Genomic DNA, 56,722 nt, shown 5'->3' on the forward strand with positions numbered 1-56,722 from the left:
ATGGTCGGCATCGGCAGGTTCCAGTTGAACTCCTTTGATGCCGCCGACATCACCGCGAAGCCTTGCGCATAGGCGCCGATCTTGGCGGCCAGCAGCGCGCTTTCGAGATCCCTGATGAAGGCTGCCTTGTCGGCCACCTTGAAGTCGCCGACCTCAGGCAGCCCGAGGATCTTTTCGGCCGCTTCGCGTTCGTCCTTCATCGAGGAGGTGCTGCGCGCCGCAACCGCCGCCTCAATGCCGGTTGCCGGCACGCCCATGTTCTGCGCTTCGATCACCGACCACTTGCCGGTGCCCTTCTGGCCGGCCTTGTCGAGGATCAAATCGACGATCGGCTTGCCGGTCAGAGGATCAGCGGCCTTCAGCACCTTCTCGGTGATCTCGATCAGGTAGGAGTTGAGGCGGCCCTTGTTCCAGGTGCCGAAGACGTCGCCAATCTCGGTCGCCGACATCTTCAGGCCGTCGCGCAGGATGCCGTAGATTTCGGCGATCATCTGCATGTCGGCATATTCGATGCCGTTGTGGATGGTCTTGACGAAATGGCCGGCGCCGTTTTCGCCGAGCCAGGCAACGCAAGGGTCGTTGTCATACTTGGCAGCGATCGAGGTCAAAACGCTCTCGACGCGCTTCCAGGACTCCTCCTTGCCGCCGACCATGATCGACGGGCCGTGGCGCGCGCCCTCCTCACCGCCGGAAACCCCCATGCCGATGAAGGTCAGGCCACTGTCCTTCAGCGCCTCGAAGCGGCGCATCGTGTCGCGGAAGTTGGCGTTGCCGGCGTCGATCATGATGTCGCCCTTGGAAAGGTAGGGCTCGAGGATCTTCATCTGCTGATCGACCGGCTCGCCGGCCTTGATCATGATGATGATCGGGCGCGGCGGACGGATGGCGGCAACAAACTCTTCAATGGTGTCGCAGGGCACAATCTGGCCCTTGAGTTCACCGGCTTCCGCGTAGAACTTGTGCGTCGCCTCGACGGTGCGGTTGAACACCGCGATCTTGTTGCCCTTTTCAGCGATGTTGAGCGCCAGGTTCGAGCCCATGACGCCGAGACCGATTAGGCCGATTTCCGCCTGTGACACGTGATTGCCTCCATTGGACAGAAGTGCCGGGCGCGATCGGGATAAGCGCGTCGGTGCCGGCCCTTCGAATTGAACTTCGCCCTCTCGCGGCGGGCTCTGTCAAAGGCCCTGGCGCGAGAAGCGACGGCGGAGGATGTTTTGGCATTCAAATCGATTAACGACAAGCGATTCCTGACAAAATCACTTCTTTTCGGGCTTGCCGTCGCCGTCGTCGAGCACCCGCCAGGACGCGCCTTCGAGGTCTTCGTACTGGCCGCTCTTCAGCGCCCAGAGGAAGGCGACGAGACCGATGCCGCCGAGAAACAACGCGATGGGAATGAGATAGATCAGCGTGTTCATGAGGCATTCCCGACTGGACGAAGGGCGGCAGGCGCTTGGCCGTCGCGCGCCTCCTCGGCAACATTGCCGGTGGCAGCACGCAGACGCAAGGCGTTGGCAACGACGATCACCGACGAGGTCGACATGGCAACCGCTGCGATCAGCGGCGTCGCATAGCCGAGGATCGCGATCGGAACGGCAATCACGTTGTAACCGATCGCCAGCGCGAAGTTCTGGCGGATCAGCCGCCCGGCCCGGCGCGATGTGTCGATCGCCATCGGCACAGCGTTCAGCCCCTGGTGCAGGAAGACGAAATCCGCCGCCTGGCGCCCGACGTCCGCGGCCGTTGCCGGGGCCATCGAGACATGGGCAGCGCGAAGCGCCGGAGCGTCGTTGATGCCATCGCCGACCATCAGCACGCGGCGGCCCCCTTCGGCCGCAAGCGCACATTCGTCCACCTTGCCACGCGGCGTCAGCTCAGCCTTGAATCTGTCGATGCCGACCCGGCGGGCAAGCGCCGCCACGACAGGTTCGCGGTCACCGGAGAGAATGCCGGTCGACAGGCCGAGCCGGCCAAGCTCCTCGATGCTTTCACGGGCGTAGGGCCTGAGCCGATCCTCGAAGCGGAAGCAGCCAAGTTCGCGGCCGTCGAGCGACAGGATCGTCTCGGATTGGCCGCTCGCCTCGCCGGCGTCGCCACAGGCAAAAGCGCGGCTGCCGAGCCGGTAGGTGCCCGCTTCCGTGCGGGCCTCGATCCCGGCACCGGGAATCTCGCGGATCTCGCCGGCAATGACAGGGGCAAGCTTTGCAGCATCGTGAATGGCCATGGCCAGCGGATGGCGCGAATGAGCAGCCAGCCCCGCCGCTGTGGCCAGTACCGATGCCTGAATATCCTGGCCATTGACGAGCCGCGGCTCGCCCACCGTCAGCGTGCCCGTCTTGTCGAGCAGCACCGTATCGATTTCGGCCAGCCGCTCCATGGCCGAGCCGTCCTTGACCATGACGCCATTCTGGAACAGCCGTCCGGCGGCAATCACCTGCACGACCGGCACCGCCAGCCCTAGCGCGCAGGGGCAGGTGATGATCAATACCGCGACCGCAACCAGCATCGCATGGTGGAAGTCGCCATTGACGAACATCCAGCCGATGAAGCTCAAAAGCGCCAGGAGGTGCACCGCGGGCGAGTAATATTGCGCCGCCCGGTCGGCGATACGGCGATAGCGTGCCCTGCCCCCTTCGGCGGCCTCCATCAGGCCCATGATCTCGGCAAGCAGCGAGTCGCGCGCCGCAGCGGTCGCCTCGATCGTCACCGGTCCGGTGAGGTTCAGCGTGCCCGCCTCGACGCTGTCGCCTGCCTTGACCGGCACCGGCGCGCTCTCGCCATTGACGATCGAGCGATCGAGGTCACTGGCGCCGATGAGAATGCGACCATCGACCGGGATGCGTTCGCCGGCGGCGATCGCCAGCTTTTCGCCCGGCTTGATCTCGTCGACCGGACGATATTCGCGCCCGCCGTCGGCATCGAGCACCATCGCGCCGCGCGGCGACAGCCTGGCCAAGCTGCTGATCGCAGAACGCGCACGCCCGCGCATCATATGATCGAGCGTGCGGCCGATCAGCAGGAAGAAGAGAAGCATCACCGTGCCGTCGAACCAGGCATGGGTGCCGTGGGTAATCGTCTCGTAGAGCGAGATCGAGAAGGAGAGCGTGATCGCAAGCGCGATCGGCACGTCCATGTTGGTGCGGCCGTGCTTCAGCGCATTCCAGGCGGACGCGTAGAAGAAGCGCCCGGAATAGATCAGCGTCGGCGCGGCAATCAGCGCCGAGATCCAGTGGAAGAGATCGCGCGTGGCCGCCTCCGCGCCCGACCAGACGGAGACGGAGAGCAGCATGATATTGGCCGAGGCAAAGCCCGCAACGGCGACGGCGCGCACCAGCTGCTTCAGCGTCTGATCGCCGTCTTCCTCGCCCGGCGCGAAGAGATGGGTCTCGTAGCCCCGCGCGCGGATGGTGCGCGCCAGTTCCCGCGGATCGGTGCGGGCGTCATCGACCTCTTCCTTCCAGACGATCGCCACCCGCCGCGACGAAAGGTTGACGCGCGCCCGCTCAACCTCGGGCCGCGCTTTCAAGGCGCCCTCAAGTGTCGCGATGCAGGCGCCGCAATGCACGCCGGGTACGCTGAGGTCCGTCTGGCGCAACCCGCCGCCGAGCGACCGGCTCGTCAGCCAGAGCTCTTCCGATGTGGGCAGTCCCTGCCCGGCCCTGTCGATCTCCAGAGCCATTTCGGTTCCAGGAGCGCAGCAGCTCATTGCGCTGCTCCCGGCGCCATGAAGCGGATGGCCTGGCGATAGACGACCGTGTCGCCCTTGGTCGCGGTGATATCGGCGATCCACTGGCCGCGCTTCAGCGTCGCGGCAGCAACGAACACGCCCTCGCCCTGATGCGCCATCTCGACCGTCACATCCTCATGCTCCTCGACCGGGCGCTTCAGGACCGCGACCACCTTGTCCGCGGTCAGTTCCGGCTTGCCCTGTCGCGTTAGCGTGTAGCGCAGCGCTTCCTGTTCGACACTGAGCTTGCCTTCGAGCCCGCTGGCGGCGAAGGCCTTCGCCTCCTTCACCTTGCCGTTGAACTGCTGGCTGGCGACATAAGTGTTCTGCACCACCAGCCCGCTCCAGCTATGGCTGGCATTCCAGGCCATGATCAGATTGACGGTGATGATCGTGCCGAAGAACAGCACCATGACGCCCAGCATATGCCAGCCGGTGAAGGGCCGCGGTGCCTTTGCCTGTTTGGTGATCATTTCGCCGCTCCAGGGCTGTTGAAGTTGGCCTTGTAGACGTCGCGCTCGTGGCTCGACGGATCCTCGACGATCAGGCTGAAACCGTCAGCCGCTTCGCCAAGCTTGTCCTTCGGCAGCGTCACGAACACTTTCACGGCGGTGACCTTGTCCGGATCGACGCCGATCGCAAAGGTGCGGCCGTCGCCCGCCGCCTGGCCGGCGATGCGCATCGTCGCCGAAGACATACCGTCGATCGCGAGCGTGATGGTGCGTTGTTCGGGGATCATGTTCAAGAGCTTGACCATGTAGCCGTTGCGCACCGAACCGTCGGATTCGACGACGAATTGCGGGTTGCGGTCGTGCAGCACGTTGATCTCCAGCCGGTCGCGCGACAAGAGCGCATAGAGCAGCCCGATGCCGACGAGCGTCCAGACACCGAGATAGACGAGCACGCGCGGACGGAAGACGATCTTCCAGTTGAAATGGCGGACCTTGTCGGAGAAGGCGCCATCCGCGTTGCGAATCCGGCTCGGGTCGATCGCCGTCGTGCCGCCATTGGTGGCAAGCGCCATGTTGGAGGCATAGTCGTTCAGCGTCGCATAGGAGATCAGTCCGCGCTCGCGGCCGACCTTGTCCATGACGCCGTTGCAGGCGTCGATGCAGAGCGCGCAGGTGATGCATTCGAGCTGCTGGCCGTCACGGATGTCGATGCCCATCGGACAGACGACGACGCAGGCGTTGCAATCGACGCAATCGCCGACGGCCTCCCCGGCTGCCACCGCCTTCTTCTGGTGGCGCGAGCGCGGCTCGCCGCGCCAGTCGTTATAGGTGACGACCAGCGAATTCTCATCGAGCATCGCCGCCTGGATGCGCGGCCAGGGGCACATATAGGTGCAGACCTGCTCGCGCATCAGCCCGCCGAAGACATAGGTGGTGGCGGTCAGGATACCGACGGTCATGTAGGCGACGGTTGGTGCTTCCAGCGAAACGAAGCTTTTCAGAAGCGTCGGCGCATCGGCAAAATAGAAGATCCACGCGCCGCCGGTGGCAATACCGATCAGGATCCAGATCGAGTGCTTCGACACGCGCTTGACGATCTTGGCGACCGTCCAGGGGCCGGCGTCGAGTTTCATGCGGGCGTTGCGGTCGCCTTCGATGTAGCGCTCCACCACCAGGAAGAGATCGACCCACACCGTCTGCGGACAGGTATCGCCGCACCAGGCGCGCCCGACGGCAGACGTCACCAGGAACAGGCCGAAGCCTGCCATGACCAGCAGGCCGGCCACGAAGAAGAATTCCTGCGGCCAGATTTCGATGAAGAAGAAATAGAAGCGACGGGCGGCGAGATCGACCAGCACCGCCTGATCTGGCGCATGTTCGCCGCGATCCCAGCGGATCCACGGCGTCAGATAGTAGATGCCGAGCGTCACCAGCATCACCAGCCACTTGAAGCGGCGGAAGCTGCCCTCGGCGCGTTTCGGGAAGATCTTCTTGCGCTTTTCGTAGAGCGGCTTGCGCACATGCGCCGCATTGACCGGTTCGGCCTCGTGACGTTCGACGGATGCGGCGTTGGCGGCGGATTGAGAGTTCATAAGTGGGACATCCCGGATATCGCGTATTGAGCCATGTCTTGCCCGATCTGACCGCCGAAAACGTTGATCTGTGTCAAGTTTGCGGCCTAAGGCCGCGCCATGCGGCGAAACGTCCGAGCCATCGGAACCGCAGCGGTCGGCAACGACCTTTGGTGCGGAAGGACGCCAAGGGCCTTGCGCTCGAGCCCATCTGCACCACAACGCCACGCGCCTTATGAGACGCGCAAAGGTCGCCGTAGTACTTTGAATTGCTGCATGTTTCCCTATATCGGCTATGCTGAAGGCAAGGCAGGACAGTCGCGAAGGAGAAAGCATGCACGGCTCCCTCGAGCCCCTGACGCTGGCCAAACAGCGCGGCACCTATTGCGAGCGTGCCGCGCCTCACGCTCTCGCCGGGCATGTCGAATGCCTGTGGAGCCACCAGATGCCGGAGGGACCGCCCGCGCCGATCGCGGTCGTCCCCGACGGCTGCGTCGACATCCTCTGGTCCAATCGCGGTCTCGTCGTTGCCGGCCCTGATCGGACCGCTGCCTTTCCCGTGATCGCGCCGGGCGCCAAGGTCATCGGCCTGCGCTTCCGCCCGGGCGTCGCCGCGTCGTTTCTGCGCACATCGCTTTCGGAAATCACCGGTCAAATCGTCCCGCTCGATGCCTTCTGGGGCAAAGCCGCGCGCGAACTTGATGCCAAGCTTCAGGACGCGCCGGATGCCATCCGCGCCGATATCATGGCGGCAGCAGTGCTAGAGCGCTCACCGGCCGTCTCCCCGCCGCCCGGCGATGTCGCAGCCGCGCTCGCCCATCTCACGCAACGGCGCGATTCGTCCGACAACCCCATCAGCGCATTGGCCGCCGCCACCGGCACCAGCGAGCGGACGCTGCGCCGCTGCCACGAACATTTCGGCTATGGCGCCAAGACCCTCGATCGCATCCTGCGTCTGCAACGATTCCTTGGGGCATGCCGCGGCGAGCCATCCGTACGCCTCGGCATCCTCGCTCTTGATGCCGGCTATGCCGACCAGGCGCATCTTTCGCGCGAAGCCAGGGAACTGACGTCGCTTTCACCGGCGGAAATCCGCCGCCAGCTTTCCGCCCATCGGCAAGCGGCCTGACTGGCCGTTTCGTTCAAGACCGGCGGGGCCGCCCGTGCTACGTCCTCACTCAGGAGAACCAAGCATGGCAACACTTGAAGCAAAGATCATCCACACCACCATCGCCCGCGACTGGCGCGAGGTCTATGCCTTCATGGCCAAGCCCGAGAACATGCCGCGCTGGGCGTCCGGCCTATCGTCGGGCCTGACGCGCGACGGCGAGGACTGGCTGGCGCCGGGACCGCTCGGCGAGGCCCGTGTGCGCTTCGCCCCCGCCAACGACTTCGGAGTCGTCGATCATCTCGTCACGCTCGCGGACGGTACCGAGGTTCATAACGCGCTGCGCGTCGTGCCGAACGGCGACGGGGCGGAGGTGATGTTCACGCTGCTGCGTCAGCCGGGCATGAGCGCTGAACAATTTGCCGGCGACGCCGGTTGGGTGGCAAAGGATCTCGCCACTTTGAAATCAATCATGGAATCCGGAAAAGACAGGTAGGAAAATGGGCAACAAGGGCAACGACAGCCGCATCGACTATGTCGAGTTCAACGTCTCCGACATCGCTGCCGCCAAGGCCTTCTACGGCAGCGCCTTCGGCTGGACCTTCACCGACTACGGCCCGGAATATTGCGAATTCCAGGACGGCCGTCTGACCGGCGGTTTCACCACCACGGGTCCCGTCGGCAGCGGTGGGCCGCTGATCATCCTCTATGCCGACAACCTCGAGGACATGCTGGCCCGCGTCGAAAAGGCCGGCGGCAAGATCGTCAAGCCGATCTTCACCTTCCCCGGCGGCCGCCGCTTCCATTTCGCCGACCCTGACGGATACGAGCTGGCGGTTTGGTCGGCGCAGTAAGGGCAGTCGACGCCCCAGACCAGCACGGGAACGAGGGCTGCCCCTTCGGCAGGCTGAGCGACCGCAGCCATCTCCACCCTCATCTCTGTGCTTGTCACAGAGATCCAGCAGCCGTGCGTCGGCACGGCGGGAGGAGCAGAGCCGGGACGCCTGATTTGCAGACTGCAAGGGGTCTCCCGCGCCGCCGACGCGGCGCTGCTGGATTCCTGTGACGAGCACAGGAATGAAGGAGGTGATTAAGGCGCCATCCATATCCTGTGGACACCCATCCCCACTTTACGACTTTAGGATCGCCCCTCACTGTCCTGCCGGACATCTCTCCCCACACGCGGGGAGAGAAACGCTTGGCTCGCTCTCTGTCGCCAAGCCTCAACGCTCGAGATTGGCGATGCTGGCGCCGCGTTTCCCTTCTCCCCGCCTGCGGGGAGAAGGTGCCGGCAGGCGGTTGAGGGGCAGCCCGCCCACCAACCACAGACGATAGCCTACTCGCCCCCGCCCAGCGAATGCACGAACACCGCAAGCTGCTTGACCGTGGTGTCGCCGAGGCGCGGCAGCCAGGCGGGCATGACGCCGTGCTTGGGTGCCTTCATCTGGGCGACGATCGCCTGCTCGCCCTCGCCGTTGAGCCACAGTGCGTCGGCGAGATCAGGCGCGCCGAACTCGCGGTTGCCCTTGGCATCGGCACCATGACAGGAGGCGCAATTGGCTTCGAACAGTGCCTTGCCCGGCTCGACCATCGAGACGTCCGACGGCGTGCCGGTAAGGCTGACGACGTAGGCCGCCGTCTGCTTGATCTCTTCCGGCTGCAGGATTTCGGCAAAGGACGGCATTTCCGAAACGCGGGTCTCGCCATCGCCAGTGTAGCGAATGCCGTGAGCGATCGTCTGGTAGATCTCCTCGGGCTTGCCGCCCCAGAGCCAGTCGTCGTCGTTGAGGTTCGGGAAGCCGGCGGAACCCGCAGCACCCGAGCCATGGCACTGGGCGCAGTTGACCTTGAAGGCCGATGCGCCGCCGGAAACGGCGAACTGCTGCAGCTGCGGATCGGCAATGATCTGCTCGATCGAGCTCGAGGCGATCTTTTCGAGATTGCCGGCCTGGGCCGCCTTGGCGCTTGCGAGTTCCGCGCTCACCTCGGCGCGGCTCGAATAGCCGAGCACACCCTTGGTCGCGTCCGTCAGAAGCGGCACCGCCGGATAGACGATCATGTAGCCGACCGCCCAGACGATGGTCGCGTAGAAGGTATAGACCCACCAGCGCGGCATCGGGTTGTTCAGTTCGCGGATACCGTCCCACTCGTGGCCGGTGGTCTCGACGCCGCTGATTTCGTCGACGTGTTTGTCCGCCATACTATTAATCCTCCTTCAGGGGGATGGCTGCGGCATCATCGGCGGCCTTCTTGGCGCCGGGCCGGAAGATGAAGCCGACGACGCCCAGGAAGAAGAGCGTCATGGCAAGGAGCGCCCAGCTATCGGCGAACTGGCGCATGGCCGTATAGGTTTCCATGTGCGTGTCTCCCTTAGCGATAACCGGTGGTGTCGTCGTAGGTGGAGAAGTCGACCAGCGTACCAAGCATCTGCAGATAGGCGACGAGCGCGTCCATCTCCGTCAGCCTCTGCTGGTTGCCGTCGAAGTCGCCGAGCTTGGCCTTCGGATAGCGCGCCTCGACGCCGGAGGTGTCGGCATTCGGATCAGCCTGCGCCTTGATGTCGGCAAGCGCGTTGTCGATCATCTCGTCCGTATAGGGAACGCCGACCGCCTTGTTGGCCTTCAGGTTCGCGGCGATGTTGTTCACGTCGAGCGTCGTCTCCTTGAGGAAGGCGTAGCTCGGCATGACCGATTCCGGCACGACGGAGCGCGGCTCGGTCATGTGCTGCACGTGCCATTCGTTGGAATAGCGGTCGCCGACGCGGGCGAGGTCCGGTCCGGTGCGCTTGGAGCCCCACTGGAACGGATGGTCGTACATGGATTCCGCCGCCAGAGAGTAATGACCGTAGCGCTCCACTTCGTCGCGGAACGGCCGGATCATCTGGCTGTGACAGACGTAGCAGCCTTCACGCACATAGATGTCGCGACCGGCGAGCTCCAGCGGCGAATAGGGCCTCATCCCCTCCACCTTCTCGATGGTGTTTTCGAGATAGAAGAGCGGCGCGATTTCCACGATGCCGCCGATGGAGACGACGAGCAGCGAGCCGACGAGCAGCAGGGTGGCGTTGCGTTCAAGGGTCGCGTGTTTGTCGAGAATGGACATGGTCTATGCCCTCCTATTCCGCAGCTTTCAGCGCGGGCTGAGCAGCACCGAAGATCGGAGCTTCGTCACGCACGCGGCCGAGGATGGTCATTGTTACGTTGAAGGCCATGAGCAGAGCCCCGGCGAGGAACAGTGCGCCGCCAAGAGCACGCAGCACGTAGTAGGGAACCATGGCCGCGACCGATTCCGCGAAGGAATAGACGAGGAAGCCCTGGTCGTCGTACTCGCGCCACATCAGGCCCTGCTGGATGCCGGCGACCCACATGACCGCCGCGTAGACGACGATGCCGAGCGTGGCGAGCCAGAAGTGCCAGTTGACCATGCGCACGCTATAGAGCCGCTCGCGGTTCCATAGCTTGGGCGTCAGATAGTAGATCGCGCCGAAGGTGATGAGGCCGTTCCAGCCGAGCGCACCCGAATGCACGTGGCCGATCGTCCAGTCGGTGTAGTGGCTGAGCGAGTTGACCGTCTTGATCGACATCATCGGACCTTCGAAGGTCGCCATGCCGTAGAAGGCAACCGCCATCACCATCATGCGGATGATCGGGTCGGTACGGATCTTGTCCCAGGCGCCCGAAAGCGTCATCAGGCCGTTGATCATGCCGCCCCAGGAGGGCATCCACAGCATGACCGAGAAGACCATGCCGAGCGTCTGCGCCCAGTCGGGCAGCGCCGTATAGTGCAGGTGGTGCGGACCCGCCCAGATGTACATGAAGATCAGCGACCAGAAATGGATGATCGACAGGCGGTAGGAATAGACCGGGCGATTGGCCTGCTTGGGGATGAAGTAATACATCATGCCGAGGAAGCCGGCCGTCAGGAAGAAGCCGACGGCGTTATGCCCGTACCACCACTGCGTCAGCGCATCCTGCACGCCGGCAAAGGCCGAGTAGCTCTTCGAGCCGAGGAAGGAGACCGGCACCGCCAGGTTGTTGACGATGTGCAGCATCGCGATCGTGACGATGAAGGCGAGGTAGAACCAGTTGGCCACATAGATATGCGGCTCCTTGCGCGTCAGAAGCGTGCCGAGGAAGGCGATGAGATAGGCGACCCAGACGATCGTCAGCCACAGGTCGACATACCATTCCGGCTCCGCATATTCCTTCGACTGGGTGATGCCGAGCAGGTAGCCGGTGGCCGCCATGATGATGAAGAGCTGGTAGCCCCAGAACACGAACCAGCCGAGATTGCCGCCGAAAAGGCGCGCGCGGCTGGTACGCTGGACGATGTAGAAGGACGTCGCGATCAGCGCGTTGCCGCCGAAGGCGAAAATGACAGCCGAAGTGTGCAGCGGCCGCATGCGGCCGAAGTTGAACCAGGGCTCGATGTTGAGGTCGGGAAAGGCAAGCTGGAGCGCAACCACGACGCCCACGAGAAAGCCGACGACGCCCCAGAACACGGTGGCGATCACGCCATACTTGACCACCTCGTCGAAATATTCCGACTGCGGCGGTGGTGGTGGCGCCCTGCCGGCGGAAACCGGGCTGAACTCGATGCGTCGCATCAGCATGACAGTGCCGGCGAGGAGCACGAAGAACAGCACCCACATATGGGCTTCAAAGTGCCGGTCCTGCGCAAACCCGGCGCCGACGAGCGCCAGGAAAGCACCGACCCCGAGCAGGATCATCTCGAATGTGTATTTCATGGTTGGGTCCCCAACTTGGTCCGATCGCACGCGACGACACGCCCCAGAACGAGGCGCGCCACCGCAGCTGGCCGGAAAGTGTCAGAATCGGGGCATCCTGGCCTTGATTCAGATCAAGGCTGCACCACCTCGATTGGATCATCCTCGGCAAATAACAGGGAGCGCCGTGGGAGCTGGCGTTTGAAGCCGATGAAAAAGACTTTTGAAGAGGGACGAATCCGGAGCCGGCTGGAACCGCCTCCCCGCGCCGTCCCGGTGGCCGAGCCTTTCGCATGGCTCGCCCGCGCGCATGAGGAGCAGCTTGCGCTCTGCAACTGTCTCGAGGAGATCGCCGACAGCCTGCCTGCAGAAATCGATCGGCAGAAATGCGTCTACGCCGCCAAGGTGCTCGGACCGATGATCCGCGAAATGCATTCCGGCGAGGAAAGCCTGGTCTTCCCGTGGATCGAGCGCACCTTCCGCGGCGACCCGACGCTCGGCGCGACGCTGGAGCGGCTGAAATACGAGCACTGCGAAGACGAGTGCTTCGCCGAAGAACTGACGGAAATGCTGGAACGCCTCGGCGCCGCCGACCAAACGGTCAATGCCGAAACCGCCGGTTATATGCTGCGCGGCTTTTTCACCAGCCTCAGGCGACACGTCGGCTTCGAACAGGAATGTTTGCGCAGCATCACCTCGCCGGTTGGGTGAACCGGCAGACGGGGCGGTCGGCACGCGGCAAGGTAGGATTGTTCGCGGCTGTAAGCGCAGCGCCATTCGTGCTATACGCGAAACTGGATCGAGTTTGGGAGCAACGCGGCCCCAATCATTCTGGTGATGTGCGGTGGCGCACGTTACATACCTGTATAAAATTTCACTCACCTACTCATCTCTCCTGCGAATTCACAGGTCCACACGGCGCTGATGAACGATGCAGAACGTCATGCGCCAACCGAGGAAGGCGATGCCCATGACAACGATCACACGAAGAGCTTTTGTCGGCGGGATCGCCCTGATGCCGTCATTGCGCTTCCCAGGCACTGCGGCCGCCCAGAGCGAAATCACGCCTGACGAGGCACGAAAGATCGCCAAGGAAGCCTATATCTACGGCTTCCCGATGGTGGACAGCTACCGCATCCAATACGCCTATTTCGTCGACGACAAGAACCCGGAATACAAGGCGCCGTGGAACCACCTCAAGAACATCCCCCGCGTCTACACCCCCGCCGATACGGCGATCCAGACGCCCAACTCCGACACGCCCTATTCGATGATCGGCATGGACCTGCGTGCGGAGCCGATGGTCCTCACCGTACCAGTGATCGAGAAGGACCGGTACTTCAGCATCCAGCTCATCGACGCTTATACGTTCAACTTCGACTATGCCGGCAGCCGCACGACCGGCAACGACGGCGGCAGCTTCCTGGTCGCCGGCCCGGGCTGGAAAGGCGAGACGCCTGCGGGCATCAAGAAGGTGTTTCGCGCCGAGACCGATCTCGTTCTCGGGGCCTATCGCACGCAGCTATTCAACCCCGACGACTTAGACAATGTGAAGAAGATCCAGGATCGCTACAAGGCAGAGCCGCTTTCGGCGTTTCTCGGCGGGGCGGCGCCTGCGGCCGCTCCCGCAATCGACTTCACCAAGCCGCTTTCGCCGGACGAAGAGAAGAAGTCGCTGGAGTTCTTCAACATCCTGAATTTCGTCCTGCAGTTCTGCCCGACTAATCCATCCGAGACCGAGTTGATGGCGCGTTCTGCCAAGATCGGGGTTGGTGCAGGCAAGACCATAGACGTTGCGGCGCTCTCGCCGGACATCAAGACCGCCATCGAGCAAGGTATGGCCGACGCCTGGGCCGATCTTGAGGGCTTGAAGAAGCAGATCGACGCCGGAACGGTGACCTCGGGCGACCTCTTCGGCACGCGCGAATACCTGAAGAACAATTATCTCTACCGCATGGCGGCGGCCGTTCTCGGCATTTACGGCAATTCGAAGCAGGAGGCGATGTATCCGGTCTACGCCACTGACGTCGAAGGGCAGAAGCTCGACGGCGCCAACCGCTACACCGTCCATTTCGCCGCCGATAAGATGCCGCCGGTCAACGCCTTCTGGTCGCTGACGATGTATGATCTGCCGGCGAGCCTGCTCGTTGCCAATCCGATCAACCGCTATTTGCTTAACAAGCCGATGCTCCCGCAATTCGTGAAGGATGCCGACGGCGGCTACACCTTCTACGTTCAGAACGAGTCGCCGGGCAAGGACAAGGAGCCGAATTGGCTGCCGGCGCCCGAGGGTCCCTTCTTCGTCGCGATGCGGCTCTATTGGCCGAAAGACGAGGCGCTCAATGGCATGTGGAAGCATCCGCCCATGACCAAGACACCATAGTTTGTTCAGTTCGCCCGCGGGTTCGACGTCGCGATCCCCGGCCGGGTCTTTGGGGTCCTCACTCTCTCTTGATTGGTAGCGCCGGCAATGACGTGTCAGGCCGCGATCGCGCGGCGGCGGTCGGCATGTTCCTGGATCACGAGGATCGCGCCGATGAGCTTGCCGGAGCTGGACATGCATGGCGTCAGCCGGCAACGCACGACGACCGTGCGCGCATCGACGGTCTTGGCGAAGGTATAGTCGACCACCTCGCCCGCAAAACAACGATCGAGATAGGATTTCACCCGCTGCTCGAAGCGCTGGATGCCGATGAACTCGACGATGTGCCGGCCGATCAGATCCATCGGGCGGCTCTCCAGATGGTCGGCATTGCGCGGGTTCGTGTAGAGGTAGCGGTAGTCGGGCGTGATCACCGCGATCCGATCCGGAAAGCTGTCGAGGATCGCCTCGTTGAGCAGGCCTTCATCCGCCCTGCCCTTGCTCGGCTGGGCCGGCAGCCGCTCGAGCTGGAGGTCGGCGAATTTCTCCGCGCCCGTCGCCGCAAAATAGCGGTTGATCAGCGACTGTAGCAATTGCGAGTGCCGGAGCACGCAGGAGATGTCATCGGCTTCGACGCGCAGGATGTCGATCAGGAACTGGAACTGAAGTCGGGCATCTTCGACGCTCACCGCCTTCTCGTCGTAGACGGATCTGAGGATCGGATCCAATTCGCGATCCAGAATGCCGATCAAATGCTCGTCTGCCGTACGTACGGCATACTGCAGCTGCGAATACTTGAACCAGAACAGCTCAATCAGTGCGTTCAATTCGAAACCCCAATTCCCCCACGGCAGAGCCGCTTCGATGCACTTCAAGACAGGCGTTGATGCTGCAGACACTGATTTCGTTTTTGACGCTTCCCCACCCTTTCCGTGTAAAACCACACCGCTCCGGCCACCCAAAGCGCTTGCAATCTTCCCCTCGCGAGACAACGTTGAGTTTACACTCATTGCGTTAGCGTTCAACAGCAGAAAGAAAACTTAACCTTTTGAAGCAATTTCGGGACGAAGGGCATGCGCTGCCGCGGACGGACCACGAAGGTGATGCTCGCCGAACCGAAATCGGAACGCGCCGAATTCTCAAGGCTGCCCGGAAGCAAGCTCAAGCGCGATCGTTCGTGCGGAGGGGAATCAGTCCTTGAGGTAGCGCTTGATGTGCCAGCGGTCGTGATACCAGAGCCACTGGCCCGGATACTCGCGCACCCAGCTTTCCACCTTGTCGTTCAGCACCTGCGCCGTGGCGGTGACGTCGACATTGCCGTCGGCCTTGCGGGGAATGGCGATCGCCGGTTCCAGCTCCAGCCGGAAACGGCCGCCCGGCAGCCTTATGCAGCGGGCCGGATAGACTTCGCAGTTGAACTGGCGGACGAGCTTGGCCAGCAGCGGATTGGTCTGCACGTCCTGGCCGAAAAACTTGGTCTTCAGCCCCTTGCGGAACTTCTGGTCGACGAGAACGCCGACGCCCAGGCCCCGTTCGAGCTGGCGGGCGAGTGCGAAGGACGAGCCGGCGTGTGACGGCACCAGATTGCCCATGCGCTCCTCGCGGAACTTGAACACTTTTTCCGCCACGTAAGGGTTGTTCGGCGGCCGGAACAGCACGGTCACGTCGAGGCCGAAGGCGGAGCCGGCGACCGGCAGCATCTCGAAATTGCCGCTGTGCGCGGTGAAGACGATGAAGGGGCGCGGATTGTCGCGAAGCTCGAGGAACAACGGGATGCCCGACACCTCGACACGGCCGGGCGTCGTGCGCTCGGGGTCGAAATCGAACAGACGGTCGAGGAACACGTATTCGGCCGCCATGCGGCCCATGTTGCCCCAGCTCTCAAGCGCGATCGCGTTGATCTCCGCCTCGCTTTTCTCAGGAAAAGCGTTGCGCAGGTTGGTGAGCGTCAGCTTCTGCCGGCTGGTCTTCGGCCCGATGAACCGCAGGGCACGATCCATGAAGCGGATCGCGGCATCGGCCGGAAACATCTTCAGGATCGTCAGCAGCAGGAAAACGAACTGCGCGATCAGCCACTGGCGGGTACGATCCGCCGCCAGCACCAGCCGTGTGATCAGCATGCGCACGTCGATCAATCCATCTTCAGGATGATCTTGCCGAAGATCTGGCGCGATTCCATGCGCTCCAGCGCCCGGTCGATCTGATCGAGGCTGATTTCAGTGTCGATGACCGGATGCACCAGGCCGCGGGCCATCTTCTGCATGGCGTTCGCCATGTTCTCCATGCGGCAGCCGAAGGAGCCGAGCAGCTTCAGCTGCTGCTGGAACAGCATCATCAGGTTCATGTCGGTGGAAACGCCCGAGGTGGAACCGCAGGTGACCAGACGGCCGCCGCGCTTCATGCAGAGCATCGAGCCCGCCCAGGTGTCCTTGCCGACGTGTTCGAACACGACGTCGACGCCCTTCTTCTTGGTGAGCTTGCGCACCACGCCTTCAAAGCGATCGGTGCGGTAGTTGATGACGTGATCGGCGCCGAGCGCCTTGGCCTTCTCGATCTTGTCGTCGGAACCGACGGTGGTGATCACCGTGCAGCCGATCTTCTTGGCAAGCTGGATCGCCGCCGAGCCGATGCCGGAGCCGCCGGCATGGACGAGGATGGTTTCACCCGGCTCAAGCTTGGCATTGTCGAACAGCATGTGCTCGACGGTACCGAAGGTGACCGGAGCAAGCGCTGCAGCGACGGCATCGACACCCGGAGGCGCCGGGACCAGCAGGCGCGCCGGCAGGTTGATCTTTTCCTGCGCGAAGCCGTCGAGATGGAAGCCGTGCACGCCGCCGACATGTTCGCAGAGATTGTCGCGGCCTTCCTTGCACGGACGGCAGAGGCCACAGGTACGCGCGCCATAGATCGATACGAGCTGGCCCGGAAGCACGCTCGAAACGCCCGGACCGATCGCGTCGACCACGCCGGATGCTTCCGCGCCGATGACGAGCGGCATCTTGCGCTTGGCAAAGGCCATGCCGCGCCAGCCCCAGACGTCGATATGGTTGAGCGCAACCGCCTTGACGCGCAGGGTCACCTCGCCCGGGCCGGGCGCTTCCGGTTCCGGAATGTCGGTGATTTCGAGCTTGCGGTCATCGAGCAGTTGCAGGGCGCGCATGGTTCTTCCTCTGCCTTGGCGGCATGTTTGCGTCTTGGATTTTGCAGCGCCGCGCGCCCGACGGGGCGCGAGAAAGGCGCTGCAGCTCTTGAGTTTCCGGCTTAGGCCGGCTCGGCGGTCATGACAAGGCTGGCGTTCTGGCCGCCGAAGCCGAAGGAGTTCGACAGCACCGCAGTCACCTGCTGGCTGCGCTTCACGTTCGGCACCACGTCGAGCACGATCGCCGGATCGGGGTTCTGGTAGTTGATCGTCGGCGGCAGCGTACCGGTCAGCATCGTCTGGATCGAGAACACCGCCTCGACCGCACCGGCGGCCGTCAGCGTGTGGCCGATCATCGACTTGTTGGACGAGACCGGGATCGACGGCAGGCGATCGCCAAAGACGGCCGACATCGACAGATATTCCATCTTGTCGTTCTCGGGCGTCGAGGTGCCATGGGCGTTGATGTAGCCGATACCGTCCTCATTGATGCCGGCGTCGGCAAGGGCTGCGCGGATCGTCGCGATCGCCGGGCCACCGTCCGGCGAGGAGCGCGTGCGGTGGAAGAGATCGGCCTTCTCACCGCAGCCCTTGAGGATGCCGTAGACGCGGGCGCCGCGGGCAACGGCGGCTTCCAGCGATTCAAGCACGAGAGTTGCCGCACCTTCGGCAATGACGAAGCCGTCACGGTCCTTGGTGAAGGGCTTGGAGGCCTTTTCCGGCGGATCGTTCTGGGTGGAAAGTGCCGAAAGCAGCGCGAAGCGGATCAGTGCCTCGGCGCTGACCGAGCCGTCGGTCGCAACCGTCAGCGCACGATCGGTGCGGCCCTGGCGGATCGCCTCGACGCCGAGCTGGATGGCGGTGGCGCCCGATGCACAGGCGGTCGACAGCGTTACCGGCAGGCCGCGCGTGCCGAAGCGATCGGCCAGGCGTTCAGAGATCGAGCCGAAAAGCACGGCCTCGTGGAACACTGGATCGGCCTTCTGGCGCATGGCGGCGAGGAAGCGGTTATAGGCGTCGCCCGGGCGCTCCGATGGCGGCGAACGGTCGGCAAGCTCGAAGCGCGCGCTCCATTCCGGCTCGACCGGCGGGGCGGCCAGGAACAGCGGGCCGTTGAAATCGCCCGAAATTCCCGCCTGCGCCAAAGCTTCCAGCGTCGTTTCGCGCGCCATGGCATAGGAACGCTCGACGGCATTGTTCGCGGGAATGTCGATGAAATCGACGGTGCCGGAGATGCGGGTGTTGAGGCCCTCGGTCGGGAAACGGGTGATCTTGTGGATGCCCGAGACGCCGCCCGAAAGCGCTGCCCAGTTGTCCTCAACGCCCTGGCCGAGCGAGGTGATGACGCCCATGCCGGTAATGGCGATGATCGGGCGGCCGAGATGGTCCTTGTAAGCGTTGCTCATGGTCCGCTCCTGTTATTCCGCCGAAAGAACGGCGACGCCTTCGCCGCGCGAATGGCCGACGGTGGTGACCACCGCAGCCTTTGCCGCCGCCGTCATCGACTTTTCTGCGCCCGTATCGAAGGCCGGTACCTTTGCACCCTCACCCAGCGTCAGCGCCGCCAACGCCAGACCCAGCGGGAACTGCGCCTCGATGCTGTGGCCGACGAGACCGCCATAGGCACGCACCGGCACGCCTGCGAGTTTTTCCTCGAGGAACGCCTTCTCGCGCGCCACGAGATCATGGAAGCCGGAGGTACCGGAGAACACGACGGTCGAGGCCGGGTCGAGATCGGATGCGGGCTTGGCGAGATCAGCAAGGCGGGCTTCCAGCTTGCCGCCGTCACGCGCGCCGCGGTCGCCACCGATCGCGTCGATCGTGGCATAGATGCGGGCGCCGCGGGCTTCGGCATATTCGCGCGATTCCAGCACCAGGAAGGCGCCGACCGAACCGAGGATCATGCCGCCGCCGTTATCCTGGCTGCGCGACCAGATCGGGTGCCAGTCGCCGAGCGCATGGCCCTGGATCGCTTCGATGAGGAGGATGATGTCGAGACGCTCGGCCGAAAAGGCGCCGCCGACGAGCGTGTGCGTCGACTGGCCGGCCTTGATGCGGGCAAAGGCGGTTTCGATCGCCGAGATGCCGGCCGCTTCCTCGCCCATGAAGGTGCGCGACGAACCGGTGACCTTGTGCACGATCGAGATGTTGCCGGCGAGCAGATTGGAAAGCTGGGCGAGGAACAGCGTCGGGCGCAGTTCCGTCGTCAGCTTTTCGTTGAGGAGCTGTTCGCGATCGTTGCGCTTCAGCGCTTCGTCGACGATCAGCGAGTCGACATTGATGTCGCGCTCGCCGCCACCGGCGGCAACGATCATGTCCATGCTGCCGCAGGCTTCGAGATTGTCCTTGAGGCCGGCGTCATCGAGCGCGAGACCAGCGGCGAAGACGCCGAGGCGCTGCCAGTTTTCCATCTGGCGCTGGTCGCCACGCTTGGCGATCTGCTGCGACCAGTCGATTTCCGGCAGCGGATGCACCGGATAGGGGCTGAACTTTTCTGTCTCGACCCGCACGGCCGGCGATGTGCCGGCGGTGAGCAGCGCCAGATGCGGCTCGACGCCGACGCCCTGGCTGGTGACGATACCGACGCCGGTAATGACAACGTCGTTTGCGGATTTGCTCATCTTACTTCTCCGAACCGGCTGTTGCCGAAAGAGCCGCCATCAGACCCACTTCCTCGGCCCGCTTGCGCACGATATCGCCGAGCGGAACCTGATCGAACGGCATCGTCCTCAGTTTCAGCTGGGCGTCGCACACCTTTTTGCCGGCCGAGGTGATCTTCGCCTTGGTGACGGCAAAGCCCGAGCCTTCGTGTTCGAGGAAAGCCTCGATCTCAAGTTCGGCCGAGGGCTCGACGAAGGTGCGCATCTTGGCGCCGTCGACCGACATCAGGAAGGGCATGGCGGCAAAATTGGTGGCGGCCAGCACCAGGAAACCGGAGGCCTGCGCCATGGTCTCGATCAGAAGCACGCCCGGAACCAGCGGATAGCCTGGGAAATGGCCTTCGAACACCGGGCTCTTCTCTGGCACCACGGACCGCGCCGTCAGCCGGCCAGCCGAAAGATCGACCGTTTCGACACGATCGATCATCTGGAAGTATTCAAGGAGCATTGAGGCTCACCCTGTTCGTTTTCGGGCCGTTCGTTTCGGGCTCAAGTAAAAACGCCAATGCCGCCTGTCAAGCGCAGGGCGCGACGGGCGGCATTGGAATTGGTGCGGCAAGGCTCGGGCGAAAGCCCGATCAGCCCTTGGCAGCCCCCAGTTCGTCGATCTTGGCGCAGAGGTTCTTCAGAACGAAGTACTCTTCGGTCGAAACCTTGCCTTCGTTGACTTCCTGCGTCCACTGCTCGAGCGGGATCTTGATGCCGAATTCCTTGTCGATCGCAAACACGATGTCGAGGAAATCCAGGCTGTCGATGCCGAGATCGTCGATCGTGTGGCTTTCCGGCGTGATCGTCTCGCGATCGATCTCGCTCGTTTCCGCGATGATGTCGGCAACCTTGTCGAATGTAGCTGTCACGCGCATACCTCTTTATTCTATGTCGAGTCTCGGCGATCCTATAGGTAAATGCGCTGCAAAAGCCAATGGCCTAGATGGCAACGGTTTGCAAATTGGAAACCGGTGTTGCCAGAGCGCCGCGCGCACAAGGCGCTCTGATGCCCACAGTACGGATAAGCGCATCGGTCAGACCGCCACCGAATGCCGGCCACGGCCGTTACCGAGATAGGCATCAAAGGTAGCCGCCACCGAACGGGCAAAGGGTCGGCCGCGCTCGGTCAGGCGGAAGATGCCGTTCTCGATCGTCGTCAACCCATCCGCATCGCGCGCCCGAAACAGCCGCGCTTCCTCGATCACGGCGCCGGCCAGCACCGGAAATGCCTGCTCGACCTCTTCAAAGGAGAAGGCGAAACGGCACATGATGTCGGCGATCACTTTTGCCCTCAGCCGGTCGTCCGGCGTGAAGCGGTAGCCGCGAACCGCGGCCAGCCCCGTCCCTTCCACATGACGCAGATATTCACCGGTCGCCGGCATGTTCTGGACATAACCTTGACGAAACTGGCCGATCGCCGAGGCGCCGAGGCCAACAAGCGTTTCCGCGGCATCGTCCGTATAGCCCTGGAAGTTGCGGCGGAGGCGCCCCTCCCGGCTGGCATGCGCCAGGCTGTCTCCGGGCTTTGCGAAATGGTCGATACCGATGGCGTCGTAGCCGGCCGCCACCAGCATCTCCGCCGCACGGGCCATCTGTTCGAAACGCTCGACCACGCCGGGCAGGCTCTCGTCCGGGATCATCTTCTGATGCGTCTTCATCCACGGCACATGCGCATAGCCGAAGAGCGCAACGCGATCGGGATCAAGCGAAAGCACCGCCTCTATCGTGCGCTCCAGCGACTGGAGGCTCTGATAGGGCAAACCGTAGAGAACGTCGCAATTGACCGAGTGCACGCCCCTCGCCCGGGATGCCTCGATCGCACCGCGCGTCTGCTCAAAGGTCTGGATGCGATTGATCGCCTTCTGTACCTCAGGATCGAAATCCTGGATGCCGAAACTCGCCCGTGTCATGCCGATCACGGCCAGCGCATCATGGCGCGCCTCATCGAGGTCGTTCGGATCCATCTCGACGCTGATCTCGCAATCCGGCGCGAAGGTGAAGTGATCGGTGAAGGTGCGCTTGAGCGCGATCATGTCATCCGGCCGGACGAGCGTCGGCGAGCCGCCGCCGAAATGCAGCGCCGTCACCTTGGCCTCGCGGCTCACCCGTCCCCCGATTTCTGCAACTTCGCGATGCAGGCCATGCAGATAGGTCGCAACGGGATCATAGCGCAGCGTCTGCTTGGTGTGGCAGGCACAGAACCAACAGAGCCGGTCGCAATAGGGCACATGGGCATAAAGCGAAATCGCCTCCCCGGCGCCGATCGCATCGAGCCAGCTTTCATAGTCCGCAGCGCCCACGGCCTCGGAAAAATGCGGGGCCGTGGGGTAGCTGGTGTAGCGCGGCACAGGGCCTGAATATTTGAGGATGAGCGCGTCTTCCATCGGTCTCTCCGCTGTCATGACGATGGCATAGGACGAATGGGCAAACGTGCCTTTGATTTTGATCAAGTTGTCGAATTAACACGTTAAAATTGACAATGCGCAATTCAACATGAGACATTGTTTCGCGCTTTCGAAATTAGCACCTGTCAACTCTTGATTTAACGACCTGCATCCTCTTTGGTCATCCTGCTGCATGTTTCCTTTGAAGGATAAACATGCAGCACTTCAAAGTGCTACAGCGACCTTTGTGCGTCAGACGAGACGCGCGGCGCTGTAAGAGCAACGACATGCAGGTAGAAAGAATTGCAGATCGTGAACGAACATCGCCGCAAGGATATCCATAACTCGGACATTCCGACCGTCTGCGCAGCCTGCGAGGCCCGTCATGGCGGCGTTTGCGGAACGCTCACCCCGGATCAGCTTCTCGACCTCTCCCGCCACTCGACACGCCGCAGCATCGAGCCGGGCCGCGAGGTCGTCGGCCAGGGCGAGACGACGGACAGCTACGCCAACATCATCAGCGGTGTCGTCAAGCTCAGCAAGGTTCTGGCTGACGGACGCCAGCAGATCGTCGGCCTGCAGTTCGCGCCCGATTTCATGGGCCGCCCCTTCACCCGCGAAAGCGCGCTGACGGCGGAAGCCGCCGTCAACACCGACATCTGCGCCTTCCCGCGCAATGTCATTGAGCGGCTCGTTTCCGAGGCGCCGGGGCTGGAACACCGACTGCACGAGCAGGCGCTGAAGGAGCTCGACGAGGCGCGCGACTGGATGCTGACGCTCGGCCGCAAGACCGCTCAGGAGAAGGTGGCGAGCTTCCTCTACATCATTGCGACCCATATCGATCCCGAACAGGGGACCGCGAACGAATTCGACCTGCCGCTTTCGCGCGCCGACATCGCCGACTATCTGGGCCTGACGATCGAAACCGTCAGCCGGCAGATCACCAAGCTGCGCAAGGAAAACGTCATCCGCATCGAAAACAGCCGCCACGTCACCGTGCCGAGCCTCGAGCGGCTGATGCATGTCGGCGGGATCGACTGAGCCGCGCTCAGCGGTGGCTGCGAAGACGCTCGCAGATTTGCGGTGTTACACCGAATTTCCCAGCAGCGAAATTTGCCCCTCACCCTACCCCTCTCCCCGCAGGCGGAGAGAGGGAACGTCGCCTGCGGTTAGCCCCCCCGAAGGAGGCCGCCGATGATGAAGCGGAAACAGCGCCACAGGTCCCTTTTCCCCGCCTGCGGGGAGAAGGTCCCGGCAGGGGGATGAGGGGCAGCTCCGATCAGCGCGCGATCACGATGCGCGTGTTCTTCAACCCATGCTCGCGCGTCAGCGCGAAGAACTCGGCGGCGTTGTTCGGATGCAGCCGCACGCAGCCATGCGATGCCGGGCGGCCGAGGCGCTTGATGTCATAGGTGGCATGAATGGCGTAACCGCCATTGAAGAACACCGCATAGGGCATGGGCGCGTCGTCGTATTTGCTCGAGCGATGGTAGCGTGAGAGCCATTTGGCCCTCCAGCTGCCGCGCGGCGTGACATAGCCCCTGCGGGCGGTAGACACCTTCCAGCGGTACATGACGATGCCGTTCTGTTTGACGGTCATGGTCTGCGACGACAGGCTGATATTGGCAATGAGATTGGCGGCGTTCGCCGGCTGAACGGAAAACTGCATCAATGCGGCAACGAGCACAGTCAAAAACGCATTCCGCATGCTTCTCTCTCCGGGATGACAAACACTTACCGGTGGAACCAAACGTCCGAAGAGAATAACCGGCCGAGTATGAAGCAATCTTAATACATATGGAAAGCAAAGTCTTAATGCGAAGCTCGATTTCGCAAGACGGGAGCCGCCGAAACGATCAAATCATCGCGACGGCAAGAACAAAAACGGTCATTACCGTGCAGGCGCCATAGAACACGGCGATGCCGGCATCGATATCTTCGCTTCGCGCAACGGCGCGACCCGGACCATTGATCATCGGCTCGCTGACCTTGACGCCGCCATAGATGCGCGGGCCGGCAAGCTGCAGATCGAGCGCCCCTGCCATCGCCGCTTCCGGCCAGCCGGAATTCGGCGAGCGGTGCAGGCCGTGATCACGAAGGGCTGCCGTCAACGCATCCTTGGCGGCGCGCGTGCCACGGTGGATCAGTGCGCCGGCGGCGATCAGCAGGATCGAGAGCCGTGCTGCCGGCAGGTTGGCAAGATCGTCGAGCCGCGCCGAAGCCCAGCCGAAGTGCAGATATTTCGGCGATTTGTGGCCGATCATCGAGTCGGCCGTGTTCAGCATCTTGTAGGCGAGCAGACCGGGCAGACCGGCGATCGCATACCAGAAGGCCGGCGCCACGACGCCGTCGGAGAAGTTTTCGGCGAGGCTTTCGATCGCCGCGCGGCAGACCGCCGGTTCATTGAGCGTCTTCGGATCGCGGCCGACGATCATCGAAACGGCCGCCCGCCCGCCTTCGAGCCCCCCTTGCCGCAAGCCCTCGGCAACGCGGCGCACATGATCTGCAAGGCTCTTCTGCGCCAGGAAAACCGCGACCAGCGCCGCCTCCAGCAGGAAGCCGACCGGACCGAGAGTGGCGAACAGGCGATGCAGCAGGTGGCCGAACCAGGCGCTGACGGCAAGCAGCAGCACGATGGTGACAACGCCACGAAACCTAGCCGCGCCGTCCTCCAGATCCTCGCGGTTCAACCTGTCATCGAGGAAGGCTATGGCCTTGCCGAAGAACACGACCGGATGCGGCAGGCGCGCCCAGAGCCAATCCGGGTCACCGACGACGCGATCGATCACCAGCGCCAGCGCGAGGATGAGAAGGATGGTCTCAGACATTCAGAGCTCCATCCGGGCAAGCGCATCCGCCAGTCGCCGGTCGCCCGCCGCATCCGGCGCCAGACCGATCCTCAACCACTCCGGCGCGTAGTCGAACTTGCGAGTGAGGATGTGCGCTTCGCAGAGCCGTTCCTGTAGCAGAGTGGCACGCGGATGCTCGACCAGCACGAAAAGCCCTGTGCCACCGATCCGCTTGAGCCCTGCTCCATCAAGCGCCGCATCCAGGCCGGCGCGCCGCTCGAGGATACCGGCAGCAATCGCCTTCGTATTGCCCTGCATCAGCGCTTTCGAAATCGTCAGCGCCGGGCCGGAGACGGCCCAGGGACCGAGCCAATCGGCAAAGGACGCAAGCATAGGCTCCGTCGCGACGACGAAGCCGAGGCGCAGGCCGGCGAGCCCGAAGAACTTGCCGAAGGAGCGGAAGACGACAAGGTTGCCTTGCTCGCGCACATGGCCGGCGACGCTCAACCCCGGATCAAGATCGCCGAAGGCTTCGTCGACCAGCAGCAGCCCGCCGTTTGCCTTCTGCCTCGCCGCCATCGCCAGAAGTTCGGCGGACGCGAAGGCACGGCCAGTCGGGTTGTTGGGGTTTACCACGATGACCAGGGCATGCTCGGCGCTGAGCGCAGCGGCATCTTCGACGCGATCGACGGCAAAGCCGGCTGCCGACAGCACACGGGCATATTCGCCATAGGTCGGCCCGAAGATCGCGACGCGCCTGTTCGCCGGCGCCTTCCCGTTTTCATTTATGAGACGCGGCAAAAGCTGGATCGCCGACTGGGTGCCCGGCACCGCCAAAGGCAGCACGCCATTGGTGCGGTAATAATCTGCGGCTGCCAGGCGCGCGTCATCCACCGTCTGCCGATCCGGCAGCCGATGCCACGCGCGTTCGGATACTGGGGGCAAGGCGACGGGGCAAGGATTGATACCGGTCGAAAGATCGAGCCAGTCTTCGAAGCGCCCGCCAAAGCGCGCCGCGGCCTCGGTGATGCCGCCGCCGTGGACGATCGGTGCGCTCATGGCGCGCCTGCGATGTCGATGAGATGCATGAAGGAGCCGGCGACATTGCCGCGCCTGAGGCCCGCGTGGCCGAGATCTTCGCCCGCAGCGTCGCTCATCGAAAACAAGCGTTCGGCCGCGCCTTCGGCAACGATGGTCGCATAGTGGAATTCGTGCGCCGTCATGGGTCCATCGAAGAAGGCGTTGTCGACAGGCACGACACGGCGATAGCCGAGGTGCCGCCTGCGCTCGGCAAAACTGGTCGTCAGCGGCAGCAGGCCGAGCATGTCGTAGCGTGCGCCATCAGCGGCGACAAGCCCTTCGCCGAGCACCATGTAGCCGCCGCATTCGCCGAAGATCCGGGCGCCGCGTTCCGCCGCGGATTGCATGCCGGTACGGAAGGTTGAAGCAGCACTTAAGTGTCCCGCATGCAGCTCCGGATAACCGCCCGGCAGATAGACGGCGTCGGCCGAAGGATCCGGCGCTTCGTCGGCGAGCGGCGAGAAGAACGAGATTTCGGCGCCGCCCCGCTGCCAGTCGAACAACAGATGCTCGTAAGAGAAGGCAAAGGCGATATCGCGCGCCACGGCGATGCGTTGCCCGAGCGGCCGGAACCGCTCGATCCTCGTGACCGACCCGTGCGGAAAGATCGTCGCAGCGCGGCCGACGGCATCGAGGTCGCAGTTCGCCTCCACGCGTTCGGCAGCAGCCCCGATGAAACCTTCGAGCGCCCCATGCTCGCCCGCCTGCACGAGGCCGAGATGGCGCTCCGGCAGTTGCAGCGCACTGTCCTGCCGCAAGACACCGAAAACCGGCATGCTCACCCGCTCCAGCGCATCGCGCAGCATCACCTCGTGCCGGTCACTGCCGACCTTGTTGAGGATGACGCCAACCACCCGAATATCGTCGCGATGGTCCGCATAACCGCGAACGAGTGCGGCGACCGAATGGGACAGGCGGGCGCAATCGACAACGAGGATGACGGCGAGATCGAGCGTCGCTGCGAGATCGGCGGGCGAACCGGAGCCGTCGGCGGCGCCGTCATGCAGGCCCATCATCGCCTCGACGATCAGCGTGCGGCCACCGGTCGTGGCATGCGAAGCGTTCGCAAGCAGCAGTTCCGGCCGCATTGCCCAGGGGTCGAAGTTGAAACAGGGCTCGCCGGTCGCGGCCGCATGGAAGGCGGGATCGATATAGTCAGGTCCCGCCTTGCCGGGCGCAATCGCAACACCGCGCTTCTTCAGCGCCCGCATCAGCCCGAGCGTCACCGTCGTCTTGCCCGAGCCCGACGACGGTGCGGCGATCAGCAGTCCGCTCATGCCGGGTTCCTGAGAATGCGGTTGGCGAAGGGGTCGGCCGAGAGCTTGCGGCCATCAAGCGCACCGATCCAGTCGAGCGCTGCCCGGAGCCGCACCACCTCGCCGACGACGACGATCGCCGGCGGCTCAAGCCCTGCCGCCTCGACATCGGCCTCGGCGCGCGAAAGCGTCGTTTCGAGCACCGTCTGGTTCGCCGTCGCCGCATTGCAGACAAAGGCGACCGGCTCGTCCGGCGAACGGCCGCCGGCAATGAGGTTGGCGGTGATCGCGCCGATATGTTTCATCGCCATGTACATGACGATCACGGGCGAGCCGCTGGCGATGCCCTGCCAGTGGATGCGATCGGGCACGAGGCCGGAGGAATCGTGGCCGGTGAGGAAGGTGACGGCGTGATTGACCTCGCGGTGCGTCACGGGAATGCCGGCATAGGCAAGACCGCCGATGCCGGCGGTGATGCCGGGCACGATGCGAAACGGGATCTGGTGCTCGACCAGCGTCAGCGCCTCCTCGCCGCCGCGGCCGAAGACGAAGGGATCGCCCCCCTTCAGCCGCAGCACCCGGTTGCCGGCACGCGCAAGCTCGACCAGCCGAAGCGAGATGTCGCGCTGCTTCGGCGAAGGCTTGCCGCCGCGTTTTCCCGCAAACTCAAGCACGGCGCCCGGTCTGGCGAGCTTCAGGCAATCCTCGTTGACCAGCGCATCATGCACGATCACATCCGCCTGGCGCAGCGCATTGGCCGCATGCAGCGTCAAAAGGCCCGGGTCTCCCGGACCGGCGCCGACGAGCCAGACCGAACCTTTCTCGAGCGCCGGCAGTCCGGCAAAGAGGTCGTCGATCATGCGTGCTGCCTCACCTGTATACCGGCACCACCTGACGGTGCGCCTAACTCGACCTGCGAAGAACCGGATTCCATTTCAGAGAGAACCCGGACAAAAGATTGATTCAATTCAACAACATAGAAACGCATCAGACGACCTTCGCCGCCTGCCGGCCCTCTTCGACACGCAATGCCGCCGGCCCGGCAAGCGCCGCCGTCGCATGCGCGGAGACGATCTTCGGCACGATCAGCATCGCCTCGCTGCCAGCACCGACAAGCGCTGCCCCTTCGGCCACGCCATGACAGCCGGTGTGGGCAAAGACGATCTCGGAGGGATTGGCGAGACGGGAGGCTTCGGCCTCCAGCGTGGCCGCGTCGTAGAAGACTGCAGGAACGGAGAAATGCTTCGCGGCCGCAAGGATCGCCGGCTCCTCGGCGCGGGCATCGAGCGAGGCGACCAGCCGCAGATCGCCGGCACTGGCACCCGCGTCAGCCAAAGCGCGCTTGGCAAGTGCGATCACCTCTTCGGCCGGCGTGCGGCGTTCGCAGCCGAGCCCGAGCACCAGCCCGGCCTCTTCTTTCATTTGTGCCAGAACGTTATTTTCACGCGATTCCGGACGCAAAACCGCTGCGCACTTTTGCTGGAATTGCTTTGATCCGCTAACCGATGGCATCGGCGGCCGGCTCCCTTCGTCGGTTTTCCTTAACGAAGCGCCGGCTGGAACGAACCGTTCCGGCCGATCTGGACAGCACCGGCTGATGGCCCCCTGGCTGGGTCGGCCGCACCGGACGCTCTTTCAGTCCACCGAAGCGGACGCCGTCGCATATCCGTCATTTTTACCGGAGCGCGGGAGACCGGTCAAACCGGATTGCGCCATCGCCATGTCGCGATTGACGAAGGCGCACAGTTGCCCGGCGGATCGCGATGACGGCCGTTTCCGATCATCCCACGATTGCCGGCGCCTCCATCCAGAAACACGGCGACTCAGGACAAGCTTTTGATTCCGCGAAAGATTCGAAGGTCGTCCGCCCGGGCGGCCAACAACGCCGCAACAGAAGGCTTTGCAAATCGTGGCCGGCTCTGACACAAGGCGGCAAAACCTCCATACGTCTCCCGCTCCCCGAGTCCCTCCCGTGCAAGATCTCGCCTTCCACCTGCTCGCCTTCTTGTTCGTTGCCGCCTTCATCGCCGGCTTCATCGATTCGATCGCCGGCGGCGGCGGCATGATCACCATTCCCGCCATGCTGATTGCCGGCATTCCGCCGCTGCAAACGCTCGGCACCAACAAGCTGCAGGGGCTGTTCGGCTCGGGTTCGGCAAGCCTTTCCTATGCGCGGCGCGGTCACGTGAACCTGAAAGAGCAATTGCCGATGGCGCTGATGTCGGCGGCGGGCTCCGTGCTGGGGGCGCTGCTTGCAACCATCGTTCCAGGCGACGTGCTGAAGGCTGTGCTGCCCTTCCTGCTGATCGCCATTGCGCTCTATTTCGGGCTGAAGCCGAACATGGGCGACGTCGACCAGCACCGTCGGATCACGCCCTTCGTGTTTACGCTGACACTTGTGCCGCTGATCGGCTTTTACGACGGCGTCTTTGGCCCCGGCACCGGCTCCTTCTTCATGCTCGGCTTCGTCACGCTGGCCGGCTTCGGCGTGCTGAAGGCCACGGCGCATACGAAGTTCCTCAACTTCGGCTCCAACGTCGGCGCCTTTGGCATCTTCCTCTTCTTCGGCGCCATTCTCTGGAAGGTCGGCCTGATGATGGGCGTCGGCCAGTTTCTCGGCGCCCAGGTCGGCTCGCGCTATGCCATGGCCAAGGGCGCCAAGATCATCAAGCCGCTGCTCGTCATCGTCTCGATCGCACTCGCCATCCGGCTGCTGGCAGATCCGACGCATCCGCTCAGAATCTGGCTGGGGCTTTGAGTCCCGGCGCGCGTTCCTGGCTCTCCTAGACTGGAACCAGATGCCGACTTAAGTGAACGTCACTTGACTGTCACACCAACGTCGGGCGCGCTGTGGTCGACCAGCATGAGCATTCTTCGCCTGCTGGCCGCCGTAACCACATATCTGTTTGGGGGTCTTGCATTGCCGAGGACTGCGCGCTTCAGCACGCGCCTTTGCCTCAGCTTCCGCTGCGGCTCTCTGCTTTCGGCTCATCTTCGGCGTGGGAGCCGCCTTTGCTTTGGCTGCCTGCTGGACCGCGGACGCGCTGGCCTTGGTCGTTTGGGCTGAGCCGGTTTCACTGCATGATGCGATTATCAAAAGCGATGCCATAGCAAACGCAACTCTAGCAACGGTCTTCAAGGTACACCCGCGATCTAAACAATGTGGGCATCTATATGCGTGCTTCCAGAAGCCTCATCAAGGCCCCCCGCACAGAGGGCAACCCTAAACGCGGCTGTGCCGCCGCCTCGATTTGCCCACATTGAACGTCTGATGTCGGGGCATGGACAAAGCTGGTATCGCCTTCCTCATGCTCATCTGCGTTCTCGTCGCCCTAATAAGCATTCTGGCGGTTCGGCCGGATTTGGAGAACGCCCCATCGCCCACGCCTGCAATTGTTCCTGCCAACTAGACTAAATGGGGGAGCCAAGGCCTTCGCCGGGTGTTGCTGTAGATCGCAACGACCACCGGGAAAGCCGAATGCGTATAGTCGTGATTGCAATAGTCGCCTCGATCATGAGCATACTTGTTTTCAAGTATGTCGACGGCACGTTCGGCAGCTCCGAGATCGCCGCAACGGCCGAGGAACTCTCGGACCACTAAGAACGATCAGGACAAACCAACGCCGGATCGCTTCCTGGAAACGGAAGGCGACCACCCTGCGCATAGATGTCGGTCATTGGGTGGTCATGGGGCGATCTGGCTTGTCTCAATCTAGGCAATGTGCGGATATGGCGGTGACATCCTCCCTGAGGCCCGACGAGCATTCCCTGTCATCGACACTCGCCGATACAACATGCGGTAACCAAAACGAAAGTCGAGTGCGCAACCCCTTGAACCTCTAGCCGCTAGAGATTGCAACTTGCAGGAAATGCGTCGCGGAAGTCGGGCGAGTCAGAGTCTCGTCAGACAGGCCGCCCGGCCGCAAGCGTCATCCTGTCATCGCCCAGAGGTTCCAATGTCCACCACCCTTCCCGCCATCCTGATGCTTGTCGTCGGCCTTTTCACCCTGGCGCTGGCGATCCTGCGCCGCGTTCAATCCGGCCGCTCACCCGTCGTGCTGACCTATGGCGACGATGCCGAGGGATTTGCAGGCAAACTCTTTCGCGTGATCGTGGCGGCGCTGGTGGTTCACCTGCTGGCGGTCGCCGCCTTTCCGGAGGCGGTCGGCGCTTCGCTCGGCAGGATCCCAGTGCTCGACCGGCCGCTGCTTCACACCGCCGGCCTTGTACTCATGGCGCTCGGCGGCGGGCTGACGATGCTGTCGCAATGGGCGATGCGCCATTCCTGGAAGATCGGCATCCCTGAGAAACAGGACGCGCCGCTCGTGACCTCAGGCCTCTACGCCTTCTCGCGCAACCCGATCTATGTCGGCATGGCCACGGCGCTGATCGGCACGGTGCTGGCAGTCCCGAACGTCGTCTCGGTGGCGCTGGCGCTCTCCGCCTGGATCTCGATCTCCTACCAGATCCGCATGGAGGAAACCCACCTCTCCCGCGCTTTTGGCGAGGCATACAGTGCCTATTGCGGGCGTGTCCGCCGGTGGATCTGACTTCGACCATTCGCGCGGCTCACATTGTGCGAACGCGGCCGGACTTTAAAACACCGCCAAAAGCAGCGCCCCAGCGGCAATCAACACGACGCCGAGCCAGTTCATCAGGTTGAGTTTTTCGCCGAGGAAGAGAACGCCGAAGATCGCGACCATGACGATCGACAGCTTGTCGATCGGCGCGACGCGGGCGGCGTCTCCGAGTTTCAGCGCCCGGAAATAGGCAAGCCACGAGGCGCCGGTGGCAAGGCCGGACAGTGCCAGGAACAGCCAGGTGCGGCCCGGGATTTCCGAAGGTTTCTGCCACTGCCCGGTCGCAGCCACAATGCCGGCGAGCACGCAGAGGATGACGACGGTGCGGATCAGCGTCGCGAAGTCGGAATTGACCTGCGCGACGCCGACCTTGGCGAAGATCGCCGTCAAGGCAGCGAACACGGCCGATAGCAATGCCCAAAGCTGCCAGCTCTGGCTCATCAGAACTCGACGCCCTGCTGCGCCTTGATGCCGGAGCGGAACGGATGCTTGATCAGCTCCATTTCGGTAACCAGATCGGCGATTTCGATCAGGTCTTCCTTGGCGTTGCGGCCGGTCAAGACGACATGGGTCATGTGCGGCTTCTCTTCCTTGAGGAAGCGCACGACTTCGGCGACGTCGATATAGTCATAGCGCAGTGCGATGTTGATCTCGTCGAGCAGCACCATCGAGTTGCGCTCGTCGCGAATCAGTTCCTTGGCCTTTTCCCAGGCCCTTTCCGCCATCGCCACATCGCGGGCGCGGTCCTGCGTTTCCCAGGTAAAGCCCTCGCCGAGCGTGTAGAACTGGCAGACGTCGCCGAAATGCTTCTCGATCAGTTCGCGCTCGCCCGTCGCCATGGCGCCCTTGATGAACTGCACGACGGCGCAGGGCATGCCGTGGGCGATATGGCGGAAGATCATGCCGAAACCGGCGGTCGACTTGCCCTTGCCCTTGCCGGTGTTGACGATGATCAGGCCCTTCTCGTCGGTCTTCGTCGCCATGATCTTTTCGCGGGCGGCCTTCTTCTTCGCCATCTTCATGGCGTGGCGGGCATCGTCCTTCTCGGCAGGGGCTTCGCCGCTGTTTGTCGTCTCATCGCTCATGATAACTCCCTCAATTCCGGTTGGCGGGATCGATGCAAAACCGCAGCTCTGATCCCGCATCTGTTCCTTTTCCGTATTTCACTGAACGCGAAACGGAACCCAAGTCTTTGCTTCCAGGCAATTCCGGACGGAAAACCGTGCCCGGAGCTGCTCTATTCGTTGCCGGCGCGAAGCCGGGTGGCGGCGCCGCTGATGCCACCAAGTTCAAACCGCGCCGAGTTCGAGCGCGGGGTCCAGAGATTGCGGTCGATCGCTTCCAGCAGCCGCTCGGCAAGCTCGGCAAAGGCGGCGGGGTTTTTGTCGCGCAGAAACTCCGCCACCCGCTCGTCGACGACGAAGGCCTGATAGGCGGCCTCGAAGTGATGGTCGCGCACCGCACCGGTGGTCGCGGCAAAGGCGAACATGTAGTCGACGGTGGCGGCGATCTCGAAGGCGCCCTTGTAGCCGTGGCGCATGACGCCATCGATCCACTTGGGATTGACGACGCGCGCCCGAACGACGCGGCCGATCTCTTCCTCCAGCGAGCGGATGACCGGCTTTTCCGGCCGGGAATGGTCGTTGTGGTAGATCGCCGGCCTGGTGCCACCGAGATGCTCGGCGGCAGCGCTCATGCCGCCTTCGAACTGGTAATAGTCGTCGCTGTCGAGCAGGTCATGCTCGCGGTTGTCCTGGTTCTGCACCACCGCTTCGATGGTGCGCAGCCGCTCCTCGAAGAGATCGCGTTCGGCCTTGCCCTCTTCGCCGGCGCCATAGGCGTAGGCGCCCCAGGTGAGGTACGCCTCGGCGAGATCGGCTCTGCTGTCCCAGCCTTTCTCATCGATCAGCGCCTGCAGGCCTGCGCCATAGGCTCCGGGCTTGGCGCCGAAGATGCGATAGGAGGCGCGACGCGCGGCCTCTTGAGCCTCGACGCCTTCTGCCTCCAGCCGCTGGCTTTCCGCCCGCATGCGCGCGGCGATCATGTTGTCGGCATCGTCCTCCTCCAGCGCGCCGACGGCGCGGATCGCCTTGTCGAAGAGGGCGATCTGGTCCGGGAAGGCATCGCGGAAGAAACCGGAAATACGCAGCGTTACGTCGACGCGCGGCCGGCCGAGCGTGGCAAGCGGCACGATCTCGTAGCCCGTGACCCGGCGTGAAACCATGTCCCAGACGGGCTTGGCGCCGATCAGCGCCAGCGCCTGGGCGATGTCGTCGCCGCCGGTGCGCATGTTCGCCGTGCCCCAGGCGGTGAGGCCAAAGGAGGAAGGCCACTCGCCGTGATCCTGCAGGTAGCGGCGGATCAGCAGTTCGGCGGATTTTTTGCCGAGCTCATAGGCGGCAGGTGTCGGCACGGCGCGGCTGTCGACGGAGTAGAAGTTGCGCCCCGTCGGCAGCACGTCCGGGCGGCCGCGGGTCGGCGCGCCGGAAGGACCGGGGGCGACAAAGCGGCCGTCGAGGCCGGTGAGAAAGCCCGCCATTTCGGCAGCGCCGGAGCCGGAGATCGAGGGCTTGAGACGCGTCTCGATTTCGTCGAGCACGGCTTGCGTGTGGGTCCAGTCCGCTGGGCAAGGCTGCTCACCCGAGACGAGGCTTGCGGCGAGGAGCTCGATGCGTTCGACGGTGTCACCGTTGGTGCGCCAGGGGGCGTCGGAGATATCGGTGAGGATCGATGGTTTTACGCCGGTCCAGACGTCCGACATCACGCAATCGAGCGGGTCGAAGGCGAACCCCGCATCCGCCGCGATCGCCCGCTGCAGGCTCTGGTCCCCGCCTTCACCAAGCCCGCGCGGAACGCGGGCCAGTGCCACGGTCAGATCGGTCAGCAAGCGCCCGTCCGGCGCCACGCCGAAGATGTGCAGGCCGTCGCGGATCTGCATTTCCTTGAGGTCGCAGAGATAGGCGTCGAGCTTTTCCAGCGCCTTGTCGTCGCTGTCGCCCTTGTCGATACCGGCATCGCTGTCGAGGCCGATGTCGCGCACGAGGTCGAGGATCTGGCGGCTCAAGAGCCGCAGCCGTCGCGGGTCGCCGCCGGCAGCGTCGTAATATTCGTCGACCAGCGCCTCGAGGTCCTTGAGCGGCCCGTAGGATTCAGCGCGCGTGAGCGGTGGCGTCAGGTGGTCGATGATGACGGCGCTGGTGCGGCGCTTGGCCTGCGTGCCTTCGCCCGGATCGTTGACGATGAACGGATATACATGCGGCAGCGGCCCGAAGATCGCCTCGGGGTAACACGTCTCAGACAGCGCCAGCGACTTGCCCGGCAGCCATTCGAGATTGCCGTGTTTGCCCATATGCACGATCGCCTGCGCGCCGAACTGATGGCGCAGGAAGGCATAGAAGGCGAGATAGCCATGCGGCGGCACCAGGTCCGGCGAGTGGTAGCTTTCCTTCGGATCGATGTTGTAGCCGCGCGCCGGCTGGATGCCGACGATGACATCGCCGAAGCGGGCGAGCGGCAGCGCGAAGGCGCCGTCGAGGAAGAACGGATCGGCCTCGGGCGCGCCCCAACGGCCGCCAACTTCATCCTGAATCTGTTTCGGAAGCGAATCGAAGAAGGCGTTGTAATCGCTGAGCGAAATTGTTTCTCTAATTTCACGATCACGGCCTGCCGCATTGGTCGGCCCGGCCATCAGGTAACGCATCAGCGCGTCGCCATCCTCCGGGACGTCGCCCACCGCATAGCCTTCTGCCGTCATGGCACGCAGCACTTCGACGGTGCCGGCCGGTGTGTCGAGACCGACGCCATTGCCGAGGCGCCCGTCGCGGTTCGGATAATTGGCCATGACGATGGCGATCCGCCGGTCGGCGGGTTCGGTGCGACGCAACTTCGCCCAGTTGACGGCAAGGCTGGCGGCAAAACGCACCCGATCTTCGAGCGGCTCATGCCCGACAATGTTAGCCTCGACTTTCGCATCGTAGATCGACGCCGCCTTGAACGAGACGGCGCGCGCAAGGATGCGGCCATCGACCTCCGGTAGCGCCACGTTCATCGCCAGATCGCGCGCCATCAGCCCCTGCGGCGATGTCTCCCATTGCTGCCGTGATGAGCCGGAGAAGATCACCTGCAGCACCGGCGCGCCGGTTGATTCCAGCACCGTCGGCTGACGATCGGCGCCGGGCGAAGAAACGGCAAAGCCGGTGGCATTCATCACCACGTCGGGTGGGGCCTCGGAAAAGATCGATTGCAGCGTGCCGACGGAGACCGCATCCTTGAGGCTGGAGACGAAGACCGGCAGTGCCCGAACCCCTTGCACCTTCAGCGCATCGATCAGCGCTTCGACCGGCCGCGTCTCGCCGCTCTGGACGAGGGCGCGGTAGAAGCAGATGGCGATGGTGGGATTTGCGCATGCGGGGGCTCCAGCCCCCACAACACTCAACCAATCCGAAACCCCGATCACGCCCCGCCCCGGCCACCAGATGCCGGCTTTCAGCAAAGGCTTGGCCGGCTGCGGTTTCTCGGCGCCTGAAACCAGCGCCTCGGCATAGTCGAGGAACAGGCCGGCATTGTCGGCGCCGCCCTCGTTGAAATAGGCCCAGAGCCGCTGGCGGTCATCGGCCTCAACCGTAGAAAACGGTTCAAGGCCCGGGTCCGGCTTGTCGTCGCCCGGCAGCACCGCGATCTGGAAACGGTGGGTGACGGCGGCCGCATGCAAGGCTTCGAGCAGATAGCGGAAATAGCTGGCGCCACCGAGCGGCCGGACGACGATCAGCCTCGCATGACGCGCCGTGCGCTCGACATAGGTGTCGACCGACATCGGATGCATCAGGTTCATCAGGCTCGCAATGCGCAGGCTCAGGCCACCGTCACGCCGGCCGTGGGCGGCGGCGATCGAGGAGAGCTCGGTGTCGGCGGCAGACAGGAACAGGATGTCGGCCGGCGTTTGCCCAAGGTCGATCGCCTCGTTGCCGTCGGCGATCGTTCCTTTCTGGGCGAGAAGCAGATGCATGGTCTTGTCCGTTCGGGCAATTCCGAACGGAAACGCGTGAAGCGGCTTCCGTCCGGAATTGCGTTATTTCAATGCGTTAGATCATTTCATTCAATGAACGATCAGACGAGCGCAGCAATCGCAGCGCGAACCGCCGCCTCGTCCATGTCGTGCAGGCCGATGACGACGAGACGCGTGCCGCGCTTTTCGCCGGCCGCCCAGGCGCGATCGTAATACTGGTCGATGCGGGCACCGACCGCCTGGATCAGCAGGCGCATCGGCTTGCCAGGCACATCGGCAAAACCCTTGAGACGCAGCACGTCGTGCTCGGATATCACGCCCTTGAGGCGATCGATGAAGGCGGCCGGATCGGCGATGGCGCCGAGCTCGACGACAAAGCTGTCGAACTCGTCATGGTCGTGCTCCTCGCCCGCCTCATGCTCCATCTCGTGATGCGACTTGCGGTTGGCGATATCGCTTTCGGTGCCGACGCCGAGGCCGAGCAGGATGGCGGCGGCCACCTCGCCGTTCTTCGCCTCGATCATGGTCGGCTTGCGGCTGGTGCGCGAGGAAACCTCGTCGCGTACCGCCTTGAGGCCGGACGCGTCGATCAGATCGGTCTTGTTGAGCACTATGAGGTCGGCAGCGGTCAGCTGATCCTCGAACAGTTCCTCGATCGGGCTTTCATGGTCGAGATTGTCGTCCTCGACGCGCAGCGCATCGACCTTGTCATGGTCGTCGGCAAAGCGGCCGGCGGCAACGGCAGCGCTGTCGACCACGGTGACGACGCCATCGACGGTGACTTCACTGCGGATATCCGGCCAGTTGAAGGCGGCGATCAGCGGCTGCGGCAAAGCCAGGCCCGAGGTCTCGATGATGATATGGTCCGGGCGGTTTTCGCGCTCGAGCAGCTTGGTCATGGTCGGGATGAAATCATCGGCCACGGTGCAGCAGATGCAGCCATTGGTAAGTTCGATGATGTCGTCCTCGGTGCAGGCCTCCGCACCGCAGCCCTTCAAGACGTCGCCGTCGACGCCGAGATCGCCGAACTCGTTGATGATCAGCGCGATGCGCTTGCCGTCGGCGTTCTGCAACAGATTGCGGATCATCGTCGTCTTGCCGGCGCCGAGGAAGCCGGTGATGACAGTCGCCGGGATCTTGCCGTGGCTGGTTCTCGCAGTGGTCATTATTCAACCCTTCATTTTCAGCGGCAAACCGGCCGCGACAAAGTAAACTTCAGCGGATTTCTCCGCAACGATCTGGTGAAGCCGGCCGGCATGGTCGCGAAACTCGCGCGCCATGCGGTTCTCGGGCACAATGCCGAGGCCGACCTCGTTGGAAACGAAAACGAGGCGCGCCTGCGCCTGCGGCAGGTAGGCGGCGAGCGCTGCGAACTCCGCCTCGATGTCGCGCTCCTCGAGCATGAGATTGGTGACCCACAGCGTCAGGCAGTCGATCAGCACGACGTGATCGGGATTATCGATGCGACTGAGGATGCCGACGAGATCGACCGGCTCCTCATGCGTCGTCCAGCCTTCGCCGCGGCGCATCTTGTGATGGTCGATGCGCGCGCGCATTTCGTCGTCCCAGGCGCGGCCGGTGGCGACATAATGTTTGGCGAGACCGGACGCTTCGACGAGCTTCTCGGAAAAGCTGGACTTGCCGGAACGGGCGCCGCCGAGGACCAGAACGGGTCCGGCGCTGGGATTGCTCATCGCGACCGCGCCAAGGTCAGCGGCAGATGGCAACAGCCGTTCGACGCGCCGGCGGCGCGTTCGGGAAAGTATCTGAGAGCCAAAACAACCTCCGTGATGGCGTTGGAGACGACACGTCTCCTCGGGCGGAATGCCCATGTCGGGTGGCAGGTCTCCTGGCTCACGGCGTCACGAGGCCCCACATCGCCTCGCTCAGAATGGACGAGGTTCCGATGTCAGGACCCGAGCGGCCCGCCTCACCTTCCCGGCGCTTTCCGGTGCCACAGCGAACCTTTGCGCGTCGTCTCCGACGCGCGGCGCTGTGGGCGGCTTCGTGAAAGGCGGACGATTCGTAGAAGAAGAGGCGTCCAACCCGGCTGATCACGATGCCACGCCAGTGGCTTTTCCGGCTCGATTCCGCACTGCCTCGATTGCCCCATGCAACCGGCTGGCAGCTCTGAATTTGAGCCCGATGGCGAACCCTGACCGTTCTACAGTCGCGGGGTCGGCTGCGATAAGGATGCCCGATTTGGGTCCATCCGTCACATTCCCAATTATTCCCCCCGATCGCCACGACAAGGGGGAACCATCCAACATCCGATGATTAGGAAGCGGGCGCCGCAAAGTCAATCGACGCTTGCGACACCTCCCCGGCCGACTTGCGTCGCGCGACGATTTGTCGAGCGCGAAGCCGCACCGGACATGAGGCGAATGGCAGATCGCGAACGAACATATTTTAGCAATGACGGATGTTGCGTTAAACTGCAGCGCCGCGCGTCCTATGGACGTGCAAAGGTCGCTGAACCATCCCGCAACCGACCCGAGGGGCTTCGTTTATCCGGTAGGCACATGGAACGCAGGCTCGCCGCCGTGATGATTGCCGACGTTTGCGGCTATGGGCTGCTTACCCAGGCCGACGAGGAGGGTACCTGCGCCCGCTTTCAGGCCGACCTGCACGAACTATTCGAACAAAGCATCGAGACGCATCGCGGCCGGCTGATCAAGACCATGGGCGACGGCCTGCTGGTCGAGTTCCACAGCGTCGTCGAGGCAGTCCGATGTGCGGTCGAGGTGCAGCGCGCCAAATCTGATAGTCGCGGCGTGGACGCGGGGCGGCTGCAATTCCGCATCGGCATCAATCTTGGCGACGTGATCGTCGAGGGCGACGACATCCACGGCGATGGTGTCATCATCGCCGAGCGCCTGCAGAGCCTGGCCGAACCGGGCGGCATCGTCATCTCCGGCACCGCCTACGACCAGGTCGAGAAGCACCTCGATGTCGGTTTCGTCTTTCTCGGCGAGCAGCGCCTGAAACACGTCGAAAAACCGGTTCGGACCTACCGTCTCTGGCTGGACGAAGCCCACGCCGGCAAGCCGAAGGCCAGGGCGCACCGTGGAAGACGCTGGGTCGCCCTGGCAGCGGCATCTGCCCTGGCATTCACAGCCGCCGCCGGCGCCGCCTGGTGGCGCCCGTGGCAGCCGCCTGCCGACATCCGTCCGGCTCAGGCCGTGGACTTCAGCCAGGCAGACAAGCCCTCGATCGCCGTGCTTCCGTTTGCCAATGTCAGCGATGACCCCAAGCAGGAGTTTTTCGCCAATGGCATGACCGACGGCCTTGTCACCGAACTGGCCCAGATCTCCGGCCTGTTCGTCATCGCGCGCAACTCGACCTTCACCTACAAGGGGAGATCGGTGACAGCCAGGCAGGTGTCGGAAGAACTCGGTGTCCGATATGTGCTTGAAGGCAGCGTCCAGCGTGCCGGAGAGCAGCTTCGCATCAATGCGCAGCTCATAGATTCCCTGGATGGCGGTCACGTCTGGGCCGGAAAGTTCGACGGATCGCTCACCGACGCCTTTGCGCTGCAGGACGAAGTGATGCGCGGCATTGCCGAAGCGCTTGCGTTGCGGCTGGATCCTGACCAGCAGATGGCCTTCGGGCGCAAGGAAACGACCGTGCCGGCGGCCTTCGATGCGTTCCTGCGCGGCTGGGAGCACCACCGGCGCACCACGCCCGAAGACTTCGCAAAGGCACTGCCCTATTTCGACCAGGCGATTGCGCTCGATCCCGCCTATGGACGTGCCTATGCCGCCGCAGCCATGGTCTATGCGCGCATTTACCTTTGGCGCTGGCACTATCAGCTGGGCATCACGCGCTTCGAGGCGCGAGCCAAGGCGCGGCAGTTTCTGCGGATGGCGCAGAAACATAAGACGGCACTCGCCTATCAGGCAGCGGCCCTCCTTGCCGAAGTGGACTGGCGGCATGCCGACGCGCTCGCAGACCTCAAGGAAGCGATCGCGCTGGAACCCGGCGACTCCTGGAGCTACGCATTGACGGCCTTCGTCCTGACATCCGCCGGACGGCCGGCGGAGGCTCTGCCCTATATCCGCACGGCGATCCGCCTCGATCCGCACTCCCCGTCCTTCTTCCTGTACGTCCTCGGCCTGACGCAGTTCAGCCTGGAGGATTTCGAAGCGGCAGCGGCAGCGGCGAAAAGCAGTATCGCACTCAACCCCCAGGATGACGGTCCTTTCCTTCTCCTTGCCTCTGCCGCCGGACATCTCGGTCACCGCGCGGAGGCTGAGGGGGCAGTCGCCCGCTACGACGCGCTTCGCATCAGCCGTGGCGGAACGCCCGTCTGCATTTCAGAGCGCCCGCCGCTGGACCTGGCGCAGCCGCATGCCAGCGAGAAGCTCTATCAGGGACTGCGTCTGGCGGGCGTGCCTGAGACCCTGATGAACACCGACGTCAGCATTCGCGACAGGCTGCCAGCCGATGAGCTCCGTTCGTTGTTCTTCGGGCACCGGTTGCGTGGACGCATGCTGGATTCGGGCGAGGAACATGAAGCTGTCGTTTCGCCCGAGGGCATCGCCACCTTGACGGGAGACTGGGCTTCGCTCGGCGCCGGCAGGATGAGCAATGTCGAGGTCCGGTTCGAGAAGGACGAGGTTTGTTTCCTGTGGCTGAAAACGACGAACCTTTGTGGGGTGGTCTCGCGGAACCCCGGAGGACTGAGCGCCCGGGAAAACGAGTTCATCTGGTACCATGGCGACAGAGCCTTCACCTTCTCGCAGGTGCGCTAGCCATGGCAGAAGCGACGCAGGCGCCAAACCGGTTGCGGCCCTAGTGCGTCACCCGCTGCAGCACGCTGAACTGGAAGGCCTGGGTCGAATTCCACGGGGTCGTGTGCTGGTGCTTGACATGCTCGACAAGCCGGAAGGACGGTCCGATCACTTCGGCGAGTGCCGCCGGATCGTAGCGCACCACCGGTAGGCCACTGCAGCGCTCCGGACCATCGGGCGCGAAGGTGGCGATAACCGCGTACCCGCCAGGCGCGACGGCCGCCGTCAGGCGCTCGATATAGGCAGCCCGGTCGTCCGGATCGGTCAGGAAATGAAAGGCGGCGCGGTCGTGCCAGATGTCGTAGGTCCGATCCGGCCGCCACGCGGTCACATCGGCCGCAACCCAGTGGACCGCGTCGGCCCGCAGCCCGAGCCTTGCCCTGGCGGCATCGAGCGCCGCCGGCGACAGATCGAGCACCGTAACTGATTTCATGCCCTCGTCGAGCAGCGCATCCACCAGCCGCGAGGCGCCGCCGCCGACATCGATCAGCGACGCGGTGGCGATCGTCACGTGCCTGCGGATGAGATCGAGCGAAACGGCGGGCGCATCTTCGAACCAGCTGACCCCCGCTTCGCCTTTCGATTGATAGGCTTTGTCCCAATGGGCTCGTCTGGTTTCGTCCTGCATTGCAACACCTGTCTCCGAGCGCGGCCGCAGCTGAGCGCTCCATTCTTCCCAGTGAATTCTACAGCGGAACGGTGGAAGATGCTGGGGTTTCAGGCTTGTCCATGCTGTCGCCAGGAATCCCGATGATTTCCGCTGCCCGCCTTTTCGGTTATCTGCCGAGCAGCCCGTCCAGCCAGCGCCGGTCGAGTACCGCCTCCAGCTCGCCGGCGACATCGTCGAGCGCCGCGTCGACCGACTGGCGGTAGTTGCTGGCGCCGCCTTCAATGCCGAAGCTCTTCAAAAGTGCTGTGCGATAGGCGTCACTCGTGAACAGCCCGTGCAGATAGGTACCCATCACCCGGCCGTCGGCAGAAAGCGCACCATCCGCACGGTTGTCGATGCGAACCGAAGGTCGGTCGCAATCGGCCCCTTGCGTCTTGCCCAGGTGGATCTCGTAACCCTCGAGGGCCACGTCATGCTCCAGCGACCAGGCGCGGCTGTTGCGCACGGTCTTTTCCGGCGCCATCTCGGTCTCGACGTCGAGAAGCCCGAGGCCCTCGACCGCACGTTCGCCACCCTCGATGCCGAGCGGATCGGTGACCCGACGACCGAGCATCTGGTAGCCGCCGCAAATGCCGATGACCCGTCCACCGCGGCGCACATGGCGCTCGAGATCGCGATCCCAGCCTTGCGCCTTAAAATCGATGAGGTCGCCGATGGTCGACTTCGATCCGGGAATGACGACCAGGCCGGCATCAGCGGGGATCGGGTTGCCCGGCCGGACGAAGACGAGATCGACCTCGGGCTCGGCGGCCAGCGGGTCGAGGTCGTCGAAATTGGCGATGCGCGACAGCACCGGCACGGCAACCTTCAGCGCCCGTCCCTCGCCGCGCGTCAGTTTCTCCAGCACGACCGAATCTTCTGCCGGCAGCCTGGCTGCTGCCTTCAGCCATGGCACGACGCCGAAACAGGGCCAGCCGGTGAATCGATTGACGGCGGCGGTGCCATCATCGAACAGCGTAACGTCACCGCGGAACTTGTTGATGAGGTACCCGGTGACCATGCGCCGGTCCTCGTCCGAAAGGATCGCATGGGTGCCAACGAGCGAGGCGATCACCCCGCCGCGGTCGATGTCGCCGACGAGCACGACGGGCACGTCGGCGCGCGTCGCAAAGCCCATATTGGCGATATCGCCGGCCCTCAGGTTGATCTCCGCCGGCGAGCCCGCGCCCTCCACCACCACGAGATCGGCGCCGGCCGAGATCTGTTCGAAGCTTTCCAGCACGGCGCCAAGCAGCTTCGGTTTCAGCGCCTGGTACTCCCGGCCCTTGGCCTGCCCCGTCACCTTGCCCTGCACGACGATCTGGCTGCCGACGTCGGACTGCGGCTTCAAAAGCACGGGATTCATGTGCACGGACGACGGCACGCGCGCGGCCAGCGCCTGCAGCCATTGCGCCCGGCCGATCTCGCCGCCGTCGTCGGAAACGGCGGCGTTGTTCGACATGTTCTGCGGCTTGAACGGCCGGACCTTTAAGCCCCGATTGGCGGCGAGCCGACAGAGCCCCGCCACCAGTACCGATTTTCCGACATCCGAGCCGGTTCCCTGCAACATGATCCTGCGTGTCATGCGGCCATCGGTAACACTGAAACGGTCAGCGGCAAAGGTCTGTTTCGACACGATTTCGCCGCAATCGAGCGAGGCTTCTCACGCATTGTTTCGGCCTTTCGCAAGGCTTGTCGAAAATGCCGCAGCCGGTAGCCAAATTGCGACATCGCATGGCGAGTTTGGCATTCATTCTATTGCAGCGCACACCTATATCAGCGGCATAGCAACACGCTCCGGGGGATAGGCCTCCGGCCTCTCAAGGTTTACGTCCATGCTGTACATCTTCAGCAAGCCCAACTTCGTCCAGATCGCCTGGAACTCCAAGGTTCCGACCAGCCAGTCACGCGTGCGCAACCTCGTTGTCGACGCGCCCTTCGGTCCGCTCGGCTTCATCCGTACGTCGAACGTCGGCTAGGTCCGCGATCGGGGCGCAGATGCCCCTTCGAGCTCTCCTCCCAGAGCCTCCTCCACCGCCCCATCCGGGGCGGTTTTTTTATGTCCGACGCTGGTGCTGAAATGCGAAGGCCGCATCAACCTCGAGAAGAGGGATGCGGCCGCCCAAAAAACGCCTGGTCACTTCGGGGTAACGCACCGAAGGTTCGCTTGAAATCCGGGACGCACTACCTGATCCGGACCCGCGGCAGTCCCCCGCCGCGAGAAGAACAATTAGCTGGACATCGTTACCGGATGGTTATTGAGGATTTAACCAAAGATGAATTCCGGCTTTTTTTGAATTTTTTTCGCGACATGCGCGACAATCGCCGTGACGCAATCACGACAGGAAACGTCAGGATCTCGACAGGGATTCGAACGATGTGGCGCATAGCGCCATTTTTTGCGGCAGGAATTGTCGGTATTGCTTAAATTCGGCCTTTCTCATGCTCAAAAAGCGCCCGCCAGCGATGTCGCAGACAGAACGCGCAAAGAGCGGCGGCAACCCGACGTTCCGATTGAAGAGGTTGATTTCTCAACGAGAATACTTAGGCTTGGCTGGCGGTATAAGAGGAGATTGGCTGGCGACAGGGTTCCGCGGCCAGGGCTGAAAACGAACTCCCGCACCGTCCGCAGCAAGGGTGAACCTTGGCTTGATTTGATGCCGAACCCCAGGCTGCATGATTGCTCCGGGTGACGGAGGATGCTCGGCATCCGCCGTAGGTTCCCGTTTGGATATTGGCTGCAAATAAAGACTGGGAGGTCTTGCAACATGAAGAAACTCCTCGCTTCCACCATTCTCGCCGCGGGCCTCTACGCTCTGGCGGGTTCCGCACAGGCTGCGGAATGCGGTGAAGTCAGCATTGCCGAAATGAACTGGGCTTCCGCCGGCGTCGCCGCCCAGGTGGACAAGTTCATTCTCGAAAACGGTTACGGCTGCACCGTGACGCTGGTCACCGGCGACACCATGCCGACCTTCGCTTCCATGAACGAAAAGTCGCAACCCGACATGGCGCCAGAACTCTGGGTCAACGCCGTGCGCACGCCGCTCGACGCTGCGATCAAGGAAGGCCGGCTGATCGAAGCGGCCAAGATCTTGAGCGAAGGCGGCATCGAGGGCTGGTGGATCCCGAAATTCCTCGCAGACGCGCATCCTGACATCAAGACGGTGCAGGACGCCCTGAAGCATCCGGAACTCTTCCCGTCGCCGGAAGATTCGTCGAAGGCCGCCGTTCACAATTGCCCGTCGGGCTGGAACTGCCAGGTCTCGACCGCCAATCTCTATCGGGCGCTGGACGCGGAAAAGGCCGGCTTCCTGCTGGTCGATACCGGTTCGGCCGCCGGCCTTGACGGCTCGATCGCCAACGCCTTCGAAAAGAAAACCGGCTGGCTCGGCTACTACTGGGCGCCGACCGCCATTCTCGGCAAGTACGAAATGACCCGCCTCTCCTTCGGCGTCGACCACGACAAGGCCGACTGGGACGCCTGCACCGCCGTGCCGGACTGCCCGACACCGAAGGTCAACTCCTACCCGGTTTCCGACGTCTACACGGTCGTGACCAAGTCCTTCTCCGAGAAGGCCGGCGTCGCCATGGATTACGTCAAGGCGCGCAAGTGGGACAACGGCACCGTCAACAAGGTTCTCGCCTGGATGGACCAGAACCAGGGTACCAACGAGGATGGCGCCAAGCACTTCCTCGCCGAGTTCCCGGACATGTGGACCCAGTGGGTGAGCCCGGAAGTGGCCGAAAAGGTCAAGGCGGCACTCTGACACGACACAAGGGCAGGCGCGCCGTCCCTGACGGCCGCCTGTCCGTTCCGGTTGTGATGCCGGAACGGGGACAATGCAGCGCTCTTGCGGGTTCCGTTCGAGCGTGCGTCGTTCCAGAGGCGGCGAAGCGAGGCCGTCCGCGTCGCAAACAGTAAAGCGGACGCCACATTTCGCTGACACAGTTCAAGAGCCGGGCCCAAAGAGGCCACCAGCAGTGTGCGCAGGCATCGACGCAAATCGATGCCGAGACGCAACCGGCGAGATAAAAGACTTCCGGCCAAGAAGGGGATACATATGGCATCCATCTGCAGTGTCTTGCCAGCTTTGCTCTGCAAGTTCCCTGCCATTGACGAAGGCACGATCCGGCTCGCTCGCAAGACCGTCGACGACGGCTTCAAGGGATTCGTGCGGTCCTATGGCGACATCATCGACAGGATGGTCCAGCCGCTTCAATGGTTCCTGAACTACCTCGAAAGCCTGTTCGTCGGCTCGCCCTGGATCCTGGTCCTGGTGCTCATGGTGGCGGTCGTCTATTTCGGCAGCCGCAACATCAACGTCACCATCGGGACGGCGCTGTCGATGATCGCCATCGGCCTTGTCGGGCTTTGGAACGACACGATGGTCACGCTTGCGATGGTCACCGTCTGTACGCTCATCTCGATCGTCATCGGCATTCCGATCGGCATTCTGATGGCGCGCTCGGACCGGGTGCAGGCCTTTATCAACCCGATCCTCGACGTCATGCAGACGATGCCGAGCTTCGTCTATCTGATCCCTGTCGTCATGGTCTTCGGCCTCGGCAAGGTGCCGGGCCTCATCGCCGTCGTCATCTACGCCGTGCCGCCGATGATCCGGCTGACCAATCTCGGCATTCGTCTCGTCGACAAGGAAGTGATGGAAGCGGCCGACGCCTTCGGCTCGTCGTCCTGGCAGAAATTGAAGAATGTGCAGATGCCGCTCGCCTTGCCGACCATCATGGCCGGCATCAACCAGACGATCATGATGTCGCTGGCGATGGTTGTCGTCGCTTCGATGATCGGCGTCGGCGGCCTCGGCAAGAACGTGCTGCAGGCGATCGCCAACCAGTTCTTCACCGTCGGCTTCCTCAACGGCTTTGCCCTTGTCGGCATAGCCATCATTTTCGACCGTACCAGCCAGGCCTTCGGCAAGCGGCTGCAAAAGCACTCGGAGGTTATCCATGGCTAGTCACGCGATCGAGGTGAAGAACCTCTACAAGATCTTCGGACCCCGCGGCGGCGACTTTGTCGACGCCGTCAAGAAAGGCTTGGGCAAGGCCGAGCTCAACGAGAAGCACGGCCACGTGCTCGGCCTGCAGGACATCAACATCTCCATGCCCGCCGGCGGCGTCATGGTGGTCATGGGTCTCTCCGGCTCCGGCAAGTCGACGCTGATCCGCCACATCAACCGGCTGATCGACCCGACCTCGGGCGAAGTGCTTTATGACGGTGTCGATGTCTGCAAGATGAACGACGACGCTCTCCGGGAATTCCGCCGCCACAAGACGGCGATGGTGTTCCAGAAATTCGCGTTGCTGCCACACCGTACCGTGCTCGACAACACCGTCTACGGCCTCGAAATCCAGGGCATCGAGCGCAAGGAGAGCGAGAAGCGTGCGCGCGGCTGGATCGAGCGCGTCGGCCTCAAGGGCTTCGAGAACCACTATCCGAACCAGCTTTCGGGCGGCATGCAGCAGCGCGTCGGCCTTGCCCGCGCGCTCACCAACGATGCCGATATCCTCTTGATGGACGAAGCCTATTCGGCGCTCGATCCGCTGATCCGCGTCGACATGCAGACCGTGCTTCTCGACCTGCAGAAGGAACTGAAGAAGACCGTCGTCTTCATCACCCACGACCTCGACGAGGCGCTGCGCCTCGGCGACAAGATCGCCATCCTGCGCGACGGACGCGTGGTGCAGCAGGGCACCGGCCAGGAGATCGTGCTTTCGCCGGCCGACGACTACATCACCGCTTTCGTCAAGGAAGTGAACCGTGGGCGGGTGATCAATGTCGAAACGATCATGCGCCCGCTCTCGGGCAATGCCGAAGGCGTACCGCTCGTGACCGGCACCGTGCTGGAATCGGCCGCCCGCATGATGACCGCTGCCCGAGTCACAAGCGCCCATGTGGTCGACGTCAACGGCCGCCCGATCGGTGCACTCGACCTTTCCACCGTCATCTCCGCCATGGTCACGCCAACGAGCCACGAGGATCGCGCGGCGGCTTGAAACGGGATGATCGGGGGCAGCCGCGCCAACTGACGAGGCGCCCCTCATCCGCCTGCCGGCACCTTCTCCCCGTTCTGACGGGGAGAAGGGACTCGTGGCAAGGCCGCATTCCCTAACCTGACAAGATCATCCAGCTCCCCAGCCAATGGCTGGCGGTTGGCGACCGGGCACGTCCCCTCGCTCCGCCTGCGGGGAGAGGGTTAGGGTGAGGGGCAGACTTTCTCGCCGATGATCAATCACAAGAACCGAAGATTCGGCTTAGAGGCGGATTGAACCTGTATCGGAAGGCGAGTCTGCCCCCCGACAATCGAAATCGAAACGCGTGTTAGTTCGTCGTGTTCGCTGCCGTTGCCGCTGCAACCGGCTCGGCGACGCTTGCAGCGCTTGCGTCTTCCTTCGGCGGCAGGAACTTGTCGAGCAGAGCGATCATGTCGTCGTCGCGCGCCTGTGCAGTCTTGCCGCCCATGACGACGGCGACGAGGCGGGTGCCGCCGCGCTTGGCAGACGTCACCAGGTTGTAGCCGGAGGCGTCCGTATAACCGGTCTTGATGCCGTCGACGCCTTCGTAGCGCTTCATCACGCCGTTATGGCCGCGCAGCTTCATGCCGCGAAACTCGATCGTCTTGTTGGCGAAAAGCTGGAACTCCTGAGGAAAGTCGCGCATCAGCGCGAGACCAAGCGTCGCCATGTCGCGCGCCGTCGTCACCTGGGCCGGGTCCGGCAGGCCGTTGGCGTTCTTGAATACCGTGCGGCTCATGCCGAGTGCCTTGGCCTTCCGGGTCATCATCTCGCCGAAGGCCGGCTCGTTGCCGGCAAGCGTCTCGCCGATCACGACGGCTGCGTCGTTGGCCGAAAGCACGACCATGCCCATGACCGCTTCGCGCACGGTGATCTGGCGGCCAGCGCCGACGGCAAGCTTGAACGGCTCGAGGCCGTTGGCATGTTCGGAAACCGTCAGCTTCTGGTCCCATTGCAGGGTGCCGTTCTTCAGCGCTTCGAAGGCGAGATAGATCGTCATCATCTTCGTCAGCGAGGCCGGAAAGTTCAGCTCGTCCGCATTGTCGGCTTCGAGAATCGAGCCGGTCTCGGCGTTGACGACAAAATGCGCCTGTCCGGCTGCGGCATAGGATGCGCTGCCAATGAGCAGGCTCACGGAGACCGCGGCAGACGCGACCATACGGATAAGGGACTGCATATCGTGTTTTCTCGTTTCGACGCTATCGAACGACCTCGGGACGAAAATCGTGATCGAATTATGGAAGACATGCCGCTCAATACGGCAGCGGCCGCGTTTTCCACGGCCGAGACATCCCCGCCTTTTTATGGGTAGCAGGCCCGCGCGGCAAGCACCTGCGGCAATCCGTCTGCAAATATCACAGTCCCGGCGGCCGAGGCACAAAGCCGTCGCCGCGGGCAGGACCATCTCGCGCTTCACCGAGGTTTAACCTGATTGCGCCAAGGTGACCGTCTCCCCTGCCCGGCCAGCCTCAACGGCGACACCGGCGTGGGTTCACAAACGAAGGCGTCGCCCGCGACGCGGCAAACTTCCACCCGTTTCGGCAGGCCATGCACCCGAACTCAGCCACGGCAAACCTATCCACCGAGCGTCAGCGGGTGCCGGCTGCCTTCGATGCCGGCCTGGCGGAGCTCGTCCACGGTCTTGCCGCGCTGCTCTCGGGCCTTGGCCTGTTCCTCATCGTCTTCACGCTGATCCCGTTTGAGGGTGCGGTAACCACGGACCCCAACGCCGCCAACGAAGGCAATATCATCAACCAGGTCGGCTACCTAGTGCTCGGCGCGGTCTATTTGTTCGCCATGCTGCTTACGGTCGACAGGCGGATATTGGCCCGCCTGGTCTCGCCGAGCTGGATCGCGATCTTCGCGATCGCCTATCTCTCCTGCCTGCAGTCCTATGACCCTGCGGCTTCCGCCCGCGGCCTGACGCTGAGCCTCATTGCGATGATCATGGTGGCGGGCGTGCTGGTGCTGCCGAGGAGCGAGCGAGATTTCGTCAATGCCGGCGCCAACGCCATCCTGCTTCTGATCCTGATCGACTATGCCGCGCTCTTCGTGGCGCCAGACCGCGCCATCCATTCGGCCCTCGGCGACGAACCCTGGCATGCGGGCTTCTGGCGCGGCCATCTGCTGCACAAGAACGTCTCGGCCCCGGTCTTTTCCATCCTCTGCATGTTCGGCATCTATTGCCTGCGTGCCGGTGCGCCGCTGCGCGGCTGGGCAATCACGCTTCTTGCGGCCAATTTCGTGCTTCATACCGGGTCGAAGACGACGATCGGCTTCCTGCCGATCGCGATCGGCCTCGTCTTTGCCGGGCGCGCCGTGCGCAGCCCCAGCCTGATGATCCTCGCCCACCTCGCCATGTCGGCTCTGATCTTCGGCCTGACGCTTGGCAGCATCTATTCCGACACGCTGCTTTCGATCACCAAGGCCCTGATCGACGATCCGACATTTACCGGCCGCGACGACATCTGGAAATTCGCCAGTGCCAGCATCGCCGAGCGCCCGTGGCTCGGCCAGGGCTATGCGAGTTTCTGGCTATCGCCCGTGATCATGGGAATGGAAGCGAATTTCGAGGCGAGCTGGGACGTGCGCGGCATCGTTACCGGTCACAACAGCTATCTCGACGCGGTGCTGATGTTCGGCGTGCCGGGCGGCATCCTCATGACGGCCCTCCTCTTCGTCAAACCGCTCTTCGATTACATCCGCGCCTATCGTCGCCCGCAGGCGCGGATCTTTGCCGACTTCTGCGTGATGGTGGTCATCTTCATGACCTATAATGCCATGCTCGAAAGCTTCTTCCTCAATCGTGCCGACCCGATGTGGCTGCTGACCGCGCTTGCCGTCTTCGGGCTCGGGCTTGCCGGCCGCATGAGCATGCGCGCGGAAGCGCCAGCCTCCCGACGCTGAACGCTTGCCAAGACATAAGGATATCTTTATATCTTAGTGTAATCTCTTCTAGCCGGGAAAAACCGATGACCGCAGCATCCAATGTCCTCTCCTCTCTCCTCGCCGAAAAAGGCATTCTTCTCGCCGACGGCGCCACCGGCACGTCGCTCTTCGCCATGGGCCTGGAGGCCGGCGAAGCGCCGGAACTCTGGAATGAGAGCAAGCCGGAGAACATCACCAAGCTGCATCAGGATTTCGTCGACGCCGGCGCCGACATCATCCTCACCAACACCTTCGGCGGCACCCGCCATCGCCTGAAACTGCACCAGGCGGACGACCGCGTGCATGCGCTGAACAAGCGCGCCGCCGAGATCGCCCGCGCCGTTGCCGACAAGGCACCGCGCAAGGTCATCACGGCCGGCTCCGTCGGCCCGACCGGCGAACTGCTGATTCCGCTCGGCGCGCTTTCCTATGAGGACGCGGTTGTCGCCTTCATCGAGCAGATCGAAGGCCTGAAGGCCGGAGGCGCCGAAGTCGCCTGGATCGAAACCATGTCCTCGCCGGACGAAATCCGCGCCGCCGCCGAAGCCGCTGCCAAGGTGGGCCTGCCCTACGTCTATACCGGCTCCTTCGACACCGCCGGCAAGACGATGATGGGCCTGCATCCGAAGGATATCCACGGTGTCGTCAGCGATCTCGGCAACGGGCCCGTGGCCGTTGGCGCCAATTGCGGCGTCGGCGCTTCGGACATCCTTTCCTCGCTGCTCGACATGACCGAAGCCGCCCCTGAGGCGACCGTGATCGTCAAGGGCAATTGCGGCATTCCGGAATTCCGCGGCTCCGAGATCCACTATTCCGGCACGCCGCCGCTGATGGCCGAATATGTACGGCTTGCGGCCGATGCCGGCGCCAAGATCATCGGCGGCTGCTGCGGCACCACCTGCGACCACCTCGCCGCCATGCGCGTGGCGCTGGACGAGCATGTGCGCCGCGAGCGCCCGACGCTGGAGCTGATCATCGAAAAGATCGGCCCCATGCGCAACAAGACCGCCAACGAAACGGCAGCCGCGCCGGCCCGCGAGCGTCGCAGCCGCCGCGCCTGATCTGAGCGACAAGCCAAATCAAAAGCAAACGCCCCGGCATCGCATGATCCGGGGCGTTTGTTTTTGGAGATTGATGGACAGCGCCCGGTAGTGGCACACGCCGTTAAAGATCGGCGCTCCCGAAGAGCGGCAGAGTGCCCGGCTCACGCCAGGAAAGAGCATCGCGCTCCGCCGCCTGGATGAAGGAGCGGTAGAAGTCGAAGGCTCGGCCCATCTGGCGAGATCCTTGCTCGGAGAAATGCCCGAAGTCCTCGAAGAGCGAGACACCCTTGTCCTCGACCTTGCAGCTATCCGCATCGCAGAGATAGTTCATGAAGCTGACGACCGGATATTCGTCGGCGATATCGGCGACCACCTTGAGCACGTCCTGATCATATTTGCGCACGTCCTTCAGCGCCGGCTCGCAGCGCTGATCCGGTTCGCCGAGCAACCGTGCCCTGGCCACGCAGAGCCCCGTGTCGCGGCCGTCATGCGGCGTCGGCGCCACGAAGACGGCTTCGAAGCCGTTGGCCTTCAGCCAGGCGAGCGTCGTGCGCAGGCCGTCGCTGAGAAGGCTGACTTCCGACGGCATTTCCTTGCGGCCGTCGACGAGCACCGTCTCCTGCTGCAGATACTGGCTGAGCTGCGAGGACAGAACGACGTAGCGGATCGACCGGTTGGCAAGCAGAAAGCGGCGGACGTCGTCGTTGTAGCGCGCGCAGTCCTGCGGCCAGTTGCGACCGAGCCGGGAAACGACGGGCGCCAGGTTCAGGAACGGACCGCAATTGTTCTTGGCAAGCTGCACCAGCCGCACATCCGGCTTCGAGGCGATGACGCCATCGACGAGATGGCGGGCAAAGGAATCGCCCCAGACCGCGACTTCCGGCTTCGGGCTGGTGGCGCATGCGAGATCGGCGACGGCATCGCATTTCTTGCCGAGACCGACGCTCGGCTGTGTCAACCGCGCGAGCTCGCGGTTCCGGGCAACCAGTCCGTCCGAACCATCGAAGCCGAAGCCGAGTGCGATCGCCGCCGATCCGGCGGCAAGCGTTGCGCCGAAGACCGCGCCGCGCCCGAAGCGCTTGGGATTGCGGAAGGGCTGCTCGACAAAACGCCAGCTGAGATAGGCGAGCGCGAAACACAGCACGATCAAGAGCGCATAGCCCTCGGCCGGGATGCCGTCGATCGCCCTCAGCCGCGCGAAGGCGAAGACCGGCTGGTGCCAGAGGTAAAGGCTGTAGCTGATGAGGCCGATCGCGACCAGCGGCTTCAGCGACAGCAGCCGTCCGACGGCAGTGTCGCCGTGTGCAAAGGCAAGAACCAGCGCCGTTCCGAGCACCACGGGCACCGTCGTAAAGCCGGGATAGAAGGCCGATTCCGGCACGAAGAGGTAGCTCGCGATGATCGCTGCCAGGCCCAGGCCTGAGAGCAGTTCGCGGCGGCCTTTTGCCAGATCGAGCCTCTCGGCGCCCACAAGCGCCAGAGCCGCACCGATGCCAAGCTCCCAGAAGCGGCTGGGCAGAAGGTAGAAATTCGCGGCCGGATCGACCCGCGCCAGCAGCTGCGTCATCGCAAAACTCAAGCCGACGAGCGCCAGCACGACCTTCAGCGCCGTTGCCGCAGACACGCGGCGCAGCACAAGCAGGAGCAGCGGAAAGACGAGATAGAACTGCTCCTCGACCGCCAGCGACCAGGTGTGCAGCAGCGGCATCAGCTCGGTGCTCGGCTCGAAATATCCCGTCTGATCCCAGAACAGGAAATTCGAGGCGAAGAAATTCACGGCATAGAGGCTCTTGCCAAAAGTGTTGAGCTCCTGCGGCAACATCCACAGAAGCGCGAAAGGGATCGAAACGGCACAAACCAGCAGGAGCGCAGGTGCAATTCGGCGGGCCCGCCGCTCGTAAAAGCGGACGATGCTGAAGCTTCCGTCGCGGATTTCGCGATGAATGATCGAGGTGATCAGAAAGCCGCTAATGACGAAGAAGACGTCGACGCCGGCAAAACCGCCGGCAACAAGGCCGAAACCGGCATGGAACAGGAGGACTGGCACCACGGCAAGCGCGCGCAGTCCATCGATTTCGGGTCTGTAATGCATCAGCAGGGGGAACACTCGGTGGCAGGGGCCGCTGGTTAACACGGCCCTAACGACAGGACCATTGCTGCCCGGTCTATATCCACATTCGCGCGATTTCTGGGCACAGGCCGCCAACCGGCGCCGCGGCGACCGAAGGCCGCCGCGGGAGCACACGAGATATCCTTCGGCTCGCGGGTGTCAGACCGATGCACGAAGCCCTGTGAGATGCCGGCGCCAGGCATCGAGCCCGGTCTCGATATCCTTGCGGCCGAAACCGACACGGAAGCGATCGGTTGCGACCGGAAGAAGATCGGAAACGAAGAGGCTCGAAGGAAGGAGCAAGACGCCCGACTCCTCCACGAGACGCCGGCAATGGGTCTCGACACCGTCGGCGCCGAGATAGCGGGCAAATCCGACGCAGCCTCCGTCAGGTGCCCGCCATTCGTAGAGATCGGGAAACTCGGCGAAGAAGGTACCGAGCTTTTCGAGATTGGCAGCGACCAGCGCCCGGTTGCGATCGAGGATAACAGCGCGGGCCTTGAGCGCGATCGTCGCCAGCACTTCCGACGGTCGCGAATTGCAGATCGACAGGTAGTGCTTCATCTTCTCCATGCGCTCGAGCAGCGCGTGGTCGCGACAGGCGATCCAGCCGATCCTGAGGCCCGGAAGCCCGTATGCCTTGGACATGACGTTCAGCGAGATGCCGCGCTCGAAGCACTCGGCCGCCTGCGGCAGCCGAAGCGAGGGATCGCGTTCCAGGCCGCGATAGACCTCGTCGCTGAAGAGATGGATGCCGCGCTCGGCGCAGAGCGCCACCAGAGCCCGGAACGTTGCCTGGTCGGCGATGGCACCGGTCGGGTTGTTGGGGAAGTTGATGCAGATCAGCCGGGTGTTCGGGCGCAACGCCGCCCTGACATCGGCGATATCGAGCCGCCAGTTGTTTTCCGGCCGGAGCGGCACGCCGGTGACGGCACCGGCGATCGTTACCGGCAAAGTTTCCATCGACTGGTAGTTCGGCACTGTCACGATAGCGTGGTCACCCGGCCCGAGCAGCGCCAGCATGGCGCAATAGAGCCCCTCCTCCGCGCCGGCGAAGCAGAGGATGTCTGCGGCCGAAAGCCCTTCATAGGTGGCAGCGATCGCCGCTCTCAACGCCGGCGCGCCATAGGTCTCGGTGTAGCCGAGCGTCACGCTGTCCCAGGCGGCGCGGTCCCCGTCGTCGGCAAGTGCGAGCAGATCGCTCATGCTTATCGTCTGGCTGTCGCTCGCCGTCATATGGTGGCGGGCATTGAACTCCCAGCGAGAGAAATGGGTTTCAAGCCGGAAATCGGGCAAGGTCGTCATGGAAGTCTCCTCCTCTCGGCGCCCGGCGGCGCGCGAAACGGTTGCAGATCAGGCAACTACGGGGAGACGCGAAGCGGTCTCCGTCCGGAATTGCGCGTGTTTCAAATCAGGGTGCCTCGCCGCGTGCCGCAGCAAGATAATTGTAGATCGAGGCGCGGGAGGCGCCGATGAGGCTTGCCAGGTGATCGACGGCATTGCGCGTCTGGAACAGTCCGCGTCCATCGAGTGCTGCCACCAGCGCCACGCGATCGCCGCGCTTCAGGGCCGAAAGTGCCAGCCCCCGCTCCTTCAGCCAGCCATGCAGCGTCGCATTGATCTCCTCGCGCCAATCGCGCGCAAAAAGCGCCTGTGGCCTCGGCTGTTCGGCGCCGGCGAAAGCCGAAAGCAGCTTCACCGCGGTATCGATCATCGACATGTCAAGATTGATGCAAAGCAGGCCGACCGCTTCGCCCGCCTCGTCACGCAGCACGGCGGAGATCGACTTGAAGCGCCGGCCATCCGTGCCGGTTTTTTCATAAGGACCGAGCACGGCGTCGGCGCTGCCGACCGCGGCGAACTCTTCCTCGATCAGCGAATCTTCGCCGACCGCGCGCCCGGAAAAGCAGTTCCAGATCCCTGCAACCGTACCGGTCCTGAGATCGTGCACCACGACCTCTCCATGCGGATAGAGCAAGGCGCTGATCGCAGCGGCCGTCGGCGCATGCGTGGCAAGGATGGAGGCGAAGGCGGGTGCAATGGTCATGCCCGGTTATTTCTCAAATTACACCAATTGTCAATATTAGACTATTTGTTCAAACACAGCATATGCGCTGCAGCTTGCGTACCGTTCCGCTGGCCTATCCCCGATGACAGGAAGATTCGCTGCCTGCCCGTTCGTACCGGAAATGGACGAAACCATGCAGCAATTCAACGTGCTAGCGATCCTATGTGCGCCTCACAAGGCGCGCCGCGCGGTCGGAAACGCAGACGGGAGACTTACATGAACGCCGGCCCAGCCTCCTTTCCCGACCGGGATACCGTTGCCGAGAAGCTTGGGG

The 56,722-nt window shown here is 63.4% G+C and carries 52 protein-coding genes and 1 riboswitch (1 of these 53 cut by a window edge); of the genes, 18 read left to right on the forward strand and 34 right to left on the reverse strand.

Features of this window, described 5'->3' with window-relative positions; genetic code table 11:
- From gndA to ccoG, 5 genes are all read right to left on the reverse strand, one after another.
- On the reverse strand, positions 1-1,079 hold a 1,079-nt coding region (gndA, locus tag ACTJKE_RS24985), incomplete at its 3' end, for an NADP-dependent phosphogluconate dehydrogenase (protein ID WP_440692735.1).
- Positions 1,080-1,259: 180 nt separating this feature from the next.
- Entirely contained in the window at positions 1,260-1,418 is a 159-nt protein-coding gene (gene ccoS / locus ACTJKE_RS24990; RefSeq protein ID WP_043615060.1) for a cbb3-type cytochrome oxidase assembly protein CcoS, read from the reverse strand.
- Complete coding sequence (locus ACTJKE_RS24995; protein ID WP_093234587.1) at positions 1,415-3,706, reverse strand: cation-translocating P-type ATPase; 2,292 nt, start codon at positions 3,704-3,706, stop codon at positions 1,415-1,417. The genes ccoS and ACTJKE_RS24995 overlap by 4 nt, the downstream gene beginning before the upstream one ends.
- Positions 3,703-4,200, reverse strand: coding sequence for a FixH family protein (locus tag ACTJKE_RS25000; RefSeq protein ID WP_058326996.1), 498 nt, complete (start codon positions 4,198-4,200; stop codon positions 3,703-3,705). The genes ACTJKE_RS24995 and ACTJKE_RS25000 overlap by 4 nt, the downstream gene beginning before the upstream one ends.
- Complete coding sequence (ccoG, locus tag ACTJKE_RS25005; RefSeq protein WP_440692737.1) at positions 4,197-5,771, reverse strand: cytochrome c oxidase accessory protein CcoG; 1,575 nt, start codon at positions 5,769-5,771, stop codon at positions 4,197-4,199. The genes ACTJKE_RS25000 and ccoG overlap by 4 nt, the downstream gene beginning before the upstream one ends.
- Before the next feature lie 313 nt (positions 5,772-6,084).
- Here ccoG and ACTJKE_RS25010 point away from each other — a divergent pair, with 313 nt between their 5' ends.
- The 3 genes from ACTJKE_RS25010 to ACTJKE_RS25020 all read left to right on the forward strand — a co-directional run bounded on the left by ACTJKE_RS25010 (position 6,085) and on the right by ACTJKE_RS25020 (position 7,712).
- Positions 6,085-6,879 carry an AraC family transcriptional regulator gene (locus ACTJKE_RS25010; protein WP_440692739.1) on the forward strand — a complete coding sequence of 265 codons (795 nt, stop codon included), beginning with the start codon at positions 6,085-6,087 and terminating at the stop codon, positions 6,877-6,879.
- A 64-nt stretch (positions 6,880-6,943) separates the two neighbouring features.
- Positions 6,944-7,354 carry a polyketide cyclase gene (locus tag ACTJKE_RS25015; RefSeq protein WP_093234590.1) on the forward strand — a complete coding sequence of 137 codons (411 nt, stop codon included), beginning with the start codon at positions 6,944-6,946 and terminating at the stop codon, positions 7,352-7,354.
- Between the two features lie 4 nt (positions 7,355-7,358).
- Positions 7,359-7,712, forward strand: coding sequence for a VOC family protein (locus ACTJKE_RS25020; protein WP_057254230.1), 354 nt, complete (start codon positions 7,359-7,361; stop codon positions 7,710-7,712).
- Positions 7,713-8,194: 482 nt separating this feature from the next.
- On the opposite strand, the gene ccoP is transcribed toward ACTJKE_RS25020, so the two are convergent.
- From ccoP to ccoN, 4 genes are read right to left on the reverse strand one after another with little or no spacing between them, the layout of a single operon-like run.
- On the reverse strand, positions 8,195-9,058 hold the full coding sequence (gene ccoP, locus ACTJKE_RS25025) for a cytochrome-c oxidase, cbb3-type subunit III (RefSeq protein WP_058323178.1): 864 nt from the start codon (positions 9,056-9,058) through the stop codon (positions 8,195-8,197).
- Between the two features lie 4 nt (positions 9,059-9,062).
- Complete coding sequence (locus ACTJKE_RS25030; protein ID WP_057254226.1) at positions 9,063-9,215, reverse strand: CcoQ/FixQ family Cbb3-type cytochrome c oxidase assembly chaperone; 153 nt, start codon at positions 9,213-9,215, stop codon at positions 9,063-9,065.
- 13 nt (positions 9,216-9,228) lie between these two features.
- On the reverse strand, positions 9,229-9,960 hold the full coding sequence (gene ccoO, locus ACTJKE_RS25035; protein ID WP_093234591.1) for a cytochrome-c oxidase, cbb3-type subunit II: 732 nt from the start codon (positions 9,958-9,960) through the stop codon (positions 9,229-9,231).
- Between the two features lie 13 nt (positions 9,961-9,973).
- A complete protein-coding gene (gene ccoN, locus ACTJKE_RS25040; RefSeq protein WP_058323180.1) occupies positions 9,974-11,605 on the reverse strand; it encodes a cytochrome-c oxidase, cbb3-type subunit I in 1,632 nt (543 codons plus the stop codon).
- 189 nt (positions 11,606-11,794) lie between these two features.
- On the opposite strand from ccoN, the gene ACTJKE_RS25045 reads away from it, so the two are divergent.
- The gene (locus tag ACTJKE_RS25045; RefSeq protein WP_057254471.1) at positions 11,795-12,295 is read left to right on the forward strand and encodes a hemerythrin domain-containing protein; all 501 of its coding nucleotides are present in this window, start codon (positions 11,795-11,797) and stop codon (positions 12,293-12,295) included.
- A 304-nt stretch (positions 12,296-12,599) separates the two neighbouring features.
- Positions 12,600-13,967, forward strand: coding sequence for a DUF1254 domain-containing protein (locus ACTJKE_RS25050; RefSeq protein WP_440692860.1), 1,368 nt, complete (start codon positions 12,600-12,602; stop codon positions 13,965-13,967).
- Positions 13,968-14,062: 95 nt separating this feature from the next.
- On the opposite strand, the gene ACTJKE_RS25055 is transcribed toward ACTJKE_RS25050, so the two are convergent.
- The 8 genes from ACTJKE_RS25055 to hemN form a co-directional block, all read right to left on the reverse strand.
- On the reverse strand, positions 14,063-14,773 hold the full coding sequence (locus ACTJKE_RS25055; RefSeq protein ID WP_057254468.1) for a PAS domain-containing protein: 711 nt from the start codon (positions 14,771-14,773) through the stop codon (positions 14,063-14,065).
- Between the two features lie 363 nt (positions 14,774-15,136).
- The gene (locus ACTJKE_RS25060; protein ID WP_057254466.1) at positions 15,137-16,066 is read right to left on the reverse strand and encodes a lipid A biosynthesis lauroyl acyltransferase; all 930 of its coding nucleotides are present in this window, start codon (positions 16,064-16,066) and stop codon (positions 15,137-15,139) included.
- 11 nt (positions 16,067-16,077) lie between these two features.
- Positions 16,078-17,106, reverse strand: coding sequence for a zinc-binding dehydrogenase (locus tag ACTJKE_RS25065; RefSeq protein ID WP_057254218.1), 1,029 nt, complete (start codon positions 17,104-17,106; stop codon positions 16,078-16,080).
- Positions 17,107-17,207: 101 nt separating this feature from the next.
- Entirely contained in the window at positions 17,208-18,491 is a 1,284-nt protein-coding gene (locus ACTJKE_RS25070) for a beta-ketoacyl-ACP synthase (RefSeq protein ID WP_440692742.1), read from the reverse strand.
- A gap of 12 nt (positions 18,492-18,503) precedes the next feature.
- Entirely contained in the window at positions 18,504-19,706 is a 1,203-nt protein-coding gene (locus ACTJKE_RS25075) for a beta-ketoacyl-ACP synthase (protein ID WP_440692744.1), read from the reverse strand.
- 1 nt (position 19,707) lies between these two features.
- Positions 19,708-20,193, reverse strand: coding sequence for a 3-hydroxyacyl-ACP dehydratase FabZ family protein (locus ACTJKE_RS25080; protein WP_058327002.1), 486 nt, complete (start codon positions 20,191-20,193; stop codon positions 19,708-19,710).
- A gap of 130 nt (positions 20,194-20,323) precedes the next feature.
- Positions 20,324-20,608 carry an acyl carrier protein gene (locus ACTJKE_RS25085; protein ID WP_156436839.1) on the reverse strand — a complete coding sequence of 95 codons (285 nt, stop codon included), beginning with the start codon at positions 20,606-20,608 and terminating at the stop codon, positions 20,324-20,326.
- A gap of 159 nt (positions 20,609-20,767) precedes the next feature.
- Positions 20,768-22,117, reverse strand: coding sequence for an oxygen-independent coproporphyrinogen III oxidase (hemN, locus tag ACTJKE_RS25090; RefSeq protein ID WP_440692745.1), 1,350 nt, complete (start codon positions 22,115-22,117; stop codon positions 20,768-20,770).
- Positions 22,118-22,420: 303 nt separating this feature from the next.
- On the opposite strand from hemN, the gene ACTJKE_RS25095 reads away from it, so the two are divergent.
- Positions 22,421-23,158, forward strand: a complete 738-nt coding sequence (locus tag ACTJKE_RS25095; RefSeq protein ID WP_058323185.1) for a Crp/Fnr family transcriptional regulator — start codon at positions 22,421-22,423, stop codon at positions 23,156-23,158.
- A gap of 238 nt (positions 23,159-23,396) precedes the next feature.
- On the opposite strand, the gene ACTJKE_RS25100 is transcribed toward ACTJKE_RS25095, so the two are convergent.
- From ACTJKE_RS25100 to ACTJKE_RS25125, 6 genes are all read right to left on the reverse strand, one after another.
- The gene (locus ACTJKE_RS25100) at positions 23,397-23,825 is read right to left on the reverse strand and encodes a L,D-transpeptidase (RefSeq protein WP_058323186.1); all 429 of its coding nucleotides are present in this window, start codon (positions 23,823-23,825) and stop codon (positions 23,397-23,399) included.
- 148 nt (positions 23,826-23,973) lie between these two features.
- Positions 23,974-24,945 (reverse strand): adenosylcobinamide-phosphate synthase CbiB, encoded by a 972-nt coding sequence (gene cbiB / locus ACTJKE_RS25105; protein WP_440692747.1) that lies wholly within the window; start codon positions 24,943-24,945, stop codon positions 23,974-23,976.
- Positions 24,946-25,965: a threonine-phosphate decarboxylase CobD gene (cobD, locus tag ACTJKE_RS25110; protein ID WP_440692749.1), complete on the reverse strand. Its 1,020-nt coding sequence runs from the start codon at positions 25,963-25,965 to the stop codon at positions 24,946-24,948. It abuts the gene before it with no gap.
- Entirely contained in the window at positions 25,962-27,263 is a 1,302-nt protein-coding gene (locus ACTJKE_RS25115) for a cobyrinate a,c-diamide synthase (protein ID WP_440692751.1), read from the reverse strand. The genes cobD and ACTJKE_RS25115 overlap by 4 nt, the downstream gene beginning before the upstream one ends.
- Positions 27,260-28,099 carry a uroporphyrinogen-III C-methyltransferase gene (cobA, locus tag ACTJKE_RS25120; RefSeq protein WP_440692862.1) on the reverse strand — a complete coding sequence of 280 codons (840 nt, stop codon included), beginning with the start codon at positions 28,097-28,099 and terminating at the stop codon, positions 27,260-27,262. Before cobA ends, ACTJKE_RS25115 begins: the two co-directional genes overlap by 4 nt.
- A 130-nt stretch (positions 28,100-28,229) precedes the next feature.
- The gene (locus tag ACTJKE_RS25125; RefSeq protein ID WP_440692753.1) at positions 28,230-28,664 is read right to left on the reverse strand and encodes a cobalamin biosynthesis protein; all 435 of its coding nucleotides are present in this window, start codon (positions 28,662-28,664) and stop codon (positions 28,230-28,232) included.
- A 550-nt stretch (positions 28,665-29,214) separates the two neighbouring features.
- Between ACTJKE_RS25125 and ACTJKE_RS25130 the strand changes: the two genes are divergently transcribed.
- The 3 genes from ACTJKE_RS25130 (at position 29,215) to ACTJKE_RS25140 (ending at position 31,792) form a co-directional block, all read left to right on the forward strand.
- Positions 29,215-30,000, forward strand: a complete 786-nt coding sequence (locus ACTJKE_RS25130) for a TSUP family transporter (RefSeq protein ID WP_112995577.1) — start codon at positions 29,215-29,217, stop codon at positions 29,998-30,000.
- Positions 30,001-30,720: 720 nt separating this feature from the next.
- A complete protein-coding gene (locus ACTJKE_RS25135; protein WP_255570999.1) occupies positions 30,721-30,843 on the forward strand; it encodes a hypothetical protein in 123 nt (40 codons plus the stop codon).
- A gap of 355 nt (positions 30,844-31,198) precedes the next feature.
- Positions 31,199-31,792, forward strand: a complete 594-nt coding sequence (locus tag ACTJKE_RS25140; RefSeq protein WP_113515098.1) for a methyltransferase family protein — start codon at positions 31,199-31,201, stop codon at positions 31,790-31,792.
- Between the two features lie 45 nt (positions 31,793-31,837).
- On the opposite strand, the gene ACTJKE_RS25145 is transcribed toward ACTJKE_RS25140, so the two are convergent.
- The 5 genes from ACTJKE_RS25145 to cobU all read right to left on the reverse strand — a co-directional run bounded on the left by ACTJKE_RS25145 (position 31,838) and on the right by cobU (position 38,521).
- Entirely contained in the window at positions 31,838-32,263 is a 426-nt protein-coding gene (locus ACTJKE_RS25145) for an EamA family transporter (protein ID WP_440692755.1), read from the reverse strand.
- Positions 32,263-32,907 carry a cob(I)yrinic acid a,c-diamide adenosyltransferase gene (gene cobO / locus ACTJKE_RS25150; RefSeq protein ID WP_440692757.1) on the reverse strand — a complete coding sequence of 215 codons (645 nt, stop codon included), beginning with the start codon at positions 32,905-32,907 and terminating at the stop codon, positions 32,263-32,265. Before cobO ends, ACTJKE_RS25145 begins: the two co-directional genes overlap by 1 nt.
- 152 nt (positions 32,908-33,059) lie before the next feature.
- Positions 33,060-36,827, reverse strand: coding sequence for a cobaltochelatase subunit CobN (gene cobN, locus ACTJKE_RS25155; RefSeq protein WP_440692759.1), 3,768 nt, complete (start codon positions 36,825-36,827; stop codon positions 33,060-33,062).
- A 101-nt stretch (positions 36,828-36,928) separates the two neighbouring features.
- Positions 36,929-37,993, reverse strand: a complete 1,065-nt coding sequence (gene cobW / locus ACTJKE_RS25160) for a cobalamin biosynthesis protein CobW (RefSeq protein WP_093234604.1) — start codon at positions 37,991-37,993, stop codon at positions 36,929-36,931.
- Between the two features lie 3 nt (positions 37,994-37,996).
- Complete coding sequence (gene cobU, locus ACTJKE_RS25165) at positions 37,997-38,521, reverse strand: bifunctional adenosylcobinamide kinase/adenosylcobinamide-phosphate guanylyltransferase (RefSeq protein ID WP_112995575.1); 525 nt, start codon at positions 38,519-38,521, stop codon at positions 37,997-37,999.
- Positions 38,522-38,957: 436 nt separating this feature from the next.
- A riboswitch (cobalamin riboswitch) is annotated at positions 38,958-39,106 on the reverse strand.
- 243 nt (positions 39,107-39,349) lie between these two features.
- Between cobU and ACTJKE_RS25170 the strand changes: the two genes are divergently transcribed.
- A complete protein-coding gene (locus tag ACTJKE_RS25170) occupies positions 39,350-41,581 on the forward strand; it encodes an adenylate/guanylate cyclase domain-containing protein (RefSeq protein ID WP_440692761.1) in 2,232 nt (743 codons plus the stop codon).
- Between the two features lie 40 nt (positions 41,582-41,621).
- Here ACTJKE_RS25170 and ACTJKE_RS25175 read toward each other — a convergent pair whose 3' ends face one another.
- Both ACTJKE_RS25175 and ACTJKE_RS25180 read right to left on the reverse strand, forming a co-directional pair.
- A complete protein-coding gene (locus ACTJKE_RS25175) occupies positions 41,622-42,248 on the reverse strand; it encodes a class I SAM-dependent methyltransferase (protein ID WP_058323196.1) in 627 nt (208 codons plus the stop codon).
- Between the two features lie 148 nt (positions 42,249-42,396).
- Positions 42,397-43,854, reverse strand: a complete 1,458-nt coding sequence (locus tag ACTJKE_RS25180) for a cobyric acid synthase (RefSeq protein WP_110879494.1) — start codon at positions 43,852-43,854, stop codon at positions 42,397-42,399.
- A gap of 250 nt (positions 43,855-44,104) precedes the next feature.
- Between ACTJKE_RS25180 and ACTJKE_RS25185 the strand changes: the two genes are divergently transcribed.
- The 5 genes from ACTJKE_RS25185 (at position 44,105) to ACTJKE_RS25205 (ending at position 48,281) form a co-directional block, all read left to right on the forward strand.
- On the forward strand, positions 44,105-44,248 hold the full coding sequence (locus ACTJKE_RS25185; RefSeq protein ID WP_093234608.1) for a hypothetical protein: 144 nt from the start codon (positions 44,105-44,107) through the stop codon (positions 44,246-44,248).
- A 188-nt stretch (positions 44,249-44,436) separates the two neighbouring features.
- Entirely contained in the window at positions 44,437-44,697 is a 261-nt protein-coding gene (locus ACTJKE_RS25190) for a hypothetical protein (RefSeq protein WP_143032967.1), read from the forward strand.
- 340 nt (positions 44,698-45,037) lie between these two features.
- Positions 45,038-46,036 (forward strand): ABC transporter substrate-binding protein, encoded by a 999-nt coding sequence (locus tag ACTJKE_RS25195; RefSeq protein ID WP_057254177.1) that lies wholly within the window; start codon positions 45,038-45,040, stop codon positions 46,034-46,036.
- Positions 46,037-46,330: 294 nt separating this feature from the next.
- Positions 46,331-47,242: an ABC transporter permease gene (locus tag ACTJKE_RS25200; protein ID WP_057254175.1), complete on the forward strand. Its 912-nt coding sequence runs from the start codon at positions 46,331-46,333 to the stop codon at positions 47,240-47,242.
- A complete protein-coding gene (locus ACTJKE_RS25205) occupies positions 47,235-48,281 on the forward strand; it encodes a quaternary amine ABC transporter ATP-binding protein (protein ID WP_057254173.1) in 1,047 nt (348 codons plus the stop codon). The genes ACTJKE_RS25200 and ACTJKE_RS25205 overlap by 8 nt, the downstream gene beginning before the upstream one ends.
- Positions 48,282-48,606: 325 nt before the next feature.
- Here the strand turns inward: ACTJKE_RS25205 and ACTJKE_RS25210 are convergent, their stop codons facing one another.
- The gene (locus tag ACTJKE_RS25210; RefSeq protein WP_440692763.1) at positions 48,607-49,476 is read right to left on the reverse strand and encodes a D-alanyl-D-alanine carboxypeptidase family protein; all 870 of its coding nucleotides are present in this window, start codon (positions 49,474-49,476) and stop codon (positions 48,607-48,609) included.
- A gap of 371 nt (positions 49,477-49,847) precedes the next feature.
- Between ACTJKE_RS25210 and ACTJKE_RS25215 the strand changes: the two genes are divergently transcribed.
- Positions 49,848-51,206: an O-antigen ligase family protein gene (locus tag ACTJKE_RS25215; RefSeq protein ID WP_440692765.1), complete on the forward strand. Its 1,359-nt coding sequence runs from the start codon at positions 49,848-49,850 to the stop codon at positions 51,204-51,206.
- A gap of 65 nt (positions 51,207-51,271) precedes the next feature.
- Positions 51,272-52,288 carry a betaine--homocysteine S-methyltransferase gene (gene bmt, locus ACTJKE_RS25220; protein ID WP_058323199.1) on the forward strand — a complete coding sequence of 339 codons (1,017 nt, stop codon included), beginning with the start codon at positions 51,272-51,274 and terminating at the stop codon, positions 52,286-52,288.
- Between the two features lie 103 nt (positions 52,289-52,391).
- On the opposite strand, the gene ACTJKE_RS25225 is transcribed toward bmt, so the two are convergent.
- The 3 genes from ACTJKE_RS25225 to ACTJKE_RS25235 all read right to left on the reverse strand — a co-directional run bounded on the left by ACTJKE_RS25225 (position 52,392) and on the right by ACTJKE_RS25235 (position 56,427).
- Positions 52,392-54,362 carry an acyltransferase family protein gene (locus ACTJKE_RS25225; RefSeq protein ID WP_057254165.1) on the reverse strand — a complete coding sequence of 657 codons (1,971 nt, stop codon included), beginning with the start codon at positions 54,360-54,362 and terminating at the stop codon, positions 52,392-52,394.
- A gap of 177 nt (positions 54,363-54,539) precedes the next feature.
- Positions 54,540-55,685, reverse strand: coding sequence for an aminotransferase class I/II-fold pyridoxal phosphate-dependent enzyme (locus ACTJKE_RS25230; RefSeq protein ID WP_057254163.1), 1,146 nt, complete (start codon positions 55,683-55,685; stop codon positions 54,540-54,542).
- A gap of 106 nt (positions 55,686-55,791) precedes the next feature.
- On the reverse strand, positions 55,792-56,427 hold the full coding sequence (locus ACTJKE_RS25235) for a helix-turn-helix transcriptional regulator (protein ID WP_440692768.1): 636 nt from the start codon (positions 56,425-56,427) through the stop codon (positions 55,792-55,794).
- A 237-nt stretch (positions 56,428-56,664) separates the two neighbouring features.
- Here ACTJKE_RS25235 and ACTJKE_RS25240 point away from each other — a divergent pair, with 237 nt between their 5' ends.
- Positions 56,665-56,722, forward strand: the 5' portion of a protein-coding gene (locus ACTJKE_RS25240) for a hypothetical protein (RefSeq protein WP_058323203.1). The gene runs 290 nt beyond the window's last position; only the first 58 of its 348 coding nucleotides appear in the window; the start codon lies at positions 56,665-56,667; the stop codon falls past the right edge of the window.

The sequence above is a fragment of the Ensifer sp. 22521 genome, from assembly GCF_052044795.1.
Lineage (GTDB): Bacteria > Pseudomonadota > Alphaproteobacteria > Rhizobiales > Rhizobiaceae > Ensifer.

Bases quoted from the DNA above. Each gene is read 5' to 3' on its own strand.
- ccoS (WP_043615060.1), bottom strand. From the start codon at position 1,418: ATGAACACGCTGATCTATCTCATTCCCATCGCGTTGTTTCTCGGCGGC.
- ACTJKE_RS24995 (WP_093234587.1), bottom strand. From the start codon at position 3,706: ATGAGCTGCTGCGCTCCTGGAACCGAAATGGCTCTGGAGATCGACAGG.
- ACTJKE_RS25000 (WP_058326996.1), bottom strand. From the start codon at position 4,200: ATGATCACCAAACAGGCAAAGGCACCGCGGCCCTTCACCGGCTGGCAT.
- ccoG (WP_440692737.1), bottom strand. From the start codon at position 5,771: ATGAACTCTCAATCCGCCGCCAACGCCGCATCCGTCGAACGTCACGAG.
- ACTJKE_RS25010 (WP_440692739.1), top strand. From the start codon at position 6,085: ATGCACGGCTCCCTCGAGCCCCTGACGCTGGCCAAACAGCGCGGCACC.
- ACTJKE_RS25015 (WP_093234590.1), top strand. From the start codon at position 6,944: ATGGCAACACTTGAAGCAAAGATCATCCACACCACCATCGCCCGCGAC.
- ACTJKE_RS25020 (WP_057254230.1), top strand. From the start codon at position 7,359: ATGGGCAACAAGGGCAACGACAGCCGCATCGACTATGTCGAGTTCAAC.
- ccoP (WP_058323178.1), bottom strand. From the start codon at position 9,058: ATGGCGGACAAACACGTCGACGAAATCAGCGGCGTCGAGACCACCGGC.
- ACTJKE_RS25030 (WP_057254226.1), bottom strand. From the start codon at position 9,215: ATGGAAACCTATACGGCCATGCGCCAGTTCGCCGATAGCTGGGCGCTC.
- ccoO (WP_093234591.1), bottom strand. From the start codon at position 9,960: ATGTCCATTCTCGACAAACACGCGACCCTTGAACGCAACGCCACCCTG.
- ccoN (WP_058323180.1), bottom strand. From the start codon at position 11,605: ATGAAATACACATTCGAGATGATCCTGCTCGGGGTCGGTGCTTTCCTG.
- ACTJKE_RS25045 (WP_057254471.1), top strand. From the start codon at position 11,795: ATGAAAAAGACTTTTGAAGAGGGACGAATCCGGAGCCGGCTGGAACCG.
- ACTJKE_RS25050 (WP_440692860.1), top strand. From the start codon at position 12,600: ATGCCGTCATTGCGCTTCCCAGGCACTGCGGCCGCCCAGAGCGAAATC.
- ACTJKE_RS25060 (WP_057254466.1), bottom strand. From the start codon at position 16,066: ATGCTGATCACACGGCTGGTGCTGGCGGCGGATCGTACCCGCCAGTGG.
- ACTJKE_RS25065 (WP_057254218.1), bottom strand. From the start codon at position 17,106: ATGCGCGCCCTGCAACTGCTCGATGACCGCAAGCTCGAAATCACCGAC.
- ACTJKE_RS25070 (WP_440692742.1), bottom strand. From the start codon at position 18,491: ATGAGCAACGCTTACAAGGACCATCTCGGCCGCCCGATCATCGCCATT.
- ACTJKE_RS25075 (WP_440692744.1), bottom strand. From the start codon at position 19,706: ATGAGCAAATCCGCAAACGACGTTGTCATTACCGGCGTCGGTATCGTC.
- ACTJKE_RS25080 (WP_058327002.1), bottom strand. From the start codon at position 20,193: ATGCTCCTTGAATACTTCCAGATGATCGATCGTGTCGAAACGGTCGAT.
- ACTJKE_RS25085 (WP_156436839.1), bottom strand. From the start codon at position 20,608: ATGCGCGTGACAGCTACATTCGACAAGGTTGCCGACATCATCGCGGAA.
- hemN (WP_440692745.1), bottom strand. From the start codon at position 22,117: ATGGAAGACGCGCTCATCCTCAAATATTCAGGCCCTGTGCCGCGCTAC.
- ACTJKE_RS25100 (WP_058323186.1), bottom strand. From the start codon at position 23,825: ATGCGGAATGCGTTTTTGACTGTGCTCGTTGCCGCATTGATGCAGTTT.
- cbiB (WP_440692747.1), bottom strand. From the start codon at position 24,945: ATGTCTGAGACCATCCTTCTCATCCTCGCGCTGGCGCTGGTGATCGAT.
- cobD (WP_440692749.1), bottom strand. From the start codon at position 25,965: ATGAGCGCACCGATCGTCCACGGCGGCGGCATCACCGAGGCCGCGGCG.
- ACTJKE_RS25115 (WP_440692751.1), bottom strand. From the start codon at position 27,263: ATGAGCGGACTGCTGATCGCCGCACCGTCGTCGGGCTCGGGCAAGACG.
- ACTJKE_RS25125 (WP_440692753.1), bottom strand. From the start codon at position 28,664: ATGAAAGAAGAGGCCGGGCTGGTGCTCGGGCTCGGCTGCGAACGCCGC.
- ACTJKE_RS25135 (WP_255570999.1), top strand. From the start codon at position 30,721: ATGCGTATAGTCGTGATTGCAATAGTCGCCTCGATCATGAGCATACTT.
- ACTJKE_RS25140 (WP_113515098.1), top strand. From the start codon at position 31,199: ATGTCCACCACCCTTCCCGCCATCCTGATGCTTGTCGTCGGCCTTTTC.
- ACTJKE_RS25145 (WP_440692755.1), bottom strand. From the start codon at position 32,263: ATGAGCCAGAGCTGGCAGCTTTGGGCATTGCTATCGGCCGTGTTCGCT.
- cobO (WP_440692757.1), bottom strand. From the start codon at position 32,907: ATGAGCGATGAGACGACAAACAGCGGCGAAGCCCCTGCCGAGAAGGAC.
- cobN (WP_440692759.1), bottom strand. From the start codon at position 36,827: ATGCATCTGCTTCTCGCCCAGAAAGGAACGATCGCCGACGGCAACGAG.
- cobW (WP_093234604.1), bottom strand. From the start codon at position 37,993: ATGACCACTGCGAGAACCAGCCACGGCAAGATCCCGGCGACTGTCATC.
- cobU (WP_112995575.1), bottom strand. From the start codon at position 38,521: ATGAGCAATCCCAGCGCCGGACCCGTTCTGGTCCTCGGCGGCGCCCGT.
- ACTJKE_RS25170 (WP_440692761.1), top strand. From the start codon at position 39,350: ATGGAACGCAGGCTCGCCGCCGTGATGATTGCCGACGTTTGCGGCTAT.
- ACTJKE_RS25175 (WP_058323196.1), bottom strand. From the start codon at position 42,248: ATGCAGGACGAAACCAGACGAGCCCATTGGGACAAAGCCTATCAATCG.
- ACTJKE_RS25180 (WP_110879494.1), bottom strand. From the start codon at position 43,854: ATGACACGCAGGATCATGTTGCAGGGAACCGGCTCGGATGTCGGAAAA.
- ACTJKE_RS25185 (WP_093234608.1), top strand. From the start codon at position 44,105: ATGCTGTACATCTTCAGCAAGCCCAACTTCGTCCAGATCGCCTGGAAC.
- ACTJKE_RS25195 (WP_057254177.1), top strand. From the start codon at position 45,038: ATGAAGAAACTCCTCGCTTCCACCATTCTCGCCGCGGGCCTCTACGCT.
- ACTJKE_RS25200 (WP_057254175.1), top strand. From the start codon at position 46,331: ATGGCATCCATCTGCAGTGTCTTGCCAGCTTTGCTCTGCAAGTTCCCT.
- ACTJKE_RS25205 (WP_057254173.1), top strand. From the start codon at position 47,235: ATGGCTAGTCACGCGATCGAGGTGAAGAACCTCTACAAGATCTTCGGA.
- ACTJKE_RS25210 (WP_440692763.1), bottom strand. From the start codon at position 49,476: ATGCAGTCCCTTATCCGTATGGTCGCGTCTGCCGCGGTCTCCGTGAGC.
- ACTJKE_RS25215 (WP_440692765.1), top strand. From the start codon at position 49,848: ATGCACCCGAACTCAGCCACGGCAAACCTATCCACCGAGCGTCAGCGG.
- bmt (WP_058323199.1), top strand. From the start codon at position 51,272: ATGACCGCAGCATCCAATGTCCTCTCCTCTCTCCTCGCCGAAAAAGGC.
- ACTJKE_RS25225 (WP_057254165.1), bottom strand. From the start codon at position 54,362: ATGCATTACAGACCCGAAATCGATGGACTGCGCGCGCTTGCCGTGGTG.
- ACTJKE_RS25230 (WP_057254163.1), bottom strand. From the start codon at position 55,685: ATGACGACCTTGCCCGATTTCCGGCTTGAAACCCATTTCTCTCGCTGG.
- ACTJKE_RS25235 (WP_440692768.1), bottom strand. From the start codon at position 56,427: ATGACCATTGCACCCGCCTTCGCCTCCATCCTTGCCACGCATGCGCCG.